This is a genomic window from Hydrogenophaga sp. (assembly GCF_011772445.1).
Classification (GTDB): domain Bacteria; phylum Pseudomonadota; class Gammaproteobacteria; order Burkholderiales; family Burkholderiaceae_C; genus Hydrogenophaga.
The window spans coordinates 1-55075 of sequence record NZ_WVZN01000017.1 but is presented as its reverse complement, the minus strand read 5'-3'; the positions used below and the strand labels follow the sequence as shown (position 1 = coordinate 55075).

At 68.6% G+C, this 55075-nt stretch carries 56 protein-coding genes and 1 other RNA gene (1 of these 57 cut by a window edge); 31 read left to right on the top strand and 26 right to left on the bottom strand.

Annotation, left to right across the window (positions count from 1 at the left end; all coding sequences use genetic code 11):
• The 6 genes from GTO19_RS07085 to xth form a co-directional block, all read left to right on the top strand.
• Positions 1 to 642, top strand: partial view of an FAD-binding oxidoreductase gene (locus GTO19_RS07085; protein WP_291019672.1) — the end only. Its footprint begins 780 nt before the window's first position; 642 of the gene's 1422 nt are visible here — the last part of the coding sequence; the start codon falls outside the window, past its left edge; its stop codon occupies positions 640 to 642.
• 8 nt (positions 643 to 650) lie between these two features.
• Positions 651 to 1565 (top strand): lytic transglycosylase domain-containing protein, encoded by a 915-nt coding sequence (locus GTO19_RS07080; protein ID WP_291019670.1) that lies wholly within the window; start codon positions 651 to 653, stop codon positions 1563 to 1565.
• A 63-nt stretch (positions 1566 to 1628) separates the two neighbouring features.
• On the top strand, positions 1629 to 2465 hold the full coding sequence (locus GTO19_RS07075) for a thymidylate synthase (protein WP_291019668.1): 837 nt from the start codon (positions 1629 to 1631) through the stop codon (positions 2463 to 2465).
• A gap of 7 nt (positions 2466 to 2472) precedes the next feature.
• Positions 2473 to 3369 (top strand): DMT family transporter, encoded by an 897-nt coding sequence (locus GTO19_RS07070; RefSeq protein ID WP_291019666.1) that lies wholly within the window; start codon positions 2473 to 2475, stop codon positions 3367 to 3369.
• A 4-nt stretch (positions 3370 to 3373) separates the two neighbouring features.
• Entirely contained in the window at positions 3374 to 3865 is a 492-nt protein-coding gene (locus tag GTO19_RS07065; protein ID WP_291019664.1) for a dihydrofolate reductase, read from the top strand.
• An 8-nt stretch (positions 3866 to 3873) separates the two neighbouring features.
• Positions 3874 to 4653: an exodeoxyribonuclease III gene (gene xth, locus GTO19_RS07060; RefSeq protein WP_291020129.1), complete on the top strand. Its 780-nt coding sequence runs from the start codon at positions 3874 to 3876 to the stop codon at positions 4651 to 4653.
• A gap of 6 nt (positions 4654 to 4659) precedes the next feature.
• Here the strand turns inward: xth and ntrC are convergent, their stop codons facing one another.
• From ntrC to GTO19_RS07030, 6 genes are all read right to left on the bottom strand, one after another.
• Entirely contained in the window at positions 4660 to 6210 is a 1551-nt protein-coding gene (gene ntrC, locus GTO19_RS07055; RefSeq protein ID WP_291019662.1) for a nitrogen regulation protein NR(I), read from the bottom strand.
• 43 nt (positions 6211 to 6253) lie between these two features.
• Complete coding sequence (gene glnL / locus GTO19_RS07050; RefSeq protein WP_291019660.1) at positions 6254 to 7387, bottom strand: nitrogen regulation protein NR(II); 1134 nt, start codon at positions 7385 to 7387, stop codon at positions 6254 to 6256.
• Between the two features lie 60 nt (positions 7388 to 7447).
• A complete protein-coding gene (locus GTO19_RS07045) occupies positions 7448 to 7933 on the bottom strand; it encodes a hypothetical protein (RefSeq protein ID WP_291020127.1) in 486 nt (161 codons plus the stop codon).
• Between the two features lie 175 nt (positions 7934 to 8108).
• The gene (gene glnA / locus GTO19_RS07040) at positions 8109 to 9524 is read right to left on the bottom strand and encodes a type I glutamate--ammonia ligase (protein WP_291019658.1); all 1416 of its coding nucleotides are present in this window, start codon (positions 9522 to 9524) and stop codon (positions 8109 to 8111) included.
• 169 nt (positions 9525 to 9693) lie between these two features.
• Positions 9694 to 10509, bottom strand: coding sequence for a molybdopterin-binding protein (locus GTO19_RS07035; RefSeq protein WP_291019656.1), 816 nt, complete (start codon positions 10507 to 10509; stop codon positions 9694 to 9696).
• Complete coding sequence (locus tag GTO19_RS07030; protein WP_291019653.1) at positions 10506 to 11396, bottom strand: EI24 domain-containing protein; 891 nt, start codon at positions 11394 to 11396, stop codon at positions 10506 to 10508. Before GTO19_RS07030 ends, GTO19_RS07035 begins: the two co-directional genes overlap by 4 nt.
• 52 nt (positions 11397 to 11448) lie before the next feature.
• On the opposite strand from GTO19_RS07030, the gene GTO19_RS07025 reads away from it, so the two are divergent.
• The 3 genes from GTO19_RS07025 (at position 11449) to GTO19_RS07015 (ending at position 13930) form a co-directional block, all read left to right on the top strand.
• Entirely contained in the window at positions 11449 to 12276 is an 828-nt protein-coding gene (locus tag GTO19_RS07025) for an alpha/beta hydrolase (RefSeq protein WP_291019650.1), read from the top strand.
• Positions 12277 to 12486: 210 nt separating this feature from the next.
• Positions 12487 to 13221, top strand: a complete 735-nt coding sequence (locus tag GTO19_RS07020; protein WP_291019647.1) for a hypothetical protein — start codon at positions 12487 to 12489, stop codon at positions 13219 to 13221.
• 61 nt (positions 13222 to 13282) lie between these two features.
• Positions 13283 to 13930, top strand: a complete 648-nt coding sequence (locus GTO19_RS07015; protein WP_291019644.1) for a DUF2062 domain-containing protein — start codon at positions 13283 to 13285, stop codon at positions 13928 to 13930.
• Here GTO19_RS07015 and ssrA read toward each other — a convergent pair.
• The 4 genes from ssrA to ompA form a co-directional block, all read right to left on the bottom strand.
• Positions 13909 to 14325, bottom strand: a transfer-messenger RNA (tmRNA) gene (gene ssrA, locus GTO19_RS07010). The two genes, GTO19_RS07015 and ssrA, sit on opposite strands and share 22 nt — an antisense overlap.
• 14 nt (positions 14326 to 14339) lie before the next feature.
• Positions 14340 to 15014: an HAD family hydrolase gene (locus GTO19_RS07005; RefSeq protein ID WP_291019641.1), complete on the bottom strand. Its 675-nt coding sequence runs from the start codon at positions 15012 to 15014 to the stop codon at positions 14340 to 14342.
• Between the two features lie 3 nt (positions 15015 to 15017).
• Entirely contained in the window at positions 15018 to 15725 is a 708-nt protein-coding gene (gene ubiG, locus GTO19_RS07000) for a bifunctional 2-polyprenyl-6-hydroxyphenol methylase/3-demethylubiquinol 3-O-methyltransferase UbiG (RefSeq protein ID WP_291019639.1), read from the bottom strand.
• A 68-nt stretch (positions 15726 to 15793) separates the two neighbouring features.
• Entirely contained in the window at positions 15794 to 16441 is a 648-nt protein-coding gene (gene ompA / locus GTO19_RS06995; protein ID WP_009517683.1) for an outer membrane protein OmpA, read from the bottom strand.
• Positions 16442 to 16703: 262 nt separating this feature from the next.
• Here ompA and gyrA point away from each other — a divergent pair, with 262 nt between their 5' ends.
• The 9 genes from gyrA (at position 16704) to lapB (ending at position 28148) form a co-directional block, all read left to right on the top strand.
• On the top strand, positions 16704 to 19340 hold the full coding sequence (gene gyrA / locus GTO19_RS06990; RefSeq protein ID WP_291019605.1) for a DNA gyrase subunit A: 2637 nt from the start codon (positions 16704 to 16706) through the stop codon (positions 19338 to 19340).
• Positions 19340 to 20431 carry a 3-phosphoserine/phosphohydroxythreonine transaminase gene (gene serC, locus GTO19_RS06985; protein WP_291019602.1) on the top strand — a complete coding sequence of 364 codons (1092 nt, stop codon included), beginning with the start codon at positions 19340 to 19342 and terminating at the stop codon, positions 20429 to 20431. The genes gyrA and serC overlap by 1 nt, the downstream gene beginning before the upstream one ends.
• A 4-nt stretch (positions 20432 to 20435) precedes the next feature.
• Complete coding sequence (gene pheA, locus GTO19_RS06980) at positions 20436 to 21536, top strand: prephenate dehydratase (RefSeq protein WP_291019599.1); 1101 nt, start codon at positions 20436 to 20438, stop codon at positions 21534 to 21536.
• The gene (locus GTO19_RS06975; protein ID WP_291019597.1) at positions 21536 to 22414 is read left to right on the top strand and encodes a prephenate dehydrogenase/arogenate dehydrogenase family protein; all 879 of its coding nucleotides are present in this window, start codon (positions 21536 to 21538) and stop codon (positions 22412 to 22414) included. Before pheA ends, GTO19_RS06975 begins: the two co-directional genes overlap by 1 nt.
• 14 nt (positions 22415 to 22428) lie before the next feature.
• A complete protein-coding gene (locus GTO19_RS06970) occupies positions 22429 to 24471 on the top strand; it encodes a bifunctional 3-phosphoshikimate 1-carboxyvinyltransferase/cytidylate kinase (protein ID WP_291019595.1) in 2043 nt (680 codons plus the stop codon).
• A gap of 179 nt (positions 24472 to 24650) precedes the next feature.
• Positions 24651 to 26336, top strand: a complete 1686-nt coding sequence (gene rpsA, locus GTO19_RS06965) for a 30S ribosomal protein S1 (RefSeq protein WP_291019592.1) — start codon at positions 24651 to 24653, stop codon at positions 26334 to 26336.
• 12 nt (positions 26337 to 26348) lie between these two features.
• Complete coding sequence (locus tag GTO19_RS06960; protein WP_291019589.1) at positions 26349 to 26672, top strand: integration host factor subunit beta; 324 nt, start codon at positions 26349 to 26351, stop codon at positions 26670 to 26672.
• Positions 26673 to 26716: 44 nt separating this feature from the next.
• The gene (locus GTO19_RS06955; protein WP_291019587.1) at positions 26717 to 27013 is read left to right on the top strand and encodes a lipopolysaccharide assembly LapA domain-containing protein; all 297 of its coding nucleotides are present in this window, start codon (positions 26717 to 26719) and stop codon (positions 27011 to 27013) included.
• Entirely contained in the window at positions 27003 to 28148 is a 1146-nt protein-coding gene (lapB, locus tag GTO19_RS06950; protein ID WP_291019585.1) for a lipopolysaccharide assembly protein LapB, read from the top strand. Before GTO19_RS06955 ends, lapB begins: the two co-directional genes overlap by 11 nt.
• Here the strand turns inward: lapB and GTO19_RS06945 are convergent.
• The 6 genes from GTO19_RS06945 to GTO19_RS06920 form a co-directional block, all read right to left on the bottom strand.
• A complete protein-coding gene (locus GTO19_RS06945) occupies positions 28145 to 31735 on the bottom strand; it encodes a hydantoinase B/oxoprolinase family protein (RefSeq protein ID WP_291019583.1) in 3591 nt (1196 codons plus the stop codon). The two genes, lapB and GTO19_RS06945, sit on opposite strands and share 4 nt — an antisense overlap.
• Positions 31736 to 31843: 108 nt before the next feature.
• Complete coding sequence (locus tag GTO19_RS06940) at positions 31844 to 33142, bottom strand: TRAP transporter large permease (RefSeq protein ID WP_291019580.1); 1299 nt, start codon at positions 33140 to 33142, stop codon at positions 31844 to 31846.
• A 22-nt stretch (positions 33143 to 33164) separates the two neighbouring features.
• On the bottom strand, positions 33165 to 33671 hold the full coding sequence (locus tag GTO19_RS06935) for a TRAP transporter small permease (RefSeq protein WP_291019579.1): 507 nt from the start codon (positions 33669 to 33671) through the stop codon (positions 33165 to 33167).
• A 100-nt stretch (positions 33672 to 33771) separates the two neighbouring features.
• Positions 33772 to 34740: a TRAP transporter substrate-binding protein gene (locus GTO19_RS06930; protein WP_291019576.1), complete on the bottom strand. Its 969-nt coding sequence runs from the start codon at positions 34738 to 34740 to the stop codon at positions 33772 to 33774.
• On the bottom strand, positions 34737 to 35522 hold the full coding sequence (locus GTO19_RS06925) for a putative hydro-lyase (RefSeq protein WP_291020124.1): 786 nt from the start codon (positions 35520 to 35522) through the stop codon (positions 34737 to 34739). Before GTO19_RS06925 ends, GTO19_RS06930 begins: the two co-directional genes overlap by 4 nt.
• A 152-nt stretch (positions 35523 to 35674) precedes the next feature.
• The gene (locus GTO19_RS06920) at positions 35675 to 36646 is read right to left on the bottom strand and encodes a LysR family transcriptional regulator (RefSeq protein WP_291019573.1); all 972 of its coding nucleotides are present in this window, start codon (positions 36644 to 36646) and stop codon (positions 35675 to 35677) included.
• Positions 36647 to 36737: 91 nt separating this feature from the next.
• Here GTO19_RS06920 and GTO19_RS06915 point away from each other — a divergent pair, with 91 nt between their 5' ends.
• From GTO19_RS06915 to crcB, 5 genes are all read left to right on the top strand, one after another.
• A complete protein-coding gene (locus GTO19_RS06915) occupies positions 36738 to 37703 on the top strand; it encodes a TRAP transporter substrate-binding protein (protein ID WP_291019570.1) in 966 nt (321 codons plus the stop codon).
• Between the two features lie 112 nt (positions 37704 to 37815).
• A complete protein-coding gene (locus tag GTO19_RS06910; RefSeq protein WP_291019567.1) occupies positions 37816 to 38319 on the top strand; it encodes a TRAP transporter small permease in 504 nt (167 codons plus the stop codon).
• Positions 38312 to 39607, top strand: a complete 1296-nt coding sequence (locus GTO19_RS06905; protein WP_291019564.1) for a TRAP transporter large permease — start codon at positions 38312 to 38314, stop codon at positions 39605 to 39607. Before GTO19_RS06910 ends, GTO19_RS06905 begins: the two co-directional genes overlap by 8 nt.
• Positions 39608 to 39684: 77 nt before the next feature.
• A complete protein-coding gene (locus tag GTO19_RS06900; protein ID WP_291019561.1) occupies positions 39685 to 40677 on the top strand; it encodes a recombination-associated protein RdgC in 993 nt (330 codons plus the stop codon).
• Between the two features lie 2 nt (positions 40678 to 40679).
• Positions 40680 to 41045, top strand: a complete 366-nt coding sequence (gene crcB / locus GTO19_RS06895; RefSeq protein WP_291019558.1) for a fluoride efflux transporter CrcB — start codon at positions 40680 to 40682, stop codon at positions 41043 to 41045.
• A gap of 71 nt (positions 41046 to 41116) precedes the next feature.
• On the opposite strand, the gene GTO19_RS06890 is transcribed toward crcB, so the two are convergent.
• Genes GTO19_RS06890 through GTO19_RS06880 form a run of 3 tightly spaced genes read right to left on the bottom strand, consistent with a single transcriptional unit; the run spans position 41117 to position 42324 of the window.
• Positions 41117 to 41782 (bottom strand): LysE family translocator, encoded by a 666-nt coding sequence (locus GTO19_RS06890; RefSeq protein ID WP_291019557.1) that lies wholly within the window; start codon positions 41780 to 41782, stop codon positions 41117 to 41119.
• A 24-nt stretch (positions 41783 to 41806) separates the two neighbouring features.
• Positions 41807 to 42202 carry a VOC family protein gene (locus GTO19_RS06885; RefSeq protein ID WP_291019554.1) on the bottom strand — a complete coding sequence of 132 codons (396 nt, stop codon included), beginning with the start codon at positions 42200 to 42202 and terminating at the stop codon, positions 41807 to 41809.
• 11 nt (positions 42203 to 42213) lie between these two features.
• Positions 42214 to 42324 (bottom strand): DUF1272 domain-containing protein, encoded by a 111-nt coding sequence (locus GTO19_RS06880; RefSeq protein WP_291019551.1) that lies wholly within the window; start codon positions 42322 to 42324, stop codon positions 42214 to 42216.
• 188 nt (positions 42325 to 42512) lie between these two features.
• Here GTO19_RS06880 and GTO19_RS06875 point away from each other — a divergent pair, with 188 nt between their 5' ends.
• Together GTO19_RS06875 and GTO19_RS06870 are read left to right on the top strand one after the other, a co-directional pair.
• A complete protein-coding gene (locus GTO19_RS06875) occupies positions 42513 to 43070 on the top strand; it encodes an NADPH-dependent FMN reductase (RefSeq protein WP_291019550.1) in 558 nt (185 codons plus the stop codon).
• A gap of 76 nt (positions 43071 to 43146) precedes the next feature.
• The gene (locus GTO19_RS06870) at positions 43147 to 43380 is read left to right on the top strand and encodes a hypothetical protein (RefSeq protein WP_291019548.1); all 234 of its coding nucleotides are present in this window, start codon (positions 43147 to 43149) and stop codon (positions 43378 to 43380) included.
• Positions 43381 to 43383: 3 nt separating this feature from the next.
• On the opposite strand, the gene GTO19_RS06865 is transcribed toward GTO19_RS06870, so the two are convergent.
• The 6 genes from GTO19_RS06865 to GTO19_RS06840 all read right to left on the bottom strand — a co-directional run bounded on the left by GTO19_RS06865 (position 43384) and on the right by GTO19_RS06840 (position 47588).
• Positions 43384 to 43599, bottom strand: a complete 216-nt coding sequence (locus GTO19_RS06865) for a hypothetical protein (RefSeq protein WP_291019546.1) — start codon at positions 43597 to 43599, stop codon at positions 43384 to 43386.
• 188 nt (positions 43600 to 43787) lie between these two features.
• The gene (locus tag GTO19_RS06860) at positions 43788 to 44555 is read right to left on the bottom strand and encodes a thioredoxin family protein (protein WP_291019544.1); all 768 of its coding nucleotides are present in this window, start codon (positions 44553 to 44555) and stop codon (positions 43788 to 43790) included.
• A gap of 14 nt (positions 44556 to 44569) precedes the next feature.
• Positions 44570 to 45226, bottom strand: a complete 657-nt coding sequence (locus GTO19_RS06855; RefSeq protein ID WP_291019541.1) for a PQQ-binding-like beta-propeller repeat protein — start codon at positions 45224 to 45226, stop codon at positions 44570 to 44572.
• Positions 45227 to 45271: 45 nt separating this feature from the next.
• Positions 45272 to 46492: a helix-turn-helix domain-containing protein gene (locus GTO19_RS06850; protein WP_291019539.1), complete on the bottom strand. Its 1221-nt coding sequence runs from the start codon at positions 46490 to 46492 to the stop codon at positions 45272 to 45274.
• A gap of 44 nt (positions 46493 to 46536) precedes the next feature.
• Positions 46537 to 47328, bottom strand: coding sequence for a type I methionyl aminopeptidase (map, locus tag GTO19_RS06845; protein ID WP_291019537.1), 792 nt, complete (start codon positions 47326 to 47328; stop codon positions 46537 to 46539).
• Positions 47328 to 47588, bottom strand: coding sequence for a ParD-like family protein (locus GTO19_RS06840; RefSeq protein ID WP_291019534.1), 261 nt, complete (start codon positions 47586 to 47588; stop codon positions 47328 to 47330). The genes map and GTO19_RS06840 overlap by 1 nt, the downstream gene beginning before the upstream one ends.
• A 133-nt stretch (positions 47589 to 47721) precedes the next feature.
• Between GTO19_RS06840 and GTO19_RS06835 the strand changes: the two genes are divergently transcribed.
• Complete coding sequence (locus GTO19_RS06835; RefSeq protein ID WP_291019531.1) at positions 47722 to 48315, top strand: hypothetical protein; 594 nt, start codon at positions 47722 to 47724, stop codon at positions 48313 to 48315.
• Here GTO19_RS06835 and GTO19_RS06830 read toward each other — a convergent pair.
• Positions 48278 to 49081, bottom strand: a complete 804-nt coding sequence (locus tag GTO19_RS06830; RefSeq protein WP_291019528.1) for an IclR family transcriptional regulator — start codon at positions 49079 to 49081, stop codon at positions 48278 to 48280. The two genes, GTO19_RS06835 and GTO19_RS06830, sit on opposite strands and share 38 nt — an antisense overlap.
• Before the next feature lie 146 nt (positions 49082 to 49227).
• Here GTO19_RS06830 and GTO19_RS06825 point away from each other — a divergent pair, with 146 nt between their 5' ends.
• The 5 genes from GTO19_RS06825 to GTO19_RS06805 all read left to right on the top strand — a co-directional run bounded on the left by GTO19_RS06825 (position 49228) and on the right by GTO19_RS06805 (position 54986).
• On the top strand, positions 49228 to 50040 hold the full coding sequence (locus GTO19_RS06825; protein ID WP_291019525.1) for an SDR family NAD(P)-dependent oxidoreductase: 813 nt from the start codon (positions 49228 to 49230) through the stop codon (positions 50038 to 50040).
• 69 nt (positions 50041 to 50109) lie between these two features.
• Positions 50110 to 51126 (top strand): TRAP transporter substrate-binding protein, encoded by a 1017-nt coding sequence (locus GTO19_RS06820; RefSeq protein ID WP_291019523.1) that lies wholly within the window; start codon positions 50110 to 50112, stop codon positions 51124 to 51126.
• Between the two features lies 1 nt (position 51127).
• Positions 51128 to 53008: a TRAP transporter large permease subunit gene (locus GTO19_RS06815; protein WP_291019521.1), complete on the top strand. Its 1881-nt coding sequence runs from the start codon at positions 51128 to 51130 to the stop codon at positions 53006 to 53008.
• An 8-nt stretch (positions 53009 to 53016) separates the two neighbouring features.
• Positions 53017 to 54009, top strand: coding sequence for a thiamine pyrophosphate-dependent dehydrogenase E1 component subunit alpha (locus tag GTO19_RS06810; protein ID WP_291019519.1), 993 nt, complete (start codon positions 53017 to 53019; stop codon positions 54007 to 54009).
• The gene (locus GTO19_RS06805; RefSeq protein WP_291019516.1) at positions 54000 to 54986 is read left to right on the top strand and encodes a transketolase C-terminal domain-containing protein; all 987 of its coding nucleotides are present in this window, start codon (positions 54000 to 54002) and stop codon (positions 54984 to 54986) included. Before GTO19_RS06810 ends, GTO19_RS06805 begins: the two co-directional genes overlap by 10 nt.
• Positions 54987 to 55075 lie beyond the last annotated feature (89 nt).

Here is a 55075-nt window from a genome sequence, read left to right as displayed (position 1 = left end):
CTGTCGCTGGTGGACCGGCACATGCCGCAACTGCGTGTGCCGCTGTGGAAAGAGTCCCCGTACTGCGTTCTGCTGGAAAACAGCGACAGCGAAAGCGAGGACCACGCGCGCGCCCAGTTCGAAGGCCTGCTGGAAGCCGCCATCGAGCAAGGCCTGGTGAGCGACGCCGTGGTGGCCGAGTCCATCGCGCAAGCGCACGCCCTGTGGCACATCCGCGAGAGCATTCCGCTCGCGCAGGCGCAGGAAGGCCTGAACATCAAACACGACATCAGCATCCCGGTGTCGCGCATCCCCGCCTTCTGCGACGAGGCCGACGCCCTGCTGCAGCGCGAGATACCGGGCGTGCGCCTGGTCAACTTCGGGCACCTGGGCGACGGCAACCTTCATTACAACGTCCAGGCACCGGCCGGCGAAGACGCCAAAAAATTCCTCCAGATGGAGGAAACGCGGGTCAACCAACTGGTGTTCGACACGGTGGCTCGCTACGATGGCTCGATCAGCGCCGAGCACGGCGTGGGCAGCCTGAAGGCAGAACACCTCCCGCACTTCAAGGACCCGGTCGCGCTCGCCTTGATGCGCCGCATCAAACAGGCGCTGGACCCCGACAAGCTCTTCAACCCCGGCCGTGTACTGACACCATGAATGCCTTGATGCCACTGCGCCGCGTCTTGCTGGCCCTGAGCCTGCTCACAGGCATGGCGCAGGCGGCCGACGTGGCCCAGCGCCAGGCCTGGCGCGAGCAGGCCATCGCCCTGGAGCATGGCGAGGGCGTGCCCCGCGACACGGTGGCGGCCATGGGCCTGTACTGCCAGGCCGCGCTCGCGGGCGACGCGGTGTCGGCCTACAACCTGGGCTGGATCCACGCCAACGGCCGGGGCGTGCCGCGCAGCGACGGCCTGGCCGCCCACTGGTTCGCGCGCGCCGCGCTGCTGGGCGACGACAAGGCCGAGGCCATGTTCAAGCGCCTGGGCGTGCCGGCCGACAAACCCGACTGCGTGCGCGAGGTGGAAGAGCGCGAAGCGCGCGTCGCCGCCGCGCAGGCTGAGGAAAAGCGCCTGGCCGACGAAAAGCGGGCGATGGCCAGCGCCTACCGCGCCCACGTGGACACGGCCGAGCAGCAACGCATCATGAAGATCGTGTACAAGCTCGCGCCGCGCTATGGGCTCGAGCCCGGCCTGGTCTATGCGGTCATCCGCGCCGAATCCAACTTCAACGTGCACGCCGTGTCCGACAAGAACGCCCAGGGGCTGATGCAGCTCATCCCCGAGACGGCGGCGCGCTTCGCGGTGAGCAAGCCCTTCGACGCCGAGCAGAACATCCGCGGCGGCATGTCCTACCTGCGCTGGCTGCTGTCGTACTTCCGCGGCCAGGTGCCGCTGGCCGTGGCCGCCTACAACGCGGGCGAAGGCGCGGTGGACCGCCACGGGGGCATCCCCCCCTTCGCGGAAACGCGCGACTACGTGCGCCGCATCCAGCGCTTCTACGCGCTCACCGAGCACCCGTTCGACGCCGCGCTCACCCCGCCTTCGCCCCTGCTGCTGCAGCCGGTATCCGCCCAGCGCTGAAGGCGGCGGCGCGGGCCGGTGCACAATGCCGGCCAGTCCCTTTTGGCACCCCGCGCCACCGCCATGACCTCCCCCCGCCCCGTTCGCTCCCAGTACGAAGACTTCATGCGCCACGTGTTCACCACGGGCGTGCCCAAGACCGACCGCACCGGCACCGGCACGCTCAGCGTGTTCGGGCACCAGATGCGCTTCGACCTGAACGAAGGCTTCCCGCTGGTCACGACCAAGAAGGTCTTCACCAAGGCCATCATCGTGGAGCTGCTGTGGTTCCTGCGGGGCGACAGCAACGTCAAGTGGCTGCAGGAGCGCGGCTGCACCATCTGGGACGAATGGGCGCGCGAGGACGGCGACCTCGGTCCCGTGTACGGCGTGCAGTGGCGCAACTGGCCCGCCCCCGACGGCCGCCACATCGACCAGATCGCCGAGGTGGTGAAGCAGCTCAAGACCAACCCGGATTCGCGCCGCATCATCGTGAGCGCCTGGAACGTGGCCGACCTGGACCAGATGGCGCTGCTGCCTTGCCACGCGTTCTTCCAGTTCTACGTGGCGCCCTCGCAGACGCCCGGCGGGCGCGGCAAACTCAGTTGCCAGCTCTACCAGCGCAGCGCCGACATCTTCCTCGGCGTGCCTTTCAACATCGCCAGCTACGCTCTGCTCACGCACATGCTCGCGCAGCAGTGCGATCTGGACGTGGGCGAGTTCATCTGGACGGGCGGCGACTGCCACATCTACAGCAACCACCGCGAGCAGGTGCAGGAGCAGCTGTCGCGCACGCCTTTCCCCTACCCCACGCTGCGCATCAAGCGCCGCCCGGCCTCGATCTTCGACTACGAGCCCGAGGACTTCGAGATCCTGGACTACCAGCACCACGCGGTGATCAAGGCGCCGGTCGCGGTCTGAGCGCGCGATGCTCAGCCGCCGGCAACTCTGGGCCCTGGTGGGCCTCACGCTCATGTGGGGCGTGAACTGGCCCATGATGAAGCTCTCGCTGCAGGAGCTCACGCCGCTGTACTTCCGCGCCAGCACCATGCTGCTGGGCGCCGCCTGGCTCTTTGTCTACGTGCAGCGGCGTGGCGAGCGCATGTGGCCGACGCGCGCGGAGTGGGTCACCATCGCCTGGCTTGGCCTGCCCAACGTGCTGGGCTGGCACACCTTCTCGATCTTCGGCGTGCAGGAACTGGCCTCGGGCCGTGCCGCCATCGTCGGCTTCACCATGCCGATCTTCACCGTGCTGCTGGGCGCGGCCTTTTTTGGCGAACGCACCACGCCGCGCGTGCGCCTGGCCGTGGTGTCTGCCGGCATCGCCATCGCCTTGCTGCTGTGGCACGAGCTCAGCAGCCTGAGCGGGCGGCCCGTGGGCATTGCGTGGATGCTGGGCGCGGCGGTGAGCTGGGGGCTGGGCACGCTGATGTTTCGCCGCGCGCGCTTCCAGCTCTCCCCCATGGTGGTGACGGTGTGGATGCTGCTGCTCGGCGGCCTGGTGCTGTGGCCGCTGGCGATTGCGCTGGAGCCCCTGCCGCATCCCGAAGCCTTCAGCCTGCCGATGTGGCTGGCCCTGGCGTATGGCGTGCTCATCAACTACGGCGTCGCCCAGCTCATCTGGTTCGGCCTGGCGCGCCACCTGCCACCGGCCACCAGTGCCATGAGCGTGATGGCCATCCCCCTGGTGGGCACGCTCTCCGCCACCTTCATCGTGGGCGAGATCCCGCACTGGCAGGACTGGCTGGCCATCGTCTTCGTGATGGTCGCCATCGCCAGTGTGCTGCTGCCCTCGCGCGCTGCGCGGGCCGCCTCGGCACAATAGGCGGATGCCCCGTCTGAACCTCATCTATGCGCGCGCCGCCAACGGCGTGATCGGCAAGGACAACGCCCTGCCCTGGCACCTGCCCGAGGACATGGCGCATTTCAAGCGGCTGACCATGGGCTGCCCGGTGGTGATGGGCCGCAAGACCTGGGACTCCCTGCCGCCGCGCTTTCGGCCGTTGCCAGGGCGGCGCAACGTCGTGCTCACGCGCGACCCGCAATGGCAGGCCGAAGGCGCGAGCCGGGCGGGCTCCATCGACGAAGCATTGGCGCTGTGCGCCGACGCGGCCGAGGTCTGGGTGATCGGCGGGGCCGAGGTGTACCGCCAGGCCCTGCCCCACGCGCAGCGCGTGGTGGTGACCGAGATCGCACGCGACTTCGAGGGCGACGCCTTCATGCCGGCGCTGGGTGCGCAATGGACGGAGAGCTCGCGCGAAGCGCACACCGCGGCGAACGGCCTGCCGTTCGCCTTCGTGACCCACGACCGCAAGGAATGAGCATGCCGATGCGACTCGCCACCTGGAACATCAACTCCCTCTCCGTGCGCCTGCCCCAGGTGCTGGACTGGCTGGCCGCCAACCCGGTCGACGCCCTCGGCCTGCAGGAACTCAAGCTGGTCGACGAGAAGTTTCCGTACGACGCCTTGAAGGAGGCCGGGTATCACGCGGCCGTGTTCGGGCAGAAGACGTACAACGGCGTGGCGATTCTCAGCCGCACGCCGGTGACGGACGTGGTGCGCAACATCCCGCAGCACACCGATGACCAGTCGCGCGTGATCGCGGGAACGCTGGACACGCCGGACGGCCCCTTGCGCCTGGTCAACTGCTACTTCGTCAACGGCCAGGCGCCCGGCACCGAGAAGTTCGCCTACAAGATGCGCTGGCTGGAGGCACTGCACCGCTGGCTGCAGGAGGAGCTGAAGGTGCACCCGCGCCTGGTGCTGCTGGGCGATTTCAACGTGGCGCCCGAGGACCGCGACTCCTTCGACCCCGTGGGCCTGAAGGACACGATCCACCACACGGTGGAAGAGCGCCAGCATTTCCAGGCGCTGCTGCAGCTCGGCTTGACGGACGCCTACCGGATGTTCGAGCAGCCCGAGAAGAGCTTCTCGTGGTGGGACTACCGCATGCTCGGCTTCCAGAAGAACCGCGGGCTGCGCATCGACCACATCCTCGTGAGCGAGGCGCTTCGCGGCTCGGTGACGGCCTGCCAGATCGACCGCTTGCCGCGCAAGAACCCGCAGCCCAGCGACCACGCGCCGGTGGTGGTCACGCTGGGCGGCTGAGCCCGTTCACTCCATCCCCAGTTCCTGGATCTTGCGCGTGATGGTGTTGCGCCCGATGCCCAGCTTGTGAGCCGCCTCGATGCGCCGGCCGCGCGTATTGGCCAGCGCGGTCTGGATGAGCCGGGTCTCGAAGCGGCGCGTGAGCACGTCCCACACGTCGGTGCGTCCGGTCTCCAGCAGGGCCATGGCCTCGGCCTGCAGGCCGGCCTCCCAGGTGGCCGTCGAGCCTTCCGGAACCACGGCTGCCGGCACCTGCGCGGCCACAGGCATGGCGGGCGGTGAAGCACTGGGCGCCACCACCACCGGCGCCGACACGGCGGGCTCGCTCATCGTCACCACCGGCTCCGGCGCGCGCATGGGCGTCGCTGCGCCGGCCACCTCGGCCTTACCGACGGCGTTGAGCACCTCGGGGGGCAGATCCTTCACCTCGATCACCTGGGCCGGCGCCATCACGGTCAGCCAGTGGCAGAGGTTCTCCAGCTGGCGCACGTTGCCGGGGAAGTCGAAGTTGCCCAGCAGCTTGAGCGCCGACTCGGCGATGCGCTTGGGCTCGACACCGAGCTGCTTGGCGCTCTGCTGCAGGAAAAAGCGCGTGAGCATGGGCACGTCCTCCCTGCGCTCGCGCAGCGCGGGCAGGCGCAGGCGGATCACGTTGAGGCGGTGGAACAGGTCCTCGCGGAACACGCCTTCCTTCACGCGCTGCTCGAGGTTCTGGTGCGTGGCCGCGATGACACGCACGTTGGCGCGCACGGCGCTGTGGCCCCCCACGCGGTAGAAGTGCCCATCGGACAGCACGCGCAGCAGGCGCGTCTGCAGGTCGAAGGGCATGTCGCCGATCTCGTCGAGGAACAGCGTGCCGCCGTCGGCCTGCTCGAAGCGGCCGCGGCGCATGGTCTGCGCGCCGGTGAAGGCACCGCGCTCGTGGCCGAACAGCTCGCTCTCCAGCAGGTCCTCCGGAATGGCGGCCGTGTTGATGGCGACGAAGGGGCCGTCCGCGCGCGGCGAGTGCTTGTGCAGCGCGCGCGCCACCAGCTCCTTGCCCGTGCCCGACTCGCCCGTGATCAGCACGGTCACCTGGCTCTGGCTGAGGCGGCCGATGGCGCGGAACACGTCCTGCATGGCGGGGGCCTGGCCCAGCATCTCGGGGGCGGCGCTCAGGCGCTCTTCCGACACCTCCTCGCGCTGGCTCTCGTCCACCGCACGGCGGATCAGCTCCACCGCCTTGGTCAGGTCAAAGGGCTTGGGCAGGTACTCGAAAGCGCCGCCCTGGAAGGCCGCGACCGCGCTGTCGAGATCGGAGAAGGCCGTCATGATGATGACCGGCAGCGTGGGGAAACGCTCCTTGACCTTCTCGAGCAGGTCCAGGCCCGAACCACCAGGCATGCGGATGTCGCTCACCAGGATCTGCGGGCCGTCCGCATCGTTCGGTTCGTTCAGCGCCTTGAGCACCTCGGGCGCGCTCGTGAAGCTGCGGGTGGGCAGGTTCTCGCGGAGCAAAGCCTTCTCGAGAACGAAGCGGATGGACTGGTCGTCATCCACTATCCAGATCGGCTTCATGTATCAGGGGTCCCTTCAGTCGCGCGTGCGTGGTTGCTATCGGTCAGGGCAGCGGGATCAGGATCTTGAAGTCCGTCTCCCCCGGCACGCTCTCACACTCGATCAGGCCATGGTGCTGCTGCACGAAGGTCTGCGCCAGCGTGAGCCCCAGGCCGGAGCCACCGTCGCGACCCGACACCAGCGGGAAGAAGATGCGGTCCTTGATCGAGTCCGGCACGCCGGGCCCGTTGTCGATGACATGCAATTCCAGTGCCAGCCGGTAGCGCTGCTTGCCGAAAGTGAGCTGGCGGCCCACGCGCGTGCGCAGGGTGATGCGCGCGTCGCCCGCCTCGATGCGCTCGGCGAGCGCCTGCGCCGCGTTGTGGGTGATGTTGAGCACCGCCTGTATCAACTGCTCACGGTCGCCGCGGAATTCGGGAATGGAGGTGTCGTAGTCGCGAACGACCTTCAGGCCCCGCGGGAACTCGGCCAGGATGAGCGAGCGCACGCGCTCGCAGACCTCGTGGATGTTGACGTCGCCCACCACGTGCGGCCGCCGGTGCGGTGCCAGCAGCCGATCGACCAGCGACTGCAGGCGGTCGGCCTCGTGGATGATGACCTGCGTGTACTCGATCAGCTCCTTCGCCTGCAGCTCCATCTGCAGCAACTGCGCGGCGCCGCGAATGCCCCCCAGGGGGTTCTTGATCTCGTGCGCCAGGTTGCGGATCAGCTCTTTGTTGGCCTGGGCCTGGTCGAGCAGGCGCGCCTCACGCTCCTGGCGGGTTTGCTGCTCCTGCGGCAGCATCTCCACCACCACCTCGCCCGCGTTCTCGTTCTGGGCCACCACCACGTGCACAGGCAGGGAATCGTGGTTGAGCCGGCGCAGGTGGGCGTCGTAGCGCAAGGCCGCGAACTCGTTGTCGCGCGCACCTTGCAGCGCGTTGTCGAGCAGCACCGGCTCGGTGAAGACATCCTGGAGGTTCGCACCGGTGATGCTGCGCCTGGACATGCCCAGCGCGTCCTCGAGCACGGCGTTGGCGTACAAGACCTTGCCCTGGTGGTCGACCACTGCGACCAAGGTGGCCAGCAGGTCGAGCGCCTGGAAGCGCGGGCTCACGGCGGGCTCCTTGCGGGCGGCACCGCGCCGGGCAACGAGGTTGAAGAGGGAGGAGGCGTCTGGCTTTTTCAAGCCGCCCATTGTGCGGCAGTCGGGCGGCGCCAGCGCAGGGCCGGCCCTGGGGGGCCGCAGCAAAAACGCTCAGTTGGCGGGGGGCCCCAGCCGCTGCAGCTCTCGGCGGATGCCGGCCACGTCGTTCTCGGCCCGGCCGACCGCGGCCTTGAGTTCGGCCACGCGGTCGAGGTAGCGCTGGTGGTTGCGCCCCTCGATGCCCTGCTTTTCGGGTTCGCCGTTTGCGTAGGCCTTCTGCGCCTCGGCCAGGCGCTCTTCGGCCCGTCGCAGCTCGGTCTCGAGGATGGCACGGGCGTCGGCGTCACGTGCGCGCTGCGCGGCGCTGTCCACGCGCGGCGCGGCGTTGCCGCTGCCGGCCCCGCTGCGCGGCGTGGCGGCTGGGCTGGGACGGGTGCCTTCGATGACGGTGACGTTGCCGCCCTGCAGCGGCGTGCAGCCGCGCTGCTTGGCCACGGCGGGGTTGTTGGTGTACTCGTTGCCGCAGCGGTAGATGGTGTCCTGCGCCAGGGCCGGCGCGGCCATCAGGGCCGCCAGCATCAGCGGCAGGTGGGGCATCGGGCGAGACAGGGAAACGGACACGGAACCTCCAGCAACGTTCGGCGCGGGGCAGTATGACGCAATTGCCTGACGAAAGTGCCACGGGCCTACCCGCATCGACGTGCGCCCAACAAAAAGGGACGGCCGGAGCCGTCCCTGCTGCATGGGCGGGCCCGCTGTCGCGGGCCGGCGATCACAGGCTGTAGTACATGTCGTACTCGACCGGGTGCGGCGCCATGCGGAAGCGGGTCACCTCGCCCATCTTGAGCTCGATGTAGGCGTCGAGCATGGAGTCGGTGAACACGCCGCCCTTGGTGAGGAAGGCACGGTCCTTGTCGAGGTACTCCAGGGCCTGGTCCAGGCTGTGGCACACGGTGGGGACCAGCTTGTCCTCTTCGGGCGGCAGGTGGTACAGGTCCTTCGTGGCGGCTTCGCCCGGGTGGATCTTGTTCTCCACGCCGTCCAGGCCGGCCATCATCAGGGCCGAGAACGCCAGGTACGGGTTGGCCGAAGGATCGGGGAAGCGCGCTTCGATGCGGCGGCCTTTCGGGTTCGCCACGTACGGGATGCGGATGGAAGCCGAGCGGTTGCGCGAGCTGTAGGCCAGCTTCACCGGGGCTTCGAAGCCGGGCACCAGGCGCTTGTAGCTGTTGGTGCCGGGGTTGGTGAAGGCGTTGAGCGCGCGGGCGTGCTTGATGATGCCGCCGATGTAGAACAGCGCGATCTCGGACAGACCGGCGTAGCCGTCGCCGGCGAACAGGGGCTTGCCGTCCTTCCAGATCGACTGGTGCACGTGCATGCCGGAGCCGTTGTCGCCGGCGAAGGGCTTGGGCATGAAGGTGGCGGTCTTGCCATAGGCGTTGGCCACGTTCCACACCACGTACTTCAGCACCTGGGTCCAGTCGGCGCGCTCGACGAGCGTGCTGAACTTGGTGCCGATCTCGTTCTGGCCGGCGCCCGCCACTTCGTGGTGGAACACCTCGACGGGGATGCCCAGCGATTCGAGGATCAGGGACATCTCGGCGCGCATGTCCTGCGTGCTGTCGACCGGGGGCACGGGGAAGTAGCCACCCTTGACAGTGGGACGGTGGCCGCGGTTGCCGCCTTCGAGCTTGGCGCCGCTGTTCCAGGGGGCTTCGTATTCTTCGATCTCGAAGCCGACGCGACCGGGCTCGTTGCTCCAGCGAACACCGTCGAAGATGAAGAATTCGGGTTCCGGCCCGAAGAAGGCGGTGTCGCCCATGCCGGTGGCCTTCAGGTAGGCCTCGGCGCGCTTGGCGATCGAGCGCGGGTCGCGGTCATAGGCCTTGCCGTCGCTGGGCTCGACCACGTCGCACTGCAGGAACAGCGTGGTTTCTTCGAAGAAGGGGTCGATGTTGGCGGTGTTGGCGTCGGGCATGAGCTGCATGTCCGAGGCCTCGATGCCCTTCCAGCCGGCGATGGAGGAGCCGTCGAAGGCGTGGCCCGAGGTGAATTTGTCCTCGCTGAACGCCGAAATCGGCACGGTGACGTGTTGCTCCTTGCCTCGGGTGTCGGTGAAACGGAAGTCGACGAATTTGACTTCGTTGTCCTTCACCATCTGCATCACGTCTGCGACGGTCTTGGCCATCAATTGCTCCTGTGTCTGGAAGGGTGGGTTGAAAGGGTAATACGCAGGGGTGGCATGCAGTTTCCATGCCATGCGGGCGGGGCCGCCGGCTGGCGCGCACCGCCTTGGCACGGTTGCCGCGGCCGATTTCGCACACTAATGGTGCATTAACGCACCAATTTAAGGATTTTCATGGCCGCACCAATTCAGGGCCCGTTTCGGCGCCCTGTGCACGCAGGCCGGCCAGCAGCTCGACAAAGGCGGGCTCGACCGCCTGCGCCGCGCCCTTGACACCCAGTTCGATGTGTCGACCGTAGGTGGGGTGGTCCACACTGGGCAGGCTGAACACCTTGACCGCGTGCGCGGCCTCGATCCGCTCCATCAGCGGCGTGAGCGCGGCTTCCATCGCGCCCATCACGATCACCGAGTGTTCGCGCCAGGCGCCTTCCTGGTGCAGATGGGCGTAGTGCTGATCGAGCACCCAGGCCAGCATGGGCCAGGCCATCACGGGAAAGCCGGGCACGAAGTGCACCTCGGCACCGCCAGGCCCGCGGCAACTGAAGCCCGGGATCTTGTTGTACGGGTTGGGGATGAGGGTGGCCCCCACCGGGAACACGCCCATGTTGTACCGGTGCACGTTGTCCGGCCGCTCGGGCTCGAACGGCACGCCCTGCTCGGCCGCCACGTCGCGCATGCGCTCCTCGATCAGCCGCGCGGCCTGCGGGTGAAGCTCAAGCTCGACACCGAGCGCGGCCGCCGCGCACTGGCGGGTGTGGTCGTCCGGGGTGGCGCCGATGCCGCCGCAACAGAACACCGGGTCGGCGCCGGAGAAGGCCGCGCGCAGCGCCGAGGTGATGCGCGCGCGGTCGTCGCCCACCACCTGGGCCCAGTTGAGCGACAGGCCGCGCTCAGCCATCAGCTCGGCCACCTTGGGCAGGTGCTTGTCCTGCCGCTTGCCCGACAGGATCTCGTCGCCCACGATGATCAACCCGAAGCCGGTGCTCATGGCGCGGGCGACTCCGGCGGCAGTGGCAATGGGCCGGGAGCGGGCGGGGCCGGCGGATGCAGCGCCGGCTCGACCGGCACCACCTCGACCGGCACCACGGCACGCAGGCGCTCCAGCACCGCCAGTGCGTAGTGCGCGAACCACAGCGAGGCGAATGCGAAGACAAGGGTGTAGACCCAGATCGCCACCGGCACCAGCAGCGGCGCCAGGGCAATGAACATCGCGCCGGACGCCCACAGCAGGCTGGGCGCGGCACCCAGGTAGCCGCACAGCACGCCCATCACCAGCAGGGTGCTGCGGTGCTCGCGCATGATCCGTCGGCGCTCGTCGGCGCTGGCGTGCGTGGCCAGGGCGTCGAAGGCAAATACGCGGTAGGTGAGCCAGCCCCAGATCAGCGGCGGCAGGATGAGCACCAGGGGCGGCACCAGCCACAGCGGCATGGACAGCAGCAATACCACCACCGCCAGCAGCGTGGAGCCCAGCGACCACAGCACGCTCACGACGAAAGAGCCGCCGCGCCGCTTCTCCAGCTGCGGAAAGCGGCGCTGACCCACCAGATCGACCATCGCCGGTGTCATGAAGGCCGCCACCAGCAGCAGGCACAGCAACACGATGACCGGCGTGGCGAGCACCAGCACGATCAGGGGCGCGAACACGGCACGCAGCGAGCCCATGCCCAGGCCGTCGAGCCAGCCGAGGAAGGCCTGCACGAGTTGGAAAGCCTCGAACCACGCCATGACGGAGGCCACCGCGCCATCCCAGAAGAAATAGCCCAGGGCGAAGGACAGCGCCACCATCAGCACCAGGGGTAGGAAAGACAGCGCGATCACGCGCGGGTGCATGCAGTACGCCACCGCGCGCCAGAAGGCATCGAACATCGCTCGCATGGCGCGAAGAATACCCGCAAGCGCTGACAACCCCGCCGCTAGGATGTCGCCCATGGATCGCATCGATGTTCATGGCGTGCGGCTGGAAGTCGCGCAGATTCCCGGCGACCCCGCCCTCGCCCCTTTGGTCTTCCTGCACGAAGGTCTGGGCAGTGTCGCCATGTGGACCCAACGGGGCCTTTGCTGGCCCGAAGTGCTGTGCCAGGCCAGCGGGCGCGCCGGCTGGCTGTTCTCGCGCCGCGGCTACGGCCAGTCCGATCCCGTGGCCGACGTGCGTGGCGCACCGCGCCAGGAGGGCTTCTGGCACGTCGGGCGCCACGAGCCCGACTACATGCACCGCGAGGCTTTCGAGGTGCTGCCGCTGCTGCTGTCCCGGCTGGGCATCCGCGAGCCACTGCTCGTGGGCCATTCCGATGGCGCCACCATCGCCCTGCTCCACGCGAGCCGGCATTCCGTGGCGGGCTGCGTGGCCATCGCCCCACACGCCTTCGTCGAGGATGTGTCGATCCGTTCCATCGCGCAGGCTCGGGACCAGTACCAGGCCACGCTCGACGACCCCCGGGGACTGCGGCAGCGCCTGGCCCGGTACCACCGCGACGTGGACAACGCCTTCTGGCAATGGAACGACGTCTGGCTCAGCCCGGCCTTCCGCGGCTTCGACATCCTGGACACCTGCGCCGACATCCGCGTCCCGCTGCTGCTGGTGCAGGGCCGGCAGGACGAATACGGCACGCTGCAACAGTTACACCGTGTGCAGGAAAGGGCGCCGCACGCCGACATACTGGCGCTGGACGACTGCGGACACAGCCCGCACCGTGACAAACCGCACGAACTCACCGAGGCACTCGACCGCTGGTTCCGGTCTTCCATCACGACATGAGCCCGGGTTACCCCATCTGATGGACGAACGCCTCCATCCACCCCCTCACAATCGGGCACGCCGAGTGCCGGTCGCAGCCTGCCGGCCACAAACGGGCGCCCAAATCCCCAACGAAATCACGAGCCGTCACGCTTTGGTCAGGACGTGCAGTCGGCAGGGCGGCCGAATCTATACACTTTGATACATCTTGGTCACGCCCTCCCCGACCGCATGAGCATCTGGACCCATCCCTGGCTGATCGCCGCTCTCGTGCCCGCCCTGCTGGCGGTGGGTGCGCTGCTGCATCGGTACTGGGCGGAACGGCAGGCGCGGCAGAAGCGCCGCCTGCCCAAGCACTGGCCGCTGGCGGGCCGGCCCCTGGCCAACAGCGAGGAAGCCCGCGTCTGGCACTGGCTCTCGCGCGCCTTCTACGACCACCACGTCATGATCAAGCTGCCGGTGACGCGCTTCACCCTGCCCCGCCAGCGCGAAGAAGGCATGGAGTGGTACCGCCTGCTGGGCGGCGTGTACTGCACCTTCACCGTGTGCAAGTCCGACGGACGTGTCATCGGCTGCCTCGACGTGCCCGGCCCGGCGGGCATTCCTCGCAGCACCCGCGCCCTCAAGCACTCGCTGCTCAGCCAGATCGGCCTGCCCTACTGGGTGGTGCGCTCCAACAGTCTGCCCACGGTGGCGGAGATCCGCGCCGAGTTCCTGGGTGAATCCGAACTCAACCGCGCCATGCGGGAACGCGAGATGGAAGAACGCGCCATCATTGCCGCGCAAACCAATCTGCGCAGCGCGCTCAATCGCCAGCGCAGCACGCGCTCGCACAGCGACTTCAACCCGCTGTCCAACTGGCCCAACAGCGCGCAGGACGCGCGCAGCAGCGACTACCACTCGCAGTGGCAGGACAACAACTCGTTCCTGATGCCGCTGGACAGCCGCAAGGGCGATCTGCTCTGAGCGAACTCGGGACCGGATCCCGGGTCTGCCGGAGAGACAATTCCCGGATTTGCTCCGTTCCGTGACCCAAGGCCTCCTGCACCGGCTCAAAGCCTGGCTGCCCTCCCCCGACACGATCCGCAGCCAGCGCTGGCTGCGCTGGCTCGCGCCATTCATGTCCCACCCGCGCCTGTGGCACCTCAGCCGCAAAGGCGTGGCCATGGGCGTGGCGCTCGGCGTGTTTTTTGGCCTGCTGATCCCCATCGCGCAGATGCCCGCGGCGGGCGTGGCGGCGGTGGTGCTGCGCGCCAACCTGCCGGCGGCCATGGCCAGCACCTTCGTCACCAACCCGGTCACCTTCGGGCCGGTCTACTACGCGGCTTACCGGCTCGGCAAAGTGGTGCTGGGAGAAGACGCGCCAGCCCATCAACGGGCTTTGGACGAGGAGCGACTGGTGGAAGAACTGACCGCCACGCCCGAAGAAGCGCCCGAGTCGCTCGGCCTCGTCGAACGCCTGCAGCGCTGGCTGGCGCAGATCGGCCGAGTCGGCAAGCCGCTGTTCACGGGGCTGGTGATTCTGGCCATCGCCTGTGGCCTGACGGTATATGTGCTGACGGACGCCTTGTGGCGCCTGCGCGTGCGCTGGAATCGCCGTCGGCGCCTGGCGCAAAGGGCATCGGCGGGCCCTGGGCCCGCCGATGGAAAAGGTGGTGGAGCTGGGGGGAATTGAACCCCCGTCCGCAAGCCTTCTTCGAGCAGTTCTACATGCGTAGCCATCTGTTTTGGGTCTCGCCAGCCGGATCGCGCAGTGGCACGCTACCCGGTCAGCCAGCAGCCTTGGATCTCATCCCGCGCCAAGCTGCCCGGCGCGGGACCAGTCGATGTGAATGACCTCGCGGCGTCAGGCCTTGCGGCCTTCGGCTCAGCCCATCGACGAGCTGTTGCGAGGATCGGGGAGTTTAGGCCCCGAGTACGCACCATTTAAGCCGCTTTGAGGGCGGAATAAACGGGAGCGTTTGCTGCTTCAGTATTGGCAGTTGGTTTGTTTCTGCGGTTTTACGAGGTGACAGAACCTCGGCATGCCCTGCTGCGCGTCCGAACCCACGTCGAAACCGGTGCAGCCCCAGGAGGAAGGGATTTTAGGGCAGATGGATCAGTTTCAAGAGGTCCAGCGGCTGTTCGATATGCGCATTGGCCCCCCAACTCGTGAGATCGGCGTCTGCACCGAGATAGCCATAGCAAGCCGCCACCGTGGACATGCCCGCCGCGCGACCCGCGACGATGTCGCGCAGATCGTCGCCCACGTACAGGCAGTGTGCCGGCTCCACGCCCAGGCGCTGCGCGGCCTCGAGCAGTGGCGCGGGATGCGGCTTGGGGTGAGGCGTGGTATCCCCGCAGACCAGGGCGCCTGCCGAGTCGAACAGGCGCAGTGCCTGGACGATGGGATGCGTGAGGCGTTCCATCTTGTTGGTCACGACACCCCAGGGCATGCCGGCCCGGTTCAATGTGTCCAGCAGCGCCGAGACCCCCTCGAACGGCCGCGTGAGTTCCAGCATGCGCACTTCGTACGCGTCAAGGAAAGCGCTGCGAAGCTCCGCGAACTCGTGGTGATCGGGTGTGATGCCGAATGCCACCCGAAGCATGCCGCGCGCCCCCGATCCGGCATGCGCACGGTAGTCCTCCAGCGGCAGAGGCGGCAGCCCGCGTGCCCGGCGCAGGCTCTCGGCCGCGCCGCCCAGGTCGGGCGCGCTGTCGATCAGGGTCCCGTCGAGATCGAACAGAACGGCTTGCAAGCCGCTGAATCGCGGGGCCATGGATCAGATCTTTCGCGTGCCGAAGAGGTAGTTCACGCTGGTGTCGCCGCTGAGCCAGTAGCGCCGCGTGAGCGGGTTGTATTCCATGCCGCGTGTGTGCTGCAGGTCAAGGCCCGCGGCGCGGCAATGTGCCGCGAGTTCGCTCGGGCGGATGAAGCGCGCGTACTCATGCGTGCCGCGGGGCAGCAGGCCCAGCACGTACTCGGCCCCGAGAATGGCGAACAGGAAGGCCTTGGCGTTGCGGTTGAGCGTGGAAAAGAAGACATGGCCGCCCGGCTTGACCAGAGCGGCACAGGCACGGACCACGGATGAGGGGTCGGGTACGTGCTCGAGCATTTCCATGCAGGTCACCACGTCGAACCCTTCGGGCTCTTCGCGCGCCAACTCCTCCACGCTGATCTCCTGGTAGCGCACGCCCGTGGTACCCGCTTCCAATGCGTGCAACTGGGCCACGCGCAGCGCCTTCGAGGCGAGATCGATGCCGAGCACGTCGGCGCCCAGCCGCGCCATGCCGTCTGACAGAACGCCGCCGCCACAACCCACGTCGAGCACGCGTTTGCCCGTCAGGCCGGCAATGCCATCGATCCACGCCATTCGCAACGGATTGATCTGATGCAGCGGGCGGAATTCGCCATCGGGGTCCCACCAGCGATGGGCGAGATCGGAGAATTTGGCCAGTTCGGCCGGGTCGGCATTGATTTGCGCAGTCATTGGACGATTATCAAGAAGACAACAAAAAACCGCGCCGAAGCGCGGTTTTTTGAGTGAAACCGAGGTGATCAGTTCTTGCGGGTACCAACCACTTCGACTTCCACGCGACGGTTCTTCGAGCGACCTTCGCGGGTGGCGTTGTCGGCCACCGGCTGGGTCAGACCCTTACCTTCGGTGTAGATGCGGTTGCTTTCGATGCCCTTGCTCACCAGGTAAGCCTTGACGGCTTCTGCACGGCGCACCGACAGGGCCTGGTTGTAGGCAGCGGCACCGGTCGAGTCGGTGTGGCCGACGGCGATCACCACTTCCAGGTTGATGCCTTGAACCTTGCCAGCCAGGTCGTCCAGCTTGGCGCGGCCTTCGGGCTTGAGCACGGCCTTGTCGAAATCGAAGAAAGCGTCGGCGGCGTAGGTCACCTTGGTGGCGGCGGCCACGGGAGCGGCGGCGGGAGCCGGGGCCGGAGCCGGGGCAGCGGCAGGAGCCGGGGCCGGAGCGGGCGCCGGGGCCGGAGCGGCCATGGGCACGATCGCGCCGTCGCAACCTTTGGCAGCGGTCGCAGGCGTCCAGGAGGCGTCACGCCAGCAGAGTTCGTTGGTGCCGTTCTTCCACACCAGCTCGCTGGTGCCATTGCGCCAGTTGTCGATGGTCTGGGCGCCAGCAGCCGTTGCCATGGCGGCGGTTGCAAACAGCATTGCCACTCGGTTGAGTTTCTTCATGGTTTTCCTCTAGGTAAGCCGCAGACGACCTGCGTGACGTAATTAGATTAGCGGCGCCTGGATGTGAGCACTCCAAAACGCTCGGGGCATTGTGCCACAAGGATCATCGCGCCAATCCCGGGGGTCCAAGATCAGACAACGCCTACGACCCCGATGCGACATCCGTTGCCGACGTACAACATGGAGTCCCGGCCGGGCATCCTGACCGCGCCGATTAAAATCTTCTGTTGCATTGCAGAGTCACCCCCAGCGCCGTTCTTCCATGACCTCATTCGCCAAAGAAACCCTGCCCATCAGTCTGGAAGAGGAGATGCGCCGGAGCTATCTCGATTACGCGATGAGCGTCATCGTGGGACGCGCCCTGCCCGACGTGCGTGACGGCCTCAAGCCGGTGCACCGGCGCGTGCTCTACGCGATGCACGAGCTCAGCAACGACTGGAACCGGCCCTACAAGAAGTCGGCCCGCATCGTCGGCGACGTCATCGGTAAATACCACCCGCACGGCGACTCCGCGGTGTACGACACCATCGTGCGCATGGCCCAGGACTTCTCCCTGCGCTACCCGCTGGTGGACGGCCAGGGCAACTTCGGCTCGGTCGACGGCGACAACGCCGCGGCCATGCGCTACACCGAAGTCCGCATGTCGAAGATCGCCCACGAGATGCTGGCCGACATCGACAAGGAAACCGTCGACTTCGGCCCCAACTACGACGGCAGCGAAAAGGAACCCCTGGTGCTGCCGACGCGCCTGCCCAACCTGCTGGTCAACGGCAGCGCCGGCATCGCGGTGGGCATGGCCACCAACATTCCGCCGCACAACCTCAACGAGGTGGTGGACGCCTGTCTGCACATGCTCAAGAACCCTGAGGCGTCGATCGACGAACTCATGGAGATCATCCCGGCGCCCGACTTCCCCACCGCCGGCATCATCTACGGCGTGCAAGGCGTGAAGGATGGCTACCGCACGGGCCGTGGCCGCGTGGTGATGCGCGCCAAGTGCCATTTCGAGGACATCGACAAGGGGCAACGCCAGGCCATCATCGTTGACGAGCTGCCCTACCAGGTCAACAAGAAGACGCTGCAGGAGCGCATGGCCGAGCTCGTGCACGAGAAGAAGATCGAGGGCATCAGCCACATCCAGGACGAGTCGGACAAGTCCGGTATGCGCCTGGTGATCGAGCTCAAGCGTGGCGAGGTGCCCGAGGTGGTGCTGAACAACCTCTACAAGCAGACCCAGCTGCAAGACACCTTCGGCATCAACATGGTGGCGCTGGTCGACGGCCAGCCGCGCCTGTGCAACCTGAAAGACCTGATCACGGTCTTTCTCGAGCACCGGCGCGAGGTGGTCACGCGGCGCACCATCTTCAACCTCCGCAAGGCGCGCGAACGCGGCCACGTACTCGAAGGCCTGGCCGTGGCGCTGGCCAACATCGACGAGTTCATCCGCATCATCCGCGAGTCGCCCACGCCGCCGGTGGCCAAGTCGGAGCTCATGAGCCGCAGCTGGGACAGCCAGCTCGTGCGCGAGATGCTCACGCGCGCCAAGGCCGACGGCGGCACGGTGAACGCGGACGATTACCGCCCGGATGGGCTCGACCGCCACTACGGCATGCAGGGTGACGGCCTGTACCGCCTCTCGGAAACGCAGGCCCAGGAGATCCTGCAGATGCGCCTGCAGCGCCTCACCGGCCTCGAGCAGGACAAGATCGTCGCCGAGTACAAGGACGTGATGGCCGAGATCGACGACCTGCTCGACATCCTGGCCCGCCCGGAGCGTGTCTCGACCATCATCAGCGAAGAGTTGATCGCGGTGCGCCAGGAGTTTGGCCAGACCAAGCTGGGCGCGCGCCGCAGCGAGATCGAACACAACGCGCAGGACCTGGCCACCGAGGACCTCATCACGCCGACCGACATGGTCGTCACCTTGAGCCACTCGGGCTACATCAAGAGCCAGCCGCTCAACGAATACCGCTCGCAAAAGCGCGGCGGGCGCGGCAAGCAGGCCACGGCCACGAAAGAAGACGACTGGGTCGACCAGCTCTTCATCGCCAACACGCACGACTGGATCCTGTGCTTCTCCAATCGCGGCCGCCTGTACTGGCTCAAGGTCTGGGAGGTGCCCAGCGGCTCGCGCGGTTCGCGCGGCAAGCCCATCGTCAACATGTTCCCGCTCGCCGAAGGCGAGAAGATCAACGTGGTGCTGGCGCTCACGGGCGAGTTCCGCAGCTTCCCGGCCGACCACTATGTGTTCATGGCCACGGCGGGCGGCACGGTCAAGAAGACGGCGCTCGACGAGTTCAGCAACCCGCGCAAGGCCGGCATCATCGCGGTCGATCTCGACGAAGGCGATTACCTGATCGGCGCCGCGCTCACCGACAGCCACCATGACGTGATGCTGTTCTCCGACGGCGGCAAGGCCGTGCGCTTCGACGAGAACGACGTGCGCCCCATGGGCCGCAACGCGCGTGGCGTGCGCGGCATGATGCTGGAAGATGGCCAGAGCGTGATCGCCATGCTGGTGGCCGAGGACGAGACGCAGAGCGTGCTGACCGCCACCGTCAACGGCTACGGCAAGCGCACGCCCATTGGCGAGTACACGCGCCATGGCCGCGGTACCAAGGGCATGATCGCCATCCAGCAAAGCGAGCGCAACGGCAAGGTCGTGGCCGCCACGCTGGTGCACACCGACGACCAGATCATGCTGATCACCGACAAGGGGGTGCTGGTGCGCACGCGCGTGGCCGAGATCCGCGAGATGGGACGCGCCACGCAGGGCGTGACGCTGATCTCGCTCGACGACGGTGACGAGCTGTCTGGTCTGCAGCGCATTGTCGAGAACGACGCCAACGCCCCCGAGGGCGGTGAACCCGACAGCGGCGAACCCGCACCAGCCGCGTGATGGCGCGGCCCTACAACTTCTCCGCCGGCCCGGCCGCGATGCCGGCCGAAGTGCTCGAGATCGCCGCGCGCGAAATGCTCGACTGGCACGGCAGCGGCATGAGCGTGATGGAGATGAGCCACCGGGGCAAGGCCTTCGGCGAGATCGCGACGCAAGCCGAAGCCGATCTGCGCGAATTGCTGGCGGTGCCGTCGCACTTCAAGATCCTGTTCATGCAGGGCGGCGGCCTGGCCGAGAACGCCATCGTCCCGATGAACCTCTCTCGCGGCGGCGTGGTGGACGTCGTGGTCACCGGCAGCTGGAGCCAGAAGTCGCTCAAGGAGGCCGCTCGCTACGCGAGCGCGCGCCTCGCGGCCAGCAACGCCGACAGCCAGCACACCACCTTGCCCGCACCGGCCAGTTGGCAACTCTCGCCCGACGCACAGTACGTGCACGTCTGCAGCAACGAGACCATCCACGGTGTGGAGTTCCAGGAGCTGCCCGACCTCAAGGCCCTGGGCAGCGAGGCACCGCTGGTGATCGACTTCTCCTCGCACGTGGCTTCGCGCCCGGTCGATTGGTCGCGCGTGGGCCTGGCCTTCGGCGGCGCGCAGAAGAACCTCGGCCCCGCCGGACTCACCCTGGTCGTGGTGCGCGAGGATCTGCTCGGCCACGCCCTGCCCATCTGCCCCAGCGCCTTCGACTACAAGACCGTGGCCGACAACGCGTCGATGTACAACACGCCGCCCACGTATGCCATCTACATGGCCGGCCTCACCTTCCAGTGGCTCAAGCGCCAGGGTGGTGTCGCGGCCATGGAGGCGCGCAACATCGCCAAGGCCAAACTGCTCTACGACTTCCTCGACCAGTCGCCGTTTTACGAGAACCGCGTCGCGCCCGAGTGCCGTTCGCGCATGAACATCCCGTTTTTCCTGAAGGACGAGTCACGCAACGAGGCCTTCCTGGCCGGTGCCCAGGCCCGCGGCCTGTTGCAGCTCAAGGGGCACAAGTCGGTGGGCGGCATGCGCGCCAGCATTTACAACGCCATTCCCATCGAGGGCGTGCAGGCCCTGGTGAACTACCTGCGCGACTTCGAAAAGGAAATGGCCTGACCCCATGGCATCCAATCCGCAACAAACCGAAGCACTGGGCGAGCTGCGCGTTCAGATCGACGCGATCGACCAGCAGTTGCTGAGCCTGCTCAACCAGCGCGCACGGGTGGCCGAGCAGGTCGGCGAGCTCAAGCGCAAGGAAGGATCGCCCTTCTTCCGGCCTGACCGCGTGGCCCAGGTCATCGAGAAGATCCAGACCGCCAACCCCGGCCCGCTGCTCAACCAGCACGTGGCCTCCATCTGGCGCGAGATCATGTCCGCCTGCCTGGCGCTGGAAACGCCCCAGCGCGTGGCCGTGCTGGGCCCGCAGGGCACCTTCTGCGAACAGGCGGCGGTCGAGTTCTTCGGCAGCGCGGCCAACCTCATCCATTGCGCCAGCTTCGACGAGGTCTTCCACGCCACCGCCGCGGGCACCGCCCAGTTCGGCGTGGTCGGCGTCGAGAACACCACCGAGGGCGTGGTCGCCCGCTCGCTCGATCTGTTCCTGCGCTCGCCCGTGCATGTGGTCGGCGAAGTGAGCCTGCTGGTGCGCCACAACCTGCTGTGCCGTGGCGCCTCGCTCGACGGCATCGAGGTCGTCATGGCCCACCCCCAGGCACTCGCGCAGTGCCAGGGCTGGCTGTCGCAGCACCTGCCGAACGCCGAGCGGCGCGCCGTCTCCAGCAATGCCGAAGGCGCCCGCCTCGCCGCCGAGGACCCGCGCTTCGCCGCCCTGGCCAGCGAGCGCGCCGCCGCGCAGTTCGGCCTGCACATCGTGGCGCACGCCGTGCAGGACGAGGCCTACAACCGCACGCGTTTCGCCATCATCTGCCTGCCGCAGACCCTGGCCATGCCACCCGCCAGCGGACGAGACTGCACCAGTCTCGTGGTGTCCGTGCCCAACCGCCCTGGCGCCGTGCACGACCTGCTGGTGCCGCTCAAGAACCACGGCGTGTCCATGACGCGCTTCGAATCGCGCCCCGCCAAGTCCGGTCAATGGGAGTACTACTTCTACATCGATCTCGCCGGCCACCCCTCGCAGCCGCACGTCGCGGCCGCGCTTGACGAACTGCAACGCCTGTGCGCCTTCTACAAGGTGCTGGGCGCCTACCCGGTGACGGAATGATGTTTGAGCAACTCGGACTGATCGGCTGCGGCCTCATGGGCGGCTCCTTCGCGCTTGCGCTCAAGCGCGCCGGCCTGGTCAAGCGCGTGGTGGGCTACAGCAAGTCGCCCTCCACCACCGAACGCGCCCGCCAGCTCGGCGTCATCGACGTCGAAGCCCCGTCCGCGCTGCTCGCCGTCTCGGGCGCCGACCTGGTGCTGCTGGCCGTGCCCGTGGCCGCCACCGAAGCCACCTTCAAGGCCATCCGCCACCTGGTGCGCAACGACGTGCTGATCATGGACGTCGGCTCCACCAAGCGCGAGGTCATCGACGCCGCGCGCCGCGTGCTGCGCGACCAGGTGGGCGTGTTCGTGCCGGCCCACCCCATCGCGGGCAAGGAACTCGCCGGCGTGGACCACGCGGACCCGGATCTCTACACCGGCCGCCAGGTCATCCTCACCCCCATCGAGCGCACCATGCCCGGCCACGTGGACAAGGCGGAAAAGGTGTGGCGCGCGCTGGGCTGCCAGGTCAAGCGCATGACGCCCGAGGGCCACGACGCCGCCTACGCCGCCATCAGCCACCTGCCGCACCTGCTGGCCTTCGCGCTCATGGGCGCCATCCAGAAGCAGCCCGAAGGCAACGATTTCCTGGCCCTCGCCGGCCCGGGCTTTCGCGATTTCACCCGCATCGCCGCCAGCGACGCGGCCATCTGGCGCGACATCCTGCTCTCCAACAAGGAAGAGCTGATCACCCAGTCGCGCCATTTCCTGCGTGCACTGCAGGAACTGGAAACGGCCATCAAGAACAACGACCCCGACGCGCTCGAAACCCTGATCGACCAGGCCAGCGAAGCGCGCGCGAACTGGCGCATGACGGCCATCAAGCCTCAAGGCTGATCCGCCCACTGCGCATGTTCGACATCTCCAGCCTCGACATCCCCTCGCTGGTCAGCGCCGGCGGCCACGTACGCCTGCCGGGCTCCAAGAGCATCTCCAATCGCGTGCTGCTGCTCGCAGCGCTGAGCGAAGGCCCCACGCTGGTGGAAGACCTGCTCGACTCCGACGACACGCGCGTCATGCTCGCCGCCCTGCGCCAGCTCGGCTGTGCCATCGACGAAACCGGCCCCGCCAGCGTGCGCGTGCAGGGGCTGGGCGGACAGTTGCCAGTGCATGAGGGCGAGCTGTTCCTCGGCAATGCCGGCACCGCCATGCGCCCGCTCACGGCCGCGCTGGCGCTGATGGCCACGGCCCAGGGCGCACAGTTCGAACTCGCCGGCGTGCCCCGCATGCACGAGCGCCCCATCGGCGACCTGGTGGACGCTCTGCGTCAACTCGGCTGCCCGGTGGAATGCCTGCAGAACGAGGGCTACCCCCCGCTGCGCCTGGGCGACGGCGCGCCCCACCCGCTGCACCTGAGCGAGCCCATCCGCGTGCGGGGAGACGTCTCCAGCCAGTTCCTCACCGCGCTGCTGCTCGCACTCCCGCTGGTGGCGCGGGACACAGACGTGGTCATCGAGGTGGTCACCGAACTGATCTCCAAACCCTACATCGAGATCACGCTGAACCTGTTGCAACGCTTCGGCGTGATCGTGCGCCGCGAAGGCTGGCAGCGCTTCACCATCCCGCGCGGCAGCCGCTACGCCTCGCCCGGGCGCATCGCCGTCGAGGCCGATGCGTCTTCCGCCAGTTACTTCATCGCGCTCGGCGCCATCGCGCCGGCCACGCCGGGCACCGACGGCGTCGTCATCGAAGGCGTGGGCCTGGACTCCATCCAGGGTGACATCCGCTTCGTCGAAGCGGCACGCCTCATGGGCGCCGAGGTCGCGGACGAAGGCAAAGCCCTTCGCGTGCGCCGCGGCGCCTGGCCGCTCAAGGCCATCGACCTCGACTGCAACCACATCCCTGACGCGGCCATGACGCTGGCCGTGATGGCGCTCTACGCCGACGGCACCACCACGCTGCGCAACATCGCGAGCTGGCGCGTGAAGGAAACCGACCGCATCGCCGCCATGGCCATTGAAGGCCGCAAGCTCGGCGCCACGATCGAGGAAGGGGCGGACTTCATCCGCGTCACGCCACCTCAGGCCTGGAGAAGGGCCAGCATCCACACCTACGACGACCACCGCGTCGCCATGTGCTTCTCGCTGGCCGCCTTCAACCCGGCGGGCTTGCCGGTGCGCATCGAAGACCCGAAGTGCGTGGGCAAGACCTTCCCCGACTATTTCGAAACCTTCTTCAGCGTTTGCCACACCCCGGCCGAGCGCATCCCTGTGATCTGCATCGATGGCCCCACCGCCTCCGGCAAGGGCACGCTCGCGGCCGAGATCGCCTCGCGGCTCGGCTACCACCTGCTCGACTCCGGCGCCCTGTACCGCCTGGTGGGCCTGGCGGCCGAACGCGAAGGCCTGTCCACCACCGAAGCCGACCTGCGCGACCCGGTCCACGCCGAACGCATGGGCCGCCTGGCTGCCGGGCTGGACGTGCGCTTCACCCCTGGCAAGACCTGGCTCGATGGGGAAGACGTCACCGAGGCCCTGCGCGCCGAGTCCGCCGGCATGGCCGCCTCGCGCGTGTCGGCCGTGCCCCAGGTGCGTGCCGCCCTGGTCGACCTGCAACTGCAGATGCGCCGCCTGCCTGGCCTGGTGGCCGACGGACGCGACATGGGCACGGTGATCTTCCCGGCCGCCCCGCTCAAGATCTACCTCACCGCCAGCGCCGGGCAGCGCGCCCAGCGCCGCCATAAGCAGTTGATTTCAAAGGGAATACCCGCTATACTCGCCGACCTTCTGGCCGATCTTCAAGCACGCGACGCACGCGACATGAACCGCGCGCACGCCCCCCTGAAGCCGGCCGAAGACGCGGTGCTGCTGGACAACTCCGAACTGGACATCGAGCAATCGGTGCAATTCGTGTTGAAACGCTGGCACGGCCAACAGGCTTTCCCGGCTCGCTGAGAAAGCCCCCCGCAGGCCCCGAAGACCCCGCCGGATGTTCCCCGTCCGCAGGTCCGAGGGATCGTCAACCAACCCGCCGTGTTCCGCACGGCACAACGTCACACCGCCCAACCGTCGTCACCCGCGCCGCCCTTGCCGGGCATCCTCGCGCCGACGCCAAGCGGTTTCAGGAAATCTCCATGTCTGAATCTTTTGCCGCCCTCTTTGAAGAGTCCCTCAAGCGCGCCGAAATGCGCGCGGGCGAAGTCATCACCGCCGAGGTCGTTCGCATCGAACACAACCACGTGGTGGTCAACGCCGGTCTGAAGTCGGAAGCCTACGTCCCGCTGTCCGAATTCAAGAACGACCAGGGCGAACTCGAAGTGCAGGTCGGTGACTTCGTCTCCGTCGCCATCGACTCCGTCGAGAACGGCTTCGGCGACACCCTGCTCTCGCGCGACAAGGCCAAGCGCCTGGCCTCGTGGATGGCCCTCGAGAAAGCCCTCGAATCGGGCGAATTCGTCACCGGCACCACCACCAGCAAGGTCAAGGGCGGCCTCAAGGTCATGGTCAACGGCATCAGCGCCTTCCTGCCGGGCTCGCTGGTCGACAGCCGTCCCACCAAGGACCTCACCCCCTACGAGAACAAGACCCTGGAATTCAAGGTCATCAAGCTCGACCGCAAGCGCAACAACGTGGTGCTGAGCCGCCGCGCCGTGGTGGAAGCCTCCATGGGCGAAGAGCGCGCCAAACTGATGGAAACGCTGAAAGAAGGCGCCATCGTCAACGGCGTGGTCAAGAACATCACCGACTACGGCGCGTTCGTCGACCTCGGCGGCATCGACGGCCTGCTGCACATCACCGACATGTCCTGGGGCCGCGTGCGCCACCCCAGCGAGGTGGTGCAGGCCGGCCAGGAAATCACGGCCAAGATCCTCAAGTTCGACACCGAGAAGCAGCGCGTCTCGCTGGGCCTCAAGCAAATGGGCGACGACCCGTGGCTGGGCGTGAGCCGCCGCTACCCGCAAGGCACCCGCATGTTCGGCAAGGTCACCAACATCGCCGACTACGGCGCGTTCGTGGAACTCGAGCCCGGCATCGAAGGCCTGGTGCACGTTTCCGAAATGGACTGGACCAACAAGAACGTGGCCCCGTCCAAGCTGGTGTCGCTGGGCGACGAGGTCGAGGTCATGGTGCTCGACATCGACGAAGACAAGCGCCGCATCTCGCTGGGCATGAAGCAGTGCAAGGCCAACCCCTGGCACGAGTTCGCCGAGCAGACCAAGCGCGGTGACCGCGTCAAGGGCCCGATCAAGTCCATCACCGACTTCGGCGTGTTCGTCGGCCTGGCCGGCGGCATCGACGGCCTGGTGCACCTGTCCGACCTGTCCTGGAACGAAGCCGGCGAACAAGCCGTGCGCAACTACAAGAAGGGCCAGGAAGTCGAGGCCGTGGTGCTCGCCATCGACGTCGAGCGCGAGCGCATCAGCCTGGGCATCAAGCAGCTCGACGGTGACCCGTTCACCACCTTCGTGTCGGTCAACGACAAGGGCTCCGTGGTGACCGGCAAGGTCAAGACCGTGGACGCCAAGGGCGCCGAGATCGACCTGGGTGAAGACGTGCTGGGCTACCTGCGCGCCTCCGAGATCAGCCGCGACCGCGTGGAAGACGCCCGCAACGTGCTCAAGGAAGGCGACGAGGTCTCGGCCGTGGTCGTCAACGTGGACCGCAAGACGCGCAACATCCAGCTGTCGATCAAGGCCAAGGACAACGCCGACGCGCAGGAAGCCATGGCCAACCTGAGCCAGAGCTCGGGCAACGCCGGTACCACCAGCCTGGGCGCCCTGCTGCGCGCCAAGCTGGACAACACCGGCAACGGCCGCTGATCCGCGTCATCGATGACCCGCAGCGATCTTGTCGAAGCCCTGGCCGCCCGGTTCGGCCAGCTGACCCACCGAGATGCCGAGTTCGCCGTCAAGGCGATCCTCGACGCCATGGGCGACGCCCTGGTGAAGGGCCACCGCATCGAGATCCGGGGCTTCGGCAGTTTCTCGGTCAATCGTCGCTCGCCTCGCATCGGACGCAACCCGCGTTCGGGCGAGAGCGTGATGATTCCCGAGAAGCGCGTGCCCCACTTCAAACCGGGCAAGGCCCTGCGCGAGCAGGTCGACGAGCGCACCGCCCTCATGCAACAGCATGAGGACCAGCAGCGCACCGGCTGAAGACCCCATCGCTACAATCGTCCCCCACCACTTGAGGGGATGTTTTGAAGTACCTCATGTGGCTGCTCAACGCGGCCATTTTTTTTGTCCTCTTCGCTTTCGCGCTGAACAACCAGGACAGTGTGACCCTGAAGCTGTTCTTCGGGCACAGCTGGGAGGCGCCCTTGGTGCTGGTGCTGCTGCTGGTGCTGCTCATCGGCGTGTTCCTCGGCGTCATCGTCATGCTGCCCCTGTGGCTGCGCGCGCGCCGGAACCGCCAGCGCAGCGGCAACACCACCCTGTTCGGCAACGAGACCACGCTCATGCCGCAAGACCCCGTCGATCGCCGGCATGGACTTTGACCTGACCTGGCTGCTCTGGGGCCTGCCGCTGGCGTTCGCGCTGGGCTGGGTCGCGTCACGCCTCGACCTGCGCCAGTGGCGCATCGAAGGCCGGCAGGCGCCCAAGGCCTACTTCCGCGGCCTCAACCACCTGCTCAACGAACAGCAGGACCAGGCCATCGACGCTTTCATCGAGGCCGTGCAGGGCGACCCCGACACCACCGAACTGCACTTCGCCCTGGGCAACCTGTTCCGCCGCCGCGGCGACTACGACCGCGCCGTGCGTGTGCACGAGCACCTGCTCTCGCGCGCCGACCTGAGCCGCAAGGAGCGTGAGCGCGCCCAGCACGCGCTGGCGCTCGACTTTCTCAAGGCCGGCCTGCTCGACCGCGCCGAATCGGCGCTCAGCAAGCTCGAAGGCACCGCCTTCGAGAACGAGGCGCGCCTGGCGCTGCTGGGCATCTACGAACGCTCGCGCGACTGGGCCCGGGCCCGTGCCATCGCCGACAAGCTCGACGCCGTGGAGCACGGCGCCTTCACCACGCGCATCGCGCACTACCTGTGTGAGCTCGCCGAGCTCGCGCACCGCGAGGGCCAGGCCGAGCGCGTGCGCGCCCTGCTCGACGAGGCCGTGCGGCGCGCGCCCACGCTGGCGCGCGGCTGGATGGCGCGATCAGCCCTGCGCAACCAGCAGGGTGACGCCACGGGCGCCCTCGACGACCTGCTGGCCCTGGCCGAGCACGCCCCCGCATCGCTGCCACTGGCCGCACGCGCCATGGCCGAGCTCGCGCAACAGACGGGCCGCGTCGATCCCATCCTGCGCACCCTGGGCAATGCCCAGGCGCGTGCACCTTCCATCGACATCACCGAGGCACTGGCCCGCCTGGCGACGGCACCCGATGGCGCACGCGGCATGTACCTGCGCCACCTCGAGGCCGAACCCTCGCTGGTCATCGCGAGCCAATGGCTCGCGGGCGAAACCCTGTCCGACCCGCAGGCCCAGGCCAGCGTTCAGCGCGCGCTCGACCAGGCGAGCGGCCCCCTCAAGCGATACCGCTGCGCCGCCTGCGGCTTCGAGGCGCGCCAGCACTTCTGGCAATGCCCCGGCTGCCAGGCCTGGGACAGCTACCCCGCCCGGCGCGTCGAAGAGCTCTAGGCCGCGCCGTAGCCACCGCCTCCGGGCGTGTGGATCTCGAAGATGTCGCCCATGGCCATCTCGGCCTGGCCGATGTGCTTCAGTTCCTCCGTGCGCCCGTCGGCCCTCACCACGCGGTTGATGCCCAAGGCCCCCGGCTGGCCACCCGCCATGCCGAACGACGGATGCACCCGGCCGTTGGACAGGATGCTCGCCGTCATCGGCTCCAGGAAACGCACGCGGCGCACGCCGCCATCGCCCCCACGCCAGCGCCCCGCACCGCCCGAGCCCTTGCGGATCTCGTAGCTCTCCAGCCGCACGGGGAATCGGAACTCCAGCACCTCCGGGTCCGTCATGCGCGAGTTGGTCATGTGCGTCTGCACCACCGCCGTGCCGTCGAATCCTTCGCCAGCGCCCGAGCCGCCCGAGATCGTCTCGTAGTACTGGTGGCGCGCGTTGCCGAAGGTGAAGTTGTTCATCGTGCCCTGGCTCGCCGCCATCGCGCCCAGTGCGCCGTACAGCGCGTTGGTGATGCAGGTGGAGGTCTCCACGTTGCCCGCCACCACCGAGGCCGGCGGGTTCGGGTTGAGCATGCAGCCCGGCGGAATGATCACCTCGATGGGCTTCAAGCAGCCCGCATTGAGCGGGATGTCGTCGTCCACCAGCGTGCGGAACACGTAGAGCACCGCCGCCATGCACACGGCCGTGGGCGCGTTGAAGTTGTTGGTCTGCTGCGGGCTGGTGCCGGTGAAGTCGATGCGCGCGCTGCGCTCGGCGGCGTTCACGCGCACCGCCACCTGGATCTGCGCGCCGTTGTCCAGCGGCAGCGTGTACGCGCCGTCCTTCAGGCGCGTGATCACGCGGCGCACCGACTCCTCCGCGTTGTCCTGCACGTGGCGCATGTAGGCCTGCACCACGTCCAGGCCGAACTGCTCCACCATCTTGCGCAGCTCCTGCACGCCCTTTTCGTTGGCCGCAATCTGGGCCTTCAGGTCGGCCATGTTCTGCTGCGGGTTGCGGCTGGGGTACTCGCCGCTCTGCAGCAAGGCGATCATCTCGGCCTCGCGCAGGCGCCCGCCCGCCACCAGCTTCACGTTGTCGATCTGCACGCCCTCTTCCTCGATGCGCGTCGAGAACGGCGGCATGGAACCGGGCGTGGTGCCGCCGATGTCGGCGTGGTGGCCGCGCGAGCCCACGTAGAAGGTGGGCTGGTCCGCACCGCCGATGTAGACCGGCGTGATCACCGTCACGTCGGGCAGGTGCGTGCCGCCGTGGTACGGGTCGTTGAGCACGTACACGTCGCCCGGTTGCATGCGGCCCGCGTTCTTGCGGATCACGGTCTTGATGCTCTCGCCCATCGAGCCGAGGTGCACCGGCATGTGCGGCGCGTTGGCGACCAGGTTGCCCTCGGCGTCGAACAGCGCGCAGGAGAAGTCGAGCCGCTCCTTGATGTTCACCGAGTAGGCGGTGTTCTGCAGCAGCAGGCCCATCTGCTCGGCGATGTTCATGAACAGGTTGTTGAACACCTCCAGCAGCACCGGGTCCACCGTGGTGCCCACGGCGTGGCGCGTGGCGCGCGGCACGCGTCGTTCCAGCACCAGGTGGTCCAGCGCGGTGAGCTGCGCCTCCCAGCCGGGCTCCACCACGGTGGTGGCGTTCTTCTCGGCGATGATGGCCGGACCGGGGATCACGTCGCCGGGGCGCAGGTCCTCGCGCACCACCAGCGCGGCGTCCAGCCACTGGCCTTCGGCGTACACGCGCACCGTGTCGCGGCGCGGCACCTCGCGCGGCTCGTGCAGGGCGTGGCGCGGCTCGGCCGGCGCGTCGCCCGCCACCACGGCCTCCACCGACACCGCCTCGGCGATGAGGCGCTTGCCCGGCATCAGAAACGCGAACCGCTGGCGGTACGCGGCCTCGAACGCCGCTTCGATCGCCGCGATGTCGCCGAACGGCACGATCAGCGCGGCGTCGCTGCCCTCGTAGCGCACGTGCACGCGGCGGTGCAGCTGCACCTCGCCCGCGCTCACCTGCTGCGCGCGCAACTCGTCGCCCGCGGACCGGGCCAGGGTGTCGAGCTGCGCGGCAATGGCGTCGAGCGCGCCCGCGTCCAGCACACGCTCCACCGCCTGTTCCTTGATCACGTTCTGGTCGGCCAGGCCCATGCCATAGGCGCTCAGCACACCGGCCAGCGGGTGCACGAAGACCCGGCCCATGCCCAGGGCGTCGGCCACCAGGCAGGCGTGCTGGCCGCCCGCGCCGCCGAAGCACTGCAGGGTGTAGCGCGTCACGTCGTATCCGCGCGCCACCGAGATCTTCTTGATCGCGTTGGCCATCTGCTGCACGGCGATCCGGATGAAGCCCTCGGCCACGTCCTCGGCGCTGCGCCCGGTCTGTTGCGCGAGCTCGGCGAACTTCTGGCGCACGGCCTCGGCGCTCAGGGCCTCGTTGGCCTGGGGCCCGAACACTTTGGGGAAATGCGCCGGCTGGATCTTGCCGAGCATCACGTTGGCGTCCGTCACGGCCAGCGGGCCGCCGCGCCGGTAGCTCGCGGGCCCGGGGTTCGCGCCCGCGCTCTCGGGCCCCACGCGGAAACGCGAGCCATCGAAGCTGAGGATGGAGCCGCCACCGGCCGCCACGGTGTGGATGCTCATCATGGGCGCGCGCATGCGCACGCCGGCCACCTGGGTCTCGAACTCGCGCTCGAAGGCGCCCGCGTAGTGCGACACGTCGGTGGACGTGCCACCCATGTCGAAGCCGATCACCTTGTCGTGCCCGGCCAAAGTCGCCGTGCGCGCCATGCCGACAATTCCGCCCGCCGGGCCGGAGAGGATCGCGTCCTTGCCCTGGAAACGGTGCGCATCGGTCAGGCCACCACTGCTCTGCATGAAGAACAGCGGCACACCGGGCATCTCGCTCGCCACCTGATCCACGTAGCGGCGCAGGATGGGCGAGAGGTAGGCGTCCACCACCGTGGTGTCGCCCCGGCTCACGAATTTCATCATCGGGCTGGTCTCGTGCGATGTGCTGACCTGCGTGAAGCCGATCTCCTTCGCCAGCCGCGCGGCCGCGGCCTCGTGCGCGCTGTAGCGGTAGCCGTGCATGAACACGATGGCCACGCTGCGCAGGCCGGCGTCGAACGCGGCCCACAGGCGCTCGCGCAGGTGCGCCTCGTCCAGCGCCTCGATCACCTCGCCGTGCGCGGCCACGCGCTCCTGCGCCTCGATCACCCGGCTGTACAGCAGCTCGGGCAGCACGATGTTCCGGTCGAACAGGCGCGGGCGGTTCTGGTAGGCAATGCGCAGCGCGTCGCGAAAGCCGCAGGTGGTGACCAGCAGCGTCGGCTCGCCCTTGCGCTCCAGCAAGGCGTTGGTGGCCACCGTGGTGCCCATCTTCACACAGGCCACCTGGTCGGGCGTCACCGGTTCGCCGGCCTTCAGGCCCAGCAGGTGGCGGATGCCCGCCACCGCCGCGTCGCGGTATTGCTCGGGGTTTTCGGAGAGCAGCTTGTGCGTGGTCAGCGTGCCGTCGGGGCGCTTGGCCACGATGTCGGTGAAGGTGCCGCCACGGTCAATCCAGAACTGCCAGCGGGGGTCTTGCGTCGGGGTCATGTCGGTCGGGCGCGTGCGCCGTGAAAGAGGAAGGAATGAAAGGAAAAGCCGGTTCCCCGCGGTGGAGGCGTCCCGCGGATCGTAGCGAGTCGCGTGCCCCTGCGGTGCTCAGCCCTGCATGTGCGAGGGCAGCCACAGCGCCACGCCCGGCACCACATAGGTCAACAGCACAGCGGCCATCATCAGCACGAACAGCGGCAGCGCCGTGCGCGCGATCCAGGTCACCTCGCGCTGCGTGAGGCCCTGCAGCACGAAGAGGTTGAAGCCCACCGGCGGCGTGATCTGCGCCATCTCCACCACCAGCACGATGAAGATGCCGAACCAGATCAGGTCGAAGCCGGCCGCCTGCACCGTGGGCAGCAGCACGGCGATGGTCAGCACCACCATGGAGATGCCGTCCAGGAAGCAGCCGAGCACGATGAAGAACACCACCAGCAGCAGCATGAGGGCGAAGGGCGAGAGCTGCAGCGCGCCGATGAACTCGGCCACCTGGCGCGGCAGGCCGATGAAGCCCATGGCCAGCGTCAGGAAGGCCGCGCCCGCCAGGATCAGGCCGATCATGCAGTAGGTGCGGCAGGCCGCGACCAGGCCCTCCCGAAAGCTCGCCCAGTCCAGCGAGCCCTCCAGGCGCGACAGAAGCAGCGACCCGGCCACCCCCAGCGCCGCCGCTTCGGTGGCGGTGGCGATGCCGCTGTAGATGCCGCCCAGCACCAGCGCGATGAGCGTGACCACGGGGATCAGGTGGCGCGAGGCGTGCAGCTTCTCGCGCAGGCTCGTCGCGGGCTCCTTGCCCGGCAGGCGCTCGCGGTTGAGCAGCGACCACACCACGATGTAGCCGCTGAACAGCGCGGCCAGCATCAGCCCCGGGATGACCCCGGCCAGGAACAGCTTGGCGATGGACACGTTGGCCGCCACGCCATAGACGATCATGATGATCGAAGGGGGGATCAACAGGCCCAGCGTGCCCGCGCCCGCCAGGGTGCCGATGGCTTGCGCGTCCGGGTAGCCGCGTTTCTTCAACTCGGGCAGCGTGATCTTGCCGATGGTGGCGCAGGTGGCCGCCGAGGAACCCGAGATCGCCGCGAAGATGGTGCAGCCCACCACGTTGGTGTGCAGCAGCCGCCCGGGCAGCCAGTTGAGCCAGGGCGCCAGTCCCTTGAACATGTCGTTGGACAGCTTGCTGCGGAACAGGATCTCGCCCATCCACAGGAACAGCGGCAGCGCGGTCAGGGTCCAGCTCGAGGTAGAGCCCCACACCGTGAGCGCCATGCTGTCGCCCACCGGGCGCTGGGTGAACAGCTCCATGCCCACCAGTGCCACGCCCAGCAGCGACAGGCCGATCCACAGGCCCGATCCGAGCACGGCGAACAAGAGCACGATGAGGGTCAAGGCGATCAGGGCTTCCATGGGTCCGGCTCCTTCAAGGGGTTCACTCGGTGCGGGCGGCCGTGCCCGGCGCCAGCAGGTCGGCGCCGTGCCAGCGGTGCAGCACGGCTTGCAAGAAGGCCAGCGTGAGGCCCAGGCAGCCCACGGCCATGGCGGTCTGCGGAATCCACAGCGGCGTCACGTCCGCCGCGGGCGAGACGTCGTGCGTGATGTGCGACACCCACACCAGGCGCGCCGCGTACCAGCTCAGGTAGAGCGAGAGCGCCGTGCCGGCGAGCAGGCACCACCATTCCAGCGCGGCGCGCCCCCGGGCGGGCAGACGCTCCAGCACCAGGGTCACGCGGATGTGCTCGCCCCGCAGCAAGGTGGCCGGCAGCGCCAGAAACAGCGAGGCCGCGATGGCGTAGCCCGCGTAGGCATCCAGCCCCGGGATGTCCCAGCGCAAGAGGCGCGCCAGGATGCCCAGGGACACGGTGGTGAAGGCCGCGAGCATGCCCACGCAGGAGAGCGCCAGCAGCCAGCGGTGAACGGTACGGACGAACGCATCCATCGTGCCCTCCGGCATCGGTTCAACAGGATGAGAAAGGAAGCGCGATCGGCGGGGCGAGGCGGCCTGCGCGGGCCGGGCCCCGCCGTGCGCGGCGAACGGATTACGGCTGCTTGCGGTACGCGTCGACGATGGCCTGGCCCTCGGGGCCCGCGGCCTTGATCCACTCAGCGGTCATGGTCTCGCCGATGGCCGCCAGGGCCTTCTTCACGTCGTCGTTGGGCTGGTTGATCGACATGCCCGCCGCCTTGAGCTGCCCGATGTACTCGCTGTCCAGCTTCTCGCTCAGGGCCCAGCCGCGGGTTTCGGCCTCGGCCGCGGCCTTGGTCAGCGCGTCCTGCGTCGCCTTGTCCAGGGCGTTGAAGTCCTTGAGGTTGACCACCGTCACGTTGCGCGGCAGCCAGGCCGACACCGGGTAGAAGTGCTTCACCTGCTCGTGCAGCTTGCTCTCCACGCCGCTGGCGCTGGAGGTGAGGAAGTTCTGCACCGCGCCCGTGGCCAGAGCCTGCGGCAGTTCCGCGAGCTGGATCGTCACCGGCTGTGCCTTGAGCAGTTGCGCGATGCGCGTGGTGGCCGGGTTGTAGGCGCGCATCTTGGTGCCCGCCAGATCGGCTGCGTAGTTCACGGGCTTGATGGAGTACAGCGACTGCCCCGGCCAGGGCACCGAGAACAGCACCTTCAGGCCCTGCTGGGCCAGCAGCTTTTCCTGCGCGCCACGGGACGCGTTGTACAGGCGGCGCGCGTCCGCGTAGCCGGTGGCCAGGAAGGGCACCGAATCCACGCCGAACAGCGGGTTCTCATTGGCCGCGCCCGACAGGATGAACTCGCCGATCGGCGTTTGCGCCGTCTGCACGGCGCGCTTGATCTCGTTGGCCTTGTAGAGCGAGCCACCCGGGTGCAGGGTGATCTTGAGCTTGCCGCCCGTGGCTTTCTCCACGTCGTTGGCGAACTGCTGCAGGTTCTGCACCTGGAAGGTGTTGCCGCCGTAGCCGCTGGGCAGGTCCCACTTGGTCTGGGCCTGGGCCGCACCGGCCAGGGCCAGGGCGCACAGGCCGATTGCCGTCTTGATCATGGTCGCTCTCCTTGTTCGCTTGCGAGTTGCTGGTTGAGAAGGTCGGTGATCAGCATCGCGCCGGGGGCGTGCGTGATGCAGAACGCGGGGCGGGCCTGGGCGATCGCCGCCTGGGGCGTCACGCCACAGGCCCAGAACACGGGCAGCTCGTCGGGCAGCACCTTCACCGCGTCGCCGTAGTCGGGGCGCGAGAGGTCCTCGATGCCGATGGCCGCCGGGTCGCCCACGTGCACGGGTGCGCCGTGCACGTCGGGAAAGCGCGAGGTGATCGCCACCGCGCGCGCCGCGTCGGCGGCCTTGAGCGGGCGCATGCTCACCACCATGGGGCCCGCAAACGGGCCCGCCGGCGCGGTGGCCAGGTTCGTGCGGTACATGGCCACGTTGCGGCCTTCGTCCACGTGGCGCAGGCGCATGCCGGCGTCCATCAGGGCCTGCTCGAACGAGAAGGAGCAGCCGATCACGAAGGTGACGAGGTCCTCGCGCCACAGGCTGGCGATGTCGGTGGGTTCCTCGACCAGTTCTCCGTCGCGCCACACGCGGTAGCGCGGCAGGTCGCTGCGGATGTCGATGCCCTCGCCGAGGCCGGGCAGCGACGGATCGCCGGGCTGGCCCACCGCCAGCAGCGGGCAGGGTTTGGGGTTGCGCTGGCAGAACAGCAGGAAGTCATCCGCCAGCGCCCGGGGCAGGATCACCACGTTGCCCTGCACCAGTTCGTCGGCCAGGCCGCTGGTGTGGCGCGTCCATTCGCCGCGGCGGATGGTGCCGCGCACGCGGCGTGCCAGGGCCTGCGCGTCCGCATCGATGCGGCGCGTGGCCAGATCGTCCAGGAATCCCACGTCGTCTGCCTCCGGTCCTTGCGTTTGTGACGGGCCTGTCACATTGGGGCCGGATTGTGGTCAGTGCGTCGCCCCACCACAAACGCAAATTTTCTTGCTCAGCTCATCGATTTTTTCGATGCCTTGCCTTGGGGCGCTTGTTGGGGTGTTCTGGCGCGCCGCCGCCCCAATGCGGTGCTTTCCCGCGCCCCGCTCCACGCTTCGACGAACGCCTGCGCCGAACGCATCACCGTCTCCACCGCCTGCGCGGAGGGGTCGCTGCGGTAGCTGGCGTGAATGGGCAGGGGCTGCAGCGGCGCGTCGCAGGGCAGCTCGCGCAGATCGGCCACCACGAACAGGTGGCGCACGGCCTCGCGCGGCAGGGTGGCCACGCCGAATCCCCCCTGCGCCATCTGCAGCATGGCCGATACCGAGGAGATGGTGTGCACGCGCCGGGGCTCCACACGCGCCGCGCGGAACAGCTCGAGCAGCGCCACGTGCGGCAGCGAGCCGCGCTGGAAGGTCAACAACTCCAGTTCGGCCAGTTCCGCCAGCGTGTAGCGCCGCCGCCGGTGCAGGCTCGCGCTGCCCACGAAGACCATCTCCATCGACGGCAAGGCGCGCGAGCGCACGCCGTCGCTGGTGGCCGGCAGTGCCGTGAACACCAGGTCCTGCGTGCCGCGGCGCATCTGCTCGATCAGAACGGGCGTGGTCTCCACCGACAACTCCAGCTCCAGGGCCGGGTTCTCGGTGCGCAGTTGTTCCATCCACGGGATCAGCCACGAGTGCAGCACCGATTCGATGGCGCCGATGCGCAGCGACACCGCCAGCGCATCGCCCGAGCCCATCTCGGCCTTGGCCTCGCGCTGCAGCTCCAGCAGTCGCTGCGCGTAGACCAGGAAACGCGTGCCGGCCATGGTCAGCCGGAACTGCTTGTCGCGCCGGTCCAGCAGCAGCACGCCCAACTCCTCCTCCAGCGCGGCGATGCGGCTGGACATGGCCGACTGCGTGAGGAAGAGCTTCTCGGCCGCGCGCGTCACGCTCTTGAGGGTGGCCACCCAATAGAAGGCTTCCACGAAGCGCAGGTTCATGCCGGCCTCCGGGGAAATACGGACGGGCCTGGCCCGGCTTTTGCAACTATGCTGCCCGTCTTTGTCATCCGTTCAACTTTCTGGAGCGACCATGAAATTCAAGCTTGCCCTGGCCAGTGCGGCCTTCGCACTGAGCGCCGGTGCCCAGGCCCAGACCGCCTGGGACCTGCCCGCCGCCTACCCGGCCACCAATTTCCACTCGGTCAATCTTGCCAGCTTCGCCAGCGACGTCGACAAGGCCACGGGAGGCAAGCTCAAGATCACGGTGCACCCCGGTGCCTCGCTCTTCAAGGCGCCCGAGATCAAGCGCGCGGTGCAAGGCGGACAAGCCCAAGTGGGCGAGATCCTGCTCACGGCCTACCAGAACGAATGGCAGATGTTCGGCGCCGACGGCATCCCCTTCCTGGCCACCAGCTACGCCGAATCGAAGAAGCTCTACGCGGCGCAGAAGCCCATCCTGCAGAAGAAGCTGGCCGAACAGGGCATGGTGCTGCTCTACGCCGTGGCCTGGCCGCCGCAGGGCCTGTACAGCAAGAAGCCCGTGGCCAGCGCGGCCGATCTGAAAGGCAGCAAGTGGCGCGCCTACAGCCCGGCCACCTCGCGCATCGCCGAACTGGTGGGCGCGCAGCCCGTCACCGTGCAGGCCGCCGAGCTCTCGCAGGCCCTGGCCACCGGCGTGGTCGAGAACAACATGACCTCGGGCGCCACCGGCGTGGACAGCAAGCTCTACGAGCACCTGAAGTTCTACTACGACGTGCAGGCCTGGCTGCCCAAGAACGCCGTCATCGCCAACAAGAAGGCCTTCGACGCGCTCGACAAGGCCACGCAGGACGCGCTCATGAAAGCGGCCGCCGACGCCGAGGCCCGCGGCTGGGCCGCCTCCGAGAAGGTCAACACCGACACGCTGGCCACGCTCAAGGCCAACGGCATGACGGTGGAGCCGCCTTCGGCCGCACTCAAGGCCGACCTGCAGAAGGTGGGCGCCACCATGCTGCAGGAATGGCTGGGCAAGGCCGGCCCCGAAGGGCAGCAACTGATCGACGCGTATAGGAAGTAACACCCCCGCCGCGCTTCGCGCGACCCCCTCAAGGGGGCGGCACCTGCGGCCTGGCGAAGCCAGTTCCGCGGTGCCCTGGGTTGCGATGGTTGGTGCGCCTCGGAAGTCTTGAATGCGCAAATCACTTGATGTTCTGTACCTCGGCGCGGGCTGGCTGGCCGCGCTCTTCATGATCGGCGTGCTCGCGATGGTGCTGCTGTCCATCGTGAGCCGCCTCGTCGGCTTCTACGTGCCGGGCACCGACGCCTACGCGGGCTACGCCATGGCGGGTGCCGGTTTCCTCGCGTTGGCCCACACGCTCAAGCACAACGAACACATCCGCGTCACGCTGATCATCGGCAAGCTCACCGGCGGCGCGCGGCGTGGCATGGAACTGTGGGCGCTGTCGGTGGCCGTTCTCATGAGCGGCGCGCTGGCCTGGTATTCCTGGCGCCTGGTGTGGCAGTCCCACTCCTTCCACGACATCTCCACCGCCGCCGACGCCACGCCCTTGTGGATCCCGCAGCTCCTCATGGGCATCGGCTGCACGGTGCTGCTCATTGCGCTGCTCGACGAGTGGGTGCTGGAGTGGCGCGGCCAGCGCGTGCGCGCCGAAGGGGACACGCGCCATGAATGAGTTCATCGTCACCACGTTGCTCATCGTGGCCCTGTTCGCCCTGCTGGGCAGTGGCGTGTGGATCGGTCTCACGCTCGCCGGCGTGGCCTGGATCGGCATGGAGCTGTTCTCCTCGCGCCCCGCGGGCGACGCCATGGCGCTCACCATCTGGGGCTCGGCCAGCAGCTGGACGCTCACCGCGCTGCCGCTGTTCGTGTGGATGGGCGAGATCCTCTTTCGCACCAAGCTCTCGGAGAGCATGTTCAAGGGCCTGGCGCCCTGGGTGAACGCCCTGCCGGGGCGGCTGCTGCACACCAACATCCTGGGCAGCACCATCTTCGCGGCGGTCTCGGGTTCGTCGGCGGCCACCTGCGCCACCATCGGCAAGATGACCATTCCCGAGCTCACGCGCCGCGGCTACCCGCCCGAGAAGATCGTGGGTTCGCTCGGTGGCGCCAGCACCCTGGGCCTGCTGATCCCGCCCTCGATCATCATGATCGTCTACGGCGTGGCGGCCGAGGTGTCCATCGCCAAGCTCTTCGTCGCGGGCGTCATCCCGGGCGTCCTGCTCGCGGCCCTGTTCAGTGGCTCGATCATGGTGTGGGCGCTGATGAACCCCGCCAAGGTGCCCAGCGCCGACGCCAGCCTGAGCTTCGGCCAGAAGCTGCGCGAGGCGCGCCACCTCATCCCGGTGGTGCTGCTCATCGGCAGCGTCATCGGCGCCATCTACAGCGGCATCGCCACCGCCACCGAGGCGGCGGCCATCGGCGTGGTGGGCGCGCTCATCCTCTCGGCCTCGCAGGGCTCGCTCAACTGGGTGAGCTTTCGCGACTCGCTGCTGGGCGCCACGCGGCTGTACTGCATGATCGCGCTGATCCTCGCGGGCGCGGCCTTCCTCACGCTGTCCATGGGCTACATCGGCCTGCCGCGCCACCTGGCCGAATGGGTCGGCGGCCTGGGCCTCACGCCCGGCATGCTGCTCATCGCGCTGGCCGTGTTCTACATCGTGCTCGGCTGCTTCCTCGACGGCATCTCCATGATCGTGCTCACCATGGGCGTGATCCTGCCCACCGTCACCGCCGCCGGGATCGACCTCATCTGGTTCGGCATCTTCATCGTCATCGTGGTCGAGATGGCGCAGATCACCCCGCCCGTCGGCTTCAACCTCTTCGTGCTGCAGGGCATGACGAAGCGCGAGATCACCTGGATCGCAGTGGCCTGCCTGCCCTACTTCCTCATCATGGTGGTGGCGGTGCTGCTGCTCTACTGGTTTCCCGGTCTGGTCACCTGGATGCCCTCGAAGATGTAGGTACGCGAAGCCACTAAGATGCCCACCCCGCCCGCGTTTCCCGCGAGCGGGGTTTGTTTTTCCGGAGACCCCTTTTCGTGTTCAAGAACCTCACGCTCTACCGCATCGGCCCCGGCTGGGCGCCCAGTCTCGATGCGATGGAGAAGGCCCTCGACAGCGCGCGCTTCGTGCCCTGCCCCGCCACGCAGGACAAATCCGTCGGCTGGGTGGAGCCGCGCGGCGAAGCCCACGGCCCGCTGGTGGAAGCCATCGCCGGCCAGCGCATCCTCAAACTGCAGATCGAAACCAAGTCCGTTCCCGGCGCCGTGGTGCGCCGCAAGGCGCAGGAAGCGGCTGACCACATCGAGGCCACCACCGGCCGCAAGCCCGGCAAGAAGGAAACCAAGGCCCTGCGCGAGGACGCCCTGCTCTCGCTCTTGCCCCAGGCCTTCGCGCGCCAGCAGAGCCTGTGGGTCTGGATCGACCCCGAGCGCGGCTGGCTCGCCACCGACGCCAGCAGCCAGGGCAAGGTCGACGACCTCATCACCGCGCTGGTGCGCGCCTTCGACGGCCTGGTCATCACACTCTTCAACACCCAGGTGACGCCCCAGGCCGCCATGACCCGATGGCTCAGCGTCACCGACGCCGAAGAATGGCCCGAAGGCCTGGCCGTGGAGCGCGACTGCGAGCTGCGCTCCAGCGACGAAGAGAAGTCGGTGGTGAAGTTCACCCGCCACCACCTCTTCAACGACGAGGTGCGCCGCCACATCGCCGAAGGCAAGCTGCCGGTGCGCCTGGCGCTCAACTGGGAGGGCCGCGTCGGCTTCACGCTCACCGAGAGCATGGCCCTCAAGAAGATCAACTTCCTGGAAGGCGTGTTCGAAGACCGCGCGGCGAACGACGAGGAAACCTTCGACAGCAACGTCGCCATCGGCACCGGCGAACTGCGCGGCGTGCTCGACGCCCTGATCGCCGCGCTGGGTGGCGAACTGCAGCCGGGCCAGGTGCCCGGCCACGAGCCCGCACCGGCCGGTGCCACCCCGGCGCCTGACACCGCTGCGGCCAGCGCCGGCGACGGCGCGCCGTTCTGAGCATGGCCTCGGTGCTCGCCATCTGCCTGGGTGCCTGCGTCGGCGCGCTGCTGCGCTGGCGCCTGGGCCTGTGGCTGAGCCAGCCGCACAGCCTGCTGCCCTGGGGCACGCTGGCGGCCAACTGGGTCGGCGCCTACGCCATCGGCCTGGCCGTGGCGTTGTTCCACGCCAACCCGCACCTCGACCCGGTGTGGCGCCTGGCCATCGTCACCGGCCTGCTGGGCGCGCTCACCACCTTCTCCACCTTCTCCGTCGAGGTGATCACGCTGCTGCAGCAGGGGCGGCTGGCGCTGGCGCTGGGCGTGGCCTCATTGCACTTGCTCGGTTCGCTGCTGCTCACCTGGCTGGGGCTCAAGACGCTGGGCTGAGGCGTGCGGCTGCCGGGCTCACGTCGACCGACCGCCCAAGGGGGTCTCATGCGTGCGCCCTCCCCCAGGTGTCACGGTGAAACCCGCGGTGCCTTCGACGTCGACGATGGTGTCCACGCCGCCAGGGCGCCCAGGCTGAAATAGATCCCCGCCGTGGCGTAGCGCCCCCAGCGCACGCCCGCGCGGCCCGGCCGCCAGCGGCGCGCCACGGCGCGCGACAGCAGCACGTAGGCGATGTCGCTGCAGGCGGCGATGCCCACGAACAGCGCGCTCAGGCTCAGCGCCTGCGCGGTCGCACCGCGCGCCGGGTCGATGAACTGCGGCAGGAAGGCCGCAAAGAACAGCGTGGTCTTGGGGTTGAGCAGCGCCACGACCGCGCCCTCGCGGAACACGCGCCACGCCGCCACGGCGGTGGGCGCGTCCGGCGTGGCGCTGGCGCGTGGCGCGCGCAGCGCCTGCACACCCAGCCACACCAGGTAAGCCGCGCCCGCGTAACGGATCAGCGCGAACGCCAGCTCCGACGCCAGCAGCACCACCGCCAGCCCCAGCGAGGCCACCGCCGCGTTCATCAGGTTGCCCAGCGCCACGCCGGCCACCGAGGCCAGCCCGGCGGTGCGGCCTTGGGACAGCGTGCGGGTGACGATGTAGAGCACGGCAGGGCCCGGCGTGATGGCCAGCACCAGCGCGGCGGCGACGAAGGCCAGCAGCAGCGGCCAGGGGGGAAGGAAGTCGGGCATGGGTGTCTCCTTGAGGGGCGGCGTTCAAGCGGGTGCTTGATGGCAGACCACGCAGAGCTTGTTGCCCTCCGTGTCGCGGAAGTAGGCGCCATAGTAGTGGGCGTGGTACTCGGGGCGCGGGCCCGGCGGGCCTTCGCAGCGGCCGCCACTGGCCAGCGCCACGGCGTGCGCACGGTCCACGGTGTCGCGACTGTCGGCCAGGAAGGCCGCCATCTGCCCATTGCCAACGGCGTGGGCTTGCGCGTCGTGTGGCCGGCCAATGAGGAACAGCGGGCGTGGCCCCGGCTCGGACTGCCAGCCCGCCCAGGGACGCTCGGGCTCGCAGAAGCGTTCGCGGATGCCGAGCACGGGCATGAGTCGGCGGTAGAACGCCAGCGCACGGTCGAAGTCGCTGACGCCGACGTGGATGTGGGAGAACATGGCGCCCCTGTTCAGGCCGACGCCGCGCAGCCCTGCGGCTTGAAAGAGCAGATGCGGGCGTTGCGGGCATCGGGCGGCAGGACGATGTTGCAGCACTCGCCGTTGGGGCGCAGTTGGAGCATGGGTGAGCCTCGGCAGGTCGCGGACGGAGCGGCCAGTGTAGGACGACTGCGAGCAAGAAGCATCGCTGCGACGACACGGCGGCCCCACGCGGATGAGGGGATCGGGCACGCGTCGTGCCCCCATCGTCCGGTCGGGTTTGTCCATCGGCCAACAATGGCCCGTCCCGGCAAACCACAGGAGAAACCCAATGGCCCAGCACAAGGTCGGCATCATCATCGGCAGCATCGCCAGCGCTTCCATCAACCGCCAGCTCAGCAAGGCCCTGGTCAAGCTCGCACCGGCCGAGCTCACCCTGACCGAAATCCCCATCAAGGACCTTCCCTTCTACAACTACGACCTGGACGCGAACTTTCCGCCCGCCGCGACGGCCTTCAAGCAGGCCATCGCCGACGCCGACGCCCTGCTCTTCGTCACGCCCGAGTACAACCGCTCCATCCCGGGCGTGCTCAAGAACGCCATCGATTGGGGCTCGCGGCCCTACGGCAAGAGCGCCTTCGCGCGCAAGCCGGCGGGCGTGGTCGGGGCCTCCGTGGGCGCCATTGGCACCGCGCTGGGCCAGGCGCACCTGCGCGGCGTGCTCAACTACCTGGACATGCCGCAATTGCTGCAGCCCGAGGTCTACCTGCAGTTCAAGAAGGGCCTGTTCACCGAGGACGGCGCCTGCACCGACGCCAGCACCGAGGAATTCCTGCGCAAGTACATGAAGGCCTTCGCAGAGTTCGTGGCGGCGCACAAGTCCTCCTGAATCGGCCGGCGCCCGCGCCGGTGATGGGTATGTCGATTGCCGCGGCGGCGATCGACCACCCCTTCAGGAGAACCCCATGGCCCGATGCGACGTTTGCGGCAACAACTACGACCGCTCCTTCCAGATCGTCACGCAGGACAAGACCGTCACGGTCGACAGCTTCGAGTGCGCCATCCACGCCTGCGCGCCCACCTGCGCCCATTGCCAGTGCCGCATCATCGGCCACGGTGTGCAGGACGGTGAGCGCATCTTCTGCTGCGCCCACTGCGCGCGCGAATCGGGCGTGACCGAGCTGCAGGACCGGGCCTGAGAATCAACCCGTGCCCGGGCCCTTGCGGGGCGCCCTCACCCGATCCGGCGCAGGCCGGTCAGGCGAATCGTCGATCGGGCGCTCGAGCCCTTCGCGCACGTTGTCCAGGGCGTCTCGCGACTGTTGGCGCAGGCGACGCGCCTCGTCGCTGAGCGGCTCGCGGGCGGGGCCTGCGGGCCGCCCCTCTTCCTTGGCCTTCGGGTCGTTTCGCTGCTGCATGCTTGGCTCTCCTTCACCGCCCGCAAGCCGCACCGGCCAGCCGATCAGGGGCGAGGCCCCTGCCTGCAAACGGCGTTCCCGCCCACGGCCTGCGCCTTGGGTTCAGACCACGCCCAGGCACAGCGGCAGCAAGGCGGGCACCAGGGCCTGGCTGGCGCAGCCCAGGTGCGCCAGCACCAGCAGCACCGTCAGGCGTGCGAGCCGCAGCACGACGAAGCTCCTTTCACCACCGCAGCGGCCTCGTACCGGTCGTGGTGCCGCACCCAGCTCATGGTGTCGTCCAGCCCCTCCTCGCGGCGCCCGCCCGGGGTGAGGTCCAGCATCCGGTAGGTGCCCATCATCACTTCCACGCCGCGCCCGTAGGTCGAATAGGTGTGGAACACCTCGCCCGCGCCGTTTTTCGCGAACACGCTCACGCCGGGCATCTCGTCGTTGGCATAGGGCCGTTGCGCGTAGTTGTAGTGCATGGACTGCGCGGCCACCTCGGCCGGCGTGAAGCTCACGCCGAAGTCGCGGTTGAAGTCGCTGCCGTTCGAGGACACCCAGCGGAAGTGCCAGCCCATGCGCTGGCGGAAGCGCTCGATCTCCTCCAGCGGCGCGCGCGAGACCGCCACGAAGGCCACGTCGCGCGCGGCCAGGTGGGGCAGCATGCCCTCGGTGTGGTCGGCCATGTACGAGCAGCTGCGGCAGCCCTGCGCCCAGCCCGGGCCCAACATGAAGTGCTGCACCAGCAACTGGCTGCGGCCCTCGAACAGATCGGCGAGTGCGCGCGGGCCGTGGGGCGTGTCGAACACGTAGCGCTTGTCCATGCGCACCCAGGGCAGCGCGCGGCGCGCCTCGGTGAGCTCGTCGCTCAAACGGCTCAACGCCTTCTCGCGCTCCAGCAGCGCCAGGCGCTGCTCGAGCCATTGTTCGCGGTCGGTAACGGTGGGGGTGATGGTGGTGGTCGGGTTCATGTGAAGCGCCTGTTTCAGGATTGAAGGGACTTCGGCCGGCGAACGGCGCGCACCTTGCCGCTGCCGCCACCGCCGCAATAGAAGAGGTCGGCGCCGTCGGACTCCAGCCCGCTCACGCCCTCGCCCGCCGGCATGCGCAGGCGCTGCAGCACCTCGCCACTGGCGGGGTCGATGCGGCGCAGCTCGCTCTCGTCGGCCTCCCAGGTGCCGTGCCACAGCTCGCCGTCCACCCAGGTCACGCCGGTGACGAAGCGGTTCGATTCGATGGTGCGGCGGATCGCCCCCGTCTCGGGGTCGATCTGGTGGATCTTGCGGTCGCGGTACTGGCCCACCCACAGGCTGCCTTCGGCCCAGGTGAGGCCCGAGTCGTAGCCATTGCCCGGCGCGGGAATGGAGCCGAGCACCTTCCCCGTGGCCGGGTCGATCCTGTCGATGCGCGACTCGGCGATCTGGTAGAGGTGCTTGCCGTCGAAGGCGGTACCCGCGTCGCCGGGCAGTTCGACGCGGCGCACGGTCGCGCCGCTGGCGGGGTCGAAGGCCACGAGGCGCGGGCCGGTGGCGGCCCACACATGGCGGCCGTCGTAGCTCACGCCGTGCACGTTGGTGGCGCCGTCGAAGGGGCCGTACTCGCGCACGACCTCGGCGGTCTGGATCGTTGGCTTGCTGTTCATCCGGTGCTCCTTGTGGGCGCCACACGCGGCGCCTTGAGGTGCACTCTAGTCAAGCGGCAGCGAAGCGGGGAGTAACAAGATCGTCGTGAATCCCGCCAGCGGTGGCGCCAGCCAGCGGCGCGCGCGGGCCTGGCCGATGGCGCGCACGCGGCCTTGTTCCTGCAGCTCGGCCAGGGCGCGTTGCACGGTGCGCTGGCTCGCGCCCAGCGCCAGGGCCAGCGCCGAGGTGGACCAGGCCGCGCCATCCGACAGCAGGGCCTGCAGCGCGGCCTGCTCGCCATCGATGGGCGGCGCCAGCACGATGACGGGCCGCTCGTCGCGCGGCACGAGCTGGAAGCCACGCGGTGTGGCCTCGATGTCCGCCACCTCGGCGGCCAGCGCGCGCAGGCGGCCGATCTCCACGCGCAGGCGCGCGCGGTGGGTCTCGTCGGGGTGTCGGGTGCGAAACGCGCGCGCGATGAGCGCCTGGCGGTCCACGTCGCCGGGCCAGGCCTCGGCCAGTGCCAGCGCCAGCGTGAACAGCACCGGGCGCCCCGCCAGCGACTGCCACGCGGCGCCCGCGCTCAAGCCGCGCCGGCAGGCGTCCACCACCAGCGCGCGCGAGGCCAGCAAGGCCTCCACCTCGTCCAGGCGCAGCACCTGTTCCCCACCCGGTCCCACGCGGCGCGCGGCCGGGCGCTCCAGTGCCGCGCGCGCCTCGCCCACCTCGGCCTGCAACGCGGGCACACCCGCCCGCTCGGCGGCCTGCTTCGCGCGCACCAAGGCCTGGCGCGCGGGGCCGGTGAGCAGCGAACGCAAGGCCAGCTCGGCCGACATGAGGTGGGCGACGGCGGCCAGCAGTGGCGGCAGGGCCTGTCCGTTCAAGGGTTCCAGTTGCTCGGCCGCCTGATCGAGCCGGCCCATCAGCAGTTGCCAGCGCGCCGCGATCAGGTGCGCCTGCCAGGCATTGGCCTGGTCGCCGCGCGCGGCCAGGGTCTTCGCGGCGGCCATCAACGCGCGCGGCGAGCCGCTCAACTCGCGCAGCGCCAGCGCCACCTCCGCCTCGGCCACCGCACAGCGCGCGCGCGCCAGCGCCTCGTGCGGCCCGAAGCCCTTGCCCGCGCGGCGCAGCAACTCGCGGGCGCGCGCGTACTCGCCCAGCTGCGCCATCGCGATGCCGCGCAGCGCCAGTGCGGGCGGGTCCTCGCGCAGCGCCACGCGCTGCAGCGCGGCCAGCGGGTCACCCGTGGCGAGCGCGCGGGCGGCGGCGGCGATGAGGGAGTCCATGGGCGGCGTAGCTTAGCGGCCTCGGCCTCACCTCCGTCCGACGATCACACCGGCGCGTAACCCCCCAGCCCGTCCGGCCAGTGCGTCAACACCTCGCACCCCTCGGCCGTCACCGCCACCATGTGCTCCCACTGCGCCGACAGCGAGCGGTCTTTGGTCACCACCGTCCAGCCGTCGGCCAGGGTGCGCGTGTCGCGCAGGCCTGCGTTGAGCATGGGCTCGATGGTGAAGACCATCCCCGCCTCCAGCCTGAGCCCTTCGCCGCGCTGTCCGTAGTGCAGCACGTCCGGCTTCTCGTGGTAGACCTGCCCGATGCCGTGCCCGCAGTACTCGCGCACCACGCTGAAACGCTCGCGCTGCGCCACCGTCTGGATGGCGTGCCCGATGTCGCCCAGCGTCGCCCCGGGCCGCACCTGCCGGATGCCCGCGCACATGGCTTCGTAGGTCGTCTCCACCAGGCGCCGCGCCAGCACGCCCGGCTCGCCGACGAAGAACATGCGGCTGGTGTCACCGAACCAGCCGTCCTCGTTGACGGCCACGTCGATGTTGACGATGTCGCCCTTCTTCAGGATCTTGTCCGGCGACGGAATGCCGTGGCACACCACCTGGTTGACGGAGGTGAGGATGGTCTTGGGGTAGCCGTGGTAGCCCAGGTTGGCGGGAACGGCGCGCTGCACGTTCACGATGTGCTCGTGGCAGATGCGGTCGAGCGCCTCCGTGCTCACGCCCGGCTTCACGTGGGGCGCGACGACGCTCAACACCTCGGCGGCCAGTTGGCCCGCGCGCCGCGCCTTCGCGATGTCCTCGGCGGACTTGATGGTGATGCCGCGGGCCATCAGCGTTTTCCGTTGGACGGCGCGCGCGGCTTGCGCCCCTTGTCGGCGGGCGCCACAGCCACCGTGATGTCCAGCCCCCCGTCGAGCTCGGCGCGCACCAGCATCTGGCAGATGGCCTGGTGGTCCAGGCCCGGGTGCATTTCGGCCAGCATGCCCACACGCATCCAGTGCTCGGCCTGGGCGTTGATGGAGCGGCTGAGCGCATTGCCCGCCACGCGCAGGTTCTCGTGCATCTGGTCGGAAATCTTCACGATGCCCATGGTCAATCAATATATGAAACGTATACGGATTATATAGACCCCAGCCGATACACCCTCAGACGAGATCAACATCTGGGAACACAGGAACCGCGCCCGGGCGGGCAGACTGGACGCCGACTTCCGATCCGAGCCGATGAAACTTCTGCCCCTTGCCCTCGCCCTCAGCGCCCTCGCTTGCCCGCCGGTGGCGGTGCTTGCGCAAACCACCAACCCCAAGCCCGCCAGCACCGCCCAGGAGCCCACCAAGAAGCGCGCGCCGCTCAAGCGCTCCGCTGCCAAGGCCGTGGAAGAGGTGACGCCGATCGAGGAAGACAGCAGCGTCTCGCTCACCGAGGCCGATCTCGCGGTGGCGCAGCGCGTGTACGTGGGCAAGATCCCTTGCGAGCTCGGCGCGGCCGTGGAGATCACCCCCGCCAGGCGTCAGGGCTTCTTCTTCGTGCAGGTCGACAAGCCGCGCCAGACGCGCTACTACATGCACCCGGTGGAAAGCCGCACCGGCGCCATCCGCCTGGAAGACCCGAAGCGCGGCGCACTCTGGCTGCAACTGGGCAACAAGTCCATGCTCATGAGCCAGAAACTCGGCCGCCGCGTGGCGGACGAGTGCATGAGCCCCGAGCAGGTGACCTTCGCGGACGAGATGAAGCGCAACCCGCCGCGCAGCCTGCTGGAGCCGGCGGAGCCTGGGGGCGTCACGCCGCCTGCGACGCCTGCGCCGCCCGGCTCATGAGCTCGCGGCTGATGTTGAGCATGCGCTCCCCCAGCGCCGCACGCCGCGTGGGGTGCAGGCGCGACTCGCTCGCCACCAGCACGATCGCACCCACCGGCCGACCGTCGCGCTGCAGCAGCGGCACCCCCAGCGCCCAGTAGCCCGGCACCACGATGCCCGGGATCACCGCGTAGCCGCGCTCGCGCGTCTCGGCCACCAGGTGGCGGATCACCGCCACCGGCGACTTCGGGAAGTGCTCGTCGATGTAGGCCTCATTCACCCGCAGCGCGTTCTCCACCTCGTCGTCGGGCAGTGCCGCCAGAATCGCCAGCCCGCCCGCGCCCACGCCCAGCGGGTGGCGGTCGCCCAGGCGCAGCGCGTCGCTGGGAATGGGGCCATGCCCCGTCTCGCGTGAGAGGCAGATCGCCTCCAGCCCCTGCACCACCGAGAAGAACACCCAGTCGCCGGTCTCCAGCGCCAGGGCGCGCAGCGAGGCCGTGGCCAGGCGCTGAAGCGAGTAGCTGGGCTCGGCCGCCAGTCCCACCACGAAGGACTCCGGTCCCAGCCGGTAGCAGCGGCTCGCCGCGTCGTGCACCACGAAGCGCTCGTCCGCCAGCGTGTGCGTCAGCCGCACGGCCGTGGCCTTGCTCAGGCCCAGCCGGCGCCCGATCTCGCCAATGCGCAGCCCCTCGGGCTGGTGGCGCGCCAGCAGCTTGAGGATGCCCAGTCCCCTTCTCAGGGTCTGCGCGCCAGCGGTTTCGCCGGGCGGTGCTTCGGGTGCGTTCATCTCGGTGAAAACCCGCAAAACGCGGACCACATAGTGAACCGCTTTTGCGGAGCGATTCAGGGTTTTCCTCTGACGCAGCGCCGGGTTGTGCTGCGAACATTGGCCAATCGATTCACATTCTGGACATTCAACCTCACAAGGGCGAGATGGACAACCCCAATCAGCACGGCGGGCGCGTGGCCCTGGTCACAGGCGCCGCCAGCGGCATCGGTTTGCAGATCGCGCAAGACCTGGCGCAACAGGGCGCCACGGTCTGCATCGTGGACCGCAATGGCCCCGCGGCCGAGCAGGCCGCGCAAGGCATTCGCGATGCCGGCGGCCAGGCCGAGGCCTTCGTGGCCGACCTGGCCGACGCCGAGGCCATCGAACGCACCATGGCCGCGCTCATGCGCCGCTTCCCGCGCGTGGACATCCTCATCAACAACGCGGGCGTGGTCTCCACCCAGCCGCACGACGAGGTCTCGCTGGCGCAGTGGAACACCACGCTGGCCATCAACCTCACCGCGCCCATGCTGCTCACGCAGGCCGTGCTGCCCGGCATGAAGCGCCAGCGCTGGGGCCGCATCGTCAACGTCTCCTCCATCAGCGGCGTGCGCGCGGGCACGGGGCGCCTGGCCTATGGCAGCTCCAAGGCCGCGCTCATCGCCATGACGGGCCAGTTCGCCATCGAGGTCGCCGAGCAGGGCATCACCGTCAACGCCATCGCGCCCGGCTTCGTGGACACGCCCATGATCCGCTCGCTGCACGGCAGCTCCAAGGCCAACACCTACCTCGACGTCTGCCCCATGCACCGCTTCTGCTCGCCGGCCGAGGTGTCCGCCGCGGCGGTCTTCTTCGCCTCCGAACAGGCCAGCTTCGTCACCGGCCAGACGCTCGGCGTCGACGGCGGCTACCTTGCCAGCGGCCTGTACATGCGCCAGTTGTTCGACATCCCCGCCGCCACGCCGCAGGCCGCCTGATGCCGCAGACGGCGTGAAGCGCGCACCCCCTTTCCCCCGAGCCAGCACCCCAACCAGAGGAGACACACCATGACGATTTCCCGCCGCACCCTCATCAAGGCCACGGGCATCACCGCGGCCAGCGTCGCCGCGCCGCTGAAGCTGGCCTATGGCCAGAGCGCCGAGTTCACCTTCAAGTACGCCAACAACCAGCCGCCGCAGCACCCCATGAACGTGCGCGCCAAGGAAGCGGTGGAGGCCATCAGGAAGGAAACCAATGGCCGCATGGACATCCAGCTCTTCCCCAGCAACCAGCTCGGCTCCGACACCGACACGCTGAGCCAGTTGCGCTCGGGCGGCGTGGAGATGTTCAACCTCTCCGGCCTCATCCTGTCCACCCTGGTGACGCCGGCCGCGCTCAACGGCCTGGGCTTCGCCTTCCCCAACTACGACACCGTGTGGAAGGCCATGGACGGCGACGTCGGCGCCTACATCCGCGCGCAGATCGCCAAGGCCAACCTGGTCGCGCTCGAGAAGATCTGGGACAACGGCTTCCGCCAGACCACCACCTCCACCAAGCCCATCAACACGCCGGCCGACTTCGAGGGCTTCAAGATCCGCGTGCCCGTCTCGCCGATGTGGACCTCCATGTTCAAGGCCTTCGGCTCCTCGCCGATCTCGATCAACGCGTCCGAGATGTACACCGCCCTGCAGACCAAGGTGGCCGACGGTCAGGAGAACCCGTTCGCGGTCATCTCCAACTTCAAGCTGTACGAGGTGCAGAAGTACTGCTCGCTCACCAACCACATGTGGGACGGCTTCTGGACGCTGATCAACCGCCGCGCCTGGGACCGCCTGCCGCCCGACGTGCGCGACATCGTCGCCAAGCACATCAACGCCGCCGCCGTGAAGGAGCGCGCCGACGTGGCCGCCAACGAAGCCACGCTGCAGAAGGACCTCACGGCCAAGGGCATCGTCTTCAACTCGCCCAACACCGCGCCCTTCCGCGACAAGCTGCGCAGCGCCGGCTTCTACGCCGAGTGGAAGGGCAAGTTCGGCGACGAGGCCTGGGCGGTGATGGAGAAGTACACCGGCAAGCTGGGCTGACATGACCGAACTCATCGCCGGCACCTCCGCCGACGCCGACGGTGCCTACAAGGGCACCGTCCTTCACGACACCCGCCGCAGCCCGCTCTGGCTCAAGCCGCTGGAGGCGGCGTCGGCCCTGCTGATGCTGGTCATCACGGTGCTGCTGCTGGTGGGCGTGGTCTCGCGCTACGTGTTCAACCAGTCGCTGGTGTGGTCGGACGAGGTCGTCTCCATCTCCTTCATCTGGCTCACCATGCTGGGCGCGGCCATCGCCGTGCACCGCAACGAACACCTGCGCCTGGGCCTGTTCGTCGACCTGCTGCCGCAGCGCCTGCGCGAGTTCGTGCACGCCTTCGCGCTGGTGGCCATCGCGGCAGTGCTGCTCGCCCTCATCGGCCCGGCCATCGACTACGCGAAGGACGAGTGGTTCATCCACACGCCCGCGCTGGATTTGCCCAACACCTTTCGCGTCAGCTCCATCGGCTTCGGCTTCGCCGTCATGCTGGCCCTCGTGGTGTTGTACGCGGGGCGCTCCGCGCGCAAGGCCGATCTCCTGCTCGCCGCCCTGCTGGTTGGCGCCGTCGCGGGCCTGTGCTGGCATTTCTCGCCGCAGCTCATGAAGCTGGGCGCCGCCAACATCGGCTTCTTCCTCATCGGCTTTGCCGCCATCTGCCTGGTGGCGGGCGTGCCCATCGCCTTCTGCTTCGGCGTGGGCGCGGTGTGTTACCTGGCCTTCACCACGCACGTGCCGCTCACCGTCGTCATCGGGCGCATGGACGAAGGCATGTCCAGCCTGGTGCTGGTCTCGGTGCCCATCTTCGTGCTGCTGGGCTGCATTCTCGATGCGACCGGCATGGGCAAGGCCATCGTCGACTTCCTCGGCTCCCTGCTCGGCCACGTCAAGGCCGGCATGTCCTACGTGCTGCTGGGCTCGCTGTTCATCGTCTCGGGCATCTCGGGCTCCAAGGTGTCCGACATGGCCACCGTGGCCCCCGCCCTCTTTCCCGAGATGAAGCGCCGCGGCCACAAGCCGCGCGAGATGGTGGCCCTGCTGGCCACCGGCGCCGCCATGGCCGACACCGTGCCGCCGAGCATCGTGCTCATCGTGCTGGGCGCGGTGGCCGGCGTGTCCATCGCGGGCCTGTTCCAGGCCGGCTTCGTCATCGCCATGGTGCTGCTGGCCGTGCTGCTGGTGCTGGCGCGCTGGAAGGCCCGCAACGAAGACATGCACGACGCGAAGCGCGCGCCGCTGTCGCTGGTGCGCCGCTTCCTGCTCATCGCCGCGCCCGCGCTGGTGCTGCCCTTCCTCATCCGCGCGGCGGTGGGCGAAGGCGTGGCCACCGCCACCGAGGTCTCCACCGTCGCCGTGGTCTACGCGCTGTTCGTGGGCCAGGTGATGTACGGCGGCATCGGCCTGCGCAAGTTCTACGACATGCTGGTGGAAACCGCCGCGCTGTCCGGCGTGGTGCTGCTGGTGCTGGGCGCGGCCTCGGCCATGGCCTGGTCCATCACGCAAAGCGGCGTGGTGCAGCAACTCTCGGGCTTCATGACCACGCTGCCGGGCGGCTGGGTCGGCTTCATGGCGGTCACCATCGTGGTCTTCGTGGCCCTGGGCTGTCTGCTGGAAGGCCTGCCCGCCGTGCTGCTGCTGGCGCCCATCATGTTCCCCATCGCGCACAAGCTGGGCATCAACGACGTGCACTACGCCATGGTCATCGTCTGCGCCATGAACATCGGCCTGATGATGCCCCCCATCGGCGTGGGCTTCTACATCGCCTGCCGCATCGGCGACGCGCCGCCCGACGAAGTCATCGGCGCCATCTGGCCGTACTTGGTCGCGCTGCTCGTGGGCGTGCTGATCATCGCGGCCGTGCCGGGCATCACCACCATGGTCTTGTGAGCGCGCCCATGATCGATCTGTACCGAACCATGGCGCGCATCCGCGCCTTCGAACTCGCGGCCGAAGTGGCCAGCCAGGGTGGCGTGGGCGTGCTCGGCGCCAAGGTGGACGAGCGCGCCAAGGTGCGCGGCCCGCTGCACCTGTCCATCGGGCAGGAAGCCGTGGCCGCCGGCGTGTGCGCCCACCTGAGCCGCGAGGACCTGCTCACCAGCACGCACCGAGGCCACGGTCACACCCTGGCCAAGGGCGGCGACATGCGCCGCATGATGGCCGAGTTGTTCGGCCGCGCCGGTGGCAGCAACGGCGGCAAGGGCGGCTCCATGCACATCGCCGATTTTTCGGTCGGCATGCTGGGCGCCAATGGCGTCGTCACCGCCGGCCTGCCCATCGCCTGCGGCGCGGCGCAGGCGCTCAAACTGCAAGGCAAGCCGCACCTGGTGGCCTGCTTCTTCGGCGACGGCGCCACCAACCGCGGGCCGTTCCTGGAAGCACTCAACTGGGCGGCCGTCTTCAAGCTGCCGGTGCTTTTCGTCTGCGAGGACAACCGCTACTCCGCCACCACCGCTACCGCCGGCCTGAGCGCCGGCCCTGGCGTGGCCGCGCGCGCGGCGGCGCTGGGCGTGCCCGGTGAAACGGCCGACGGCAACGACGTGCAAGCCGTGCACGCCGCGGCCGGCCGCCTGGTCGCCAAGATCCACGCGGGCGAAGGCCCGCAGCTGCTGCACGCCCTCACCTGGCGCGTGCGCGGCCACGTGTCGGTGGACACCCAGGGCTACCGCGACCCGAACGACCTGCAAGGCGCCATCGATGCGGACCCGCTGCGCCGAGCGCGCGAAGCCGCCCTGGCCGGCGGCGCCACGCTCGCGCAGCTCGACGCCATCGACGCCGAGGTGCGCGCCGAGATCGACGACGCCGTCGCCTTCGCCGACGCCTCGCCCGCGCCCGATCCGGCCGCGGCCTTCACCGACATCCAGACCACCGGAGCCGGCGCATGGCACTGATCCGCACCACCTACGCCGACGCCGCCGTGCGCGCCCTGAGCACCGCCATGCGCGCCGACCCGCGCGTGGTGGTGCTGGGCGAAGACGTGGGCCGCGGCGGCATCTTCCAGCAGTACAAGGGCCTGCAGGCCGCCTTCGGCCCCGATCGGATCATCGACACGCCCATTTCCGAAGCCACCATCGTCGGCGCCGGCGTGGGCATGGCGCTCGTCGGCATGCGTCCTGTGGTGGAAATGCGCGTGGTCGACTTCGCGCTCTGCGCCATGGACGAGATCGTCAACCAGGCCGCCAAGATCCGCTACATGTTCGGCGGCCAGGGCCGCGTGCCACTGGTGATGCGCCTGCCCATCGGCTTCTGGTCCAACTCGGCCGCGCAGCACTCGCAAAGCCTGGAGGCCTGGTTCGCCCACCTGCCCGGCGTGGTGGTGATGTGCCCCGCGACACCGCAGGACAACTTCAGCATGCTCACCCAGGCCCTGCGCGGCGAGGACCCGGTGATCTACATGGAGAACAAGGAGCTCTGGGGCCTGGAGGGCGAGGTCGACGACACGCTGACCGCCACGCCCGGCCGCGCGAACCTGCTGCGGCGCGGCGACGACCTCACGCTCGTGAGCTGGTCTGCGGCCGTGCACACCGCGTCTAAAGCCGCCGACGCTCTCGCCGCGCAGGGCGTGCGCGCCAGCGTCATCGACCTGGGCACCCTGTGGCCCTGGGACCGCGAGGCCGTGCTGGCCGATTGCGCGCGCACGCGCCGCCTGCTGGTGGTGCACGACGCCGTGCAGGCCGCCGGTTTCGGCGCCGAGGTGGCCGCCACCGCCGCACAGGCCACGGGTTGCCGCATCGGCCGCCTGGGCGCGCCGCGCATTCCCGTGGGCTACGCCACGCGGCTCGAATCCGTGGCCCGCGTGTCTTCCGACGCCGTCGTCGAGGCGGCGTTGTCCCTGATGGCCGACGCCCCGCAGGCAACGGCCGCCTGATCCCTTCCCTCTCACCAGCAACAAGACCATGAAAGTTTTCTACGACAAGGACTGCGACCTGTCCCTCATCAAGGGCAAGACGGTCGCGA

Bases quoted from the DNA above. Each gene is read 5' to 3' on its own strand.
- GTO19_RS07080 (WP_291019670.1), top strand. From the start codon at position 651: ATGCCACTGCGCCGCGTCTTGCTGGCCCTGAGCCTGCTCACAGGCATG.
- GTO19_RS07075 (WP_291019668.1), top strand. From the start codon at position 1,629: ATGACCTCCCCCCGCCCCGTTCGCTCCCAGTACGAAGACTTCATGCGC.
- GTO19_RS07070 (WP_291019666.1), top strand. From the start codon at position 2,473: ATGCTCAGCCGCCGGCAACTCTGGGCCCTGGTGGGCCTCACGCTCATG.
- GTO19_RS07065 (WP_291019664.1), top strand. From the start codon at position 3,374: ATGCCCCGTCTGAACCTCATCTATGCGCGCGCCGCCAACGGCGTGATC.
- xth (WP_291020129.1), top strand. From the start codon at position 3,874: ATGCGACTCGCCACCTGGAACATCAACTCCCTCTCCGTGCGCCTGCCC.
- ntrC (WP_291019662.1), bottom strand. From the start codon at position 6,210: ATGAAGCCGATCTGGATAGTGGATGACGACCAGTCCATCCGCTTCGTT.
- glnL (WP_291019660.1), bottom strand. From the start codon at position 7,387: ATGGGCGGCTTGAAAAAGCCAGACGCCTCCTCCCTCTTCAACCTCGTT.
- GTO19_RS07045 (WP_291020127.1), bottom strand. From the start codon at position 7,933: ATGCCCCACCTGCCGCTGATGCTGGCGGCCCTGATGGCCGCGCCGGCC.
- glnA (WP_291019658.1), bottom strand. From the start codon at position 9,524: ATGGCCAAGACCGTCGCAGACGTGATGCAGATGGTGAAGGACAACGAA.
- GTO19_RS07035 (WP_291019656.1), bottom strand. From the start codon at position 10,509: ATGAGCACCGGCTTCGGGTTGATCATCGTGGGCGACGAGATCCTGTCG.
- GTO19_RS07030 (WP_291019653.1), bottom strand. From the start codon at position 11,396: ATGCGAGCGATGTTCGATGCCTTCTGGCGCGCGGTGGCGTACTGCATG.
- GTO19_RS07025 (WP_291019650.1), top strand. From the start codon at position 11,449: ATGGATCGCATCGATGTTCATGGCGTGCGGCTGGAAGTCGCGCAGATT.
- GTO19_RS07020 (WP_291019647.1), top strand. From the start codon at position 12,487: ATGAGCATCTGGACCCATCCCTGGCTGATCGCCGCTCTCGTGCCCGCC.
- GTO19_RS07005 (WP_291019641.1), bottom strand. From the start codon at position 15,014: ATGGCCCCGCGATTCAGCGGCTTGCAAGCCGTTCTGTTCGATCTCGAC.
- ubiG (WP_291019639.1), bottom strand. From the start codon at position 15,725: ATGACTGCGCAAATCAATGCCGACCCGGCCGAACTGGCCAAATTCTCC.
- ompA (WP_009517683.1), bottom strand. From the start codon at position 16,441: ATGAAGAAACTCAACCGAGTGGCAATGCTGTTTGCAACCGCCGCCATG.
- gyrA (WP_291019605.1), top strand. From the start codon at position 16,704: ATGACCTCATTCGCCAAAGAAACCCTGCCCATCAGTCTGGAAGAGGAG.
- serC (WP_291019602.1), top strand. From the start codon at position 19,340: ATGGCGCGGCCCTACAACTTCTCCGCCGGCCCGGCCGCGATGCCGGCC.
- pheA (WP_291019599.1), top strand. From the start codon at position 20,436: ATGGCATCCAATCCGCAACAAACCGAAGCACTGGGCGAGCTGCGCGTT.
- GTO19_RS06975 (WP_291019597.1), top strand. From the start codon at position 21,536: ATGTTTGAGCAACTCGGACTGATCGGCTGCGGCCTCATGGGCGGCTCC.
- GTO19_RS06970 (WP_291019595.1), top strand. From the start codon at position 22,429: ATGTTCGACATCTCCAGCCTCGACATCCCCTCGCTGGTCAGCGCCGGC.
- rpsA (WP_291019592.1), top strand. From the start codon at position 24,651: ATGTCTGAATCTTTTGCCGCCCTCTTTGAAGAGTCCCTCAAGCGCGCC.
- GTO19_RS06960 (WP_291019589.1), top strand. From the start codon at position 26,349: ATGACCCGCAGCGATCTTGTCGAAGCCCTGGCCGCCCGGTTCGGCCAG.
- lapB (WP_291019585.1), top strand. From the start codon at position 27,003: ATGGACTTTGACCTGACCTGGCTGCTCTGGGGCCTGCCGCTGGCGTTC.
- GTO19_RS06945 (WP_291019583.1), bottom strand. From the start codon at position 31,735: ATGACCCCGACGCAAGACCCCCGCTGGCAGTTCTGGATTGACCGTGGC.
- GTO19_RS06940 (WP_291019580.1), bottom strand. From the start codon at position 33,142: ATGGAAGCCCTGATCGCCTTGACCCTCATCGTGCTCTTGTTCGCCGTG.
- GTO19_RS06935 (WP_291019579.1), bottom strand. From the start codon at position 33,671: ATGGATGCGTTCGTCCGTACCGTTCACCGCTGGCTGCTGGCGCTCTCC.
- GTO19_RS06930 (WP_291019576.1), bottom strand. From the start codon at position 34,740: ATGATCAAGACGGCAATCGGCCTGTGCGCCCTGGCCCTGGCCGGTGCG.
- GTO19_RS06920 (WP_291019573.1), bottom strand. From the start codon at position 36,646: ATGAACCTGCGCTTCGTGGAAGCCTTCTATTGGGTGGCCACCCTCAAG.
- GTO19_RS06915 (WP_291019570.1), top strand. From the start codon at position 36,738: ATGAAATTCAAGCTTGCCCTGGCCAGTGCGGCCTTCGCACTGAGCGCC.
- GTO19_RS06910 (WP_291019567.1), top strand. From the start codon at position 37,816: ATGCGCAAATCACTTGATGTTCTGTACCTCGGCGCGGGCTGGCTGGCC.
- GTO19_RS06905 (WP_291019564.1), top strand. From the start codon at position 38,312: ATGAATGAGTTCATCGTCACCACGTTGCTCATCGTGGCCCTGTTCGCC.
- crcB (WP_291019558.1), top strand. From the start codon at position 40,680: ATGGCCTCGGTGCTCGCCATCTGCCTGGGTGCCTGCGTCGGCGCGCTG.
- GTO19_RS06890 (WP_291019557.1), bottom strand. From the start codon at position 41,782: ATGCCCGACTTCCTTCCCCCCTGGCCGCTGCTGCTGGCCTTCGTCGCC.
- GTO19_RS06885 (WP_291019554.1), bottom strand. From the start codon at position 42,202: ATGTTCTCCCACATCCACGTCGGCGTCAGCGACTTCGACCGTGCGCTG.
- GTO19_RS06880 (WP_291019551.1), bottom strand. From the start codon at position 42,324: ATGCTCCAACTGCGCCCCAACGGCGAGTGCTGCAACATCGTCCTGCCG.
- GTO19_RS06875 (WP_291019550.1), top strand. From the start codon at position 42,513: ATGGCCCAGCACAAGGTCGGCATCATCATCGGCAGCATCGCCAGCGCT.
- GTO19_RS06870 (WP_291019548.1), top strand. From the start codon at position 43,147: ATGGCCCGATGCGACGTTTGCGGCAACAACTACGACCGCTCCTTCCAG.
- GTO19_RS06865 (WP_291019546.1), bottom strand. From the start codon at position 43,599: ATGCAGCAGCGAAACGACCCGAAGGCCAAGGAAGAGGGGCGGCCCGCA.
- GTO19_RS06860 (WP_291019544.1), bottom strand. From the start codon at position 44,555: ATGAACCCGACCACCACCATCACCCCCACCGTTACCGACCGCGAACAA.
- GTO19_RS06855 (WP_291019541.1), bottom strand. From the start codon at position 45,226: ATGAACAGCAAGCCAACGATCCAGACCGCCGAGGTCGTGCGCGAGTAC.
- GTO19_RS06850 (WP_291019539.1), bottom strand. From the start codon at position 46,492: ATGGACTCCCTCATCGCCGCCGCCGCCCGCGCGCTCGCCACGGGTGAC.
- map (WP_291019537.1), bottom strand. From the start codon at position 47,328: ATGGCCCGCGGCATCACCATCAAGTCCGCCGAGGACATCGCGAAGGCG.
- GTO19_RS06840 (WP_291019534.1), bottom strand. From the start codon at position 47,588: ATGGGCATCGTGAAGATTTCCGACCAGATGCACGAGAACCTGCGCGTG.
- GTO19_RS06835 (WP_291019531.1), top strand. From the start codon at position 47,722: ATGAAACTTCTGCCCCTTGCCCTCGCCCTCAGCGCCCTCGCTTGCCCG.
- GTO19_RS06830 (WP_291019528.1), bottom strand. From the start codon at position 49,081: ATGAACGCACCCGAAGCACCGCCCGGCGAAACCGCTGGCGCGCAGACC.
- GTO19_RS06825 (WP_291019525.1), top strand. From the start codon at position 49,228: ATGGACAACCCCAATCAGCACGGCGGGCGCGTGGCCCTGGTCACAGGC.
- GTO19_RS06820 (WP_291019523.1), top strand. From the start codon at position 50,110: ATGACGATTTCCCGCCGCACCCTCATCAAGGCCACGGGCATCACCGCG.
- GTO19_RS06815 (WP_291019521.1), top strand. From the start codon at position 51,128: ATGACCGAACTCATCGCCGGCACCTCCGCCGACGCCGACGGTGCCTAC.
- GTO19_RS06810 (WP_291019519.1), top strand. From the start codon at position 53,017: ATGATCGATCTGTACCGAACCATGGCGCGCATCCGCGCCTTCGAACTC.
- GTO19_RS06805 (WP_291019516.1), top strand. From the start codon at position 54,000: ATGGCACTGATCCGCACCACCTACGCCGACGCCGCCGTGCGCGCCCTG.